We start from the raw sequence: 57,147 nt of genomic DNA, 5'->3' as shown, positions 1-57,147 counted from the left end.
CGACGGCAAGGAATACCTGATCCCGAACGAGGATCTGATCACCGGGCAGGTGGTCAACTGGTCGCATTCCAACGATTTTGTCCGGCTCGACATCAATTTCGGAACCTCTTACGGCGACGACCCGCATCTGGTGCGCAAGCTGGCGGTCGAGGCGGCGGCCAGCGTCAACAGGGTGCTGACCAACAAGGCGCCGGTCTGCCATATCATCGGCTTCGGCGACAGTTCGGTCGATTACGTCCTGCGTTTCTGGATTCAGGATCCGACCGACGGTCTGACCAATATCCGCGGCAATGTCTTCCTTGCACTTTGGGATACGTTCAAGGCGCATGGCATCGCCATTCCCTTCCCGCAACGCGAGGTGCGGGTGATCGGCCTGCCCGAGGACACCGGCACCGGCCTCAAGGTGCCGACAGGGCTGGACCCTGACGGGCAGAGCGTTTAGGGCGGACCTACTCTGCGGATCGTTGAGATTCCGCCGAACGACTGTTAGATTGCTTCCCAACCCGGCGCCGGGGCGAATGCGGCGTGTCACCTGGAGGACGATGTCCTGTCTCATTCTGATCCTGCGACCGGCCTGCCGGTCGGACCGCGAGCCGAGCGCATGAACGACGCCGGCCCATCCAGCGAAGAGTTGCTTGCCCGCATCATCACCTCGCTTGAAGACGACAAGGCCGAAGACATCGTGCAGATCGACCTGCGCGGGCGGTCTGACATGGCCGATTACATGGTCATCTGCTCGGGCCGGTCCTCGCGTCAGGTGGCGGCGATTTCCGAAAAGCTGGTTGATCGGCTGAAGCAGGACTATGGCCGCCAGTGCAAGGTCGAAGGCAAGGAAACCGGCGACTGGGTGTTGATCGACACAGCCGATGTCATCGTGCATGTGTTCCGCCCGGAAGTGCGCGATTTCTATCAGCTTGAAAAGATGTGGCTGCCTGCGGGCCAGCAGCGCCCTGCCCCGACCTCCGGGGTCTGATGCGGGTCCATCTTTGCGCCGTGGGGCGGCTGCGCGCCGGCCCCGAGCGTGATCTGATCGACGATTACACAACGCGGTTTGACCGCACCGGCCGGGCGCTGGCGCTGGGGCCTTTCACCGAACATGAGATCGAGGACCGCAAGGGCGGCGGCATGGAGGCAGAGGCGACGCTGCTGGAGCGCGCGCTGCCCTCGGGCGCCTTGCTGATCACGCTGGACGAACGCGGCAAGCTTCTGTCCAGCCCGGAATTTGCCGATCATCTGGCGAAATGGCGCGATGACGGGCGGCAGGATGTCGCTTTCGTCATCGGCGGAGCCGACGGTATCGCGCCTGCGCTACGGGCGCGGGCCGATTTCTCCATCAGTTTCGGCAAGATGGTCTGGCCGCATATGCTGGTGCGGGTGATGCTGACCGAGCAGCTTTACCGCGCGGCCTCGATCCTTTCGGGCGCCCCCTATCACCGGGCCTGAGGTCAATCCGGCGTGACAGTCAGCGTCACCCGGTCCCCGGCGAACCAAGTGGTGCCGTATTCCAGCGGCCGCCCTGCCGCATCCACATTCACCGCCACCGAACGCAGGATCGGCGCGCCCTCCTGCACTTGCAGGGCCAGCGCCAGCACCGCCCCGGCGCGCTTCGCCGTCAGCCGGGTTTCGGCGCGCGTGTAATCGGCGACGCCCAGCGCGGTCAGGGCAGCAGTGACCGACTGGTATTCCTCCAGCAGAGCCAGCAGACCGGGCAAAGGTTCCGCAGGAAAGACCGACCGGAACGCTGCCAGCGGCTGCCCGTCGGCAAGCGACACGCCTTCCATCACATGCACCGGGGCGCCGGGGGCCAGTGTCAGCGCCTCGGCCTCCTCTGCGCTGGCGGGGCGGGTCTCCAGCCGGGTCAGCCGGCGCGACGGTGCGCGCCCCGAGGCGGCGACGTTCTGGTGAAAGCGCACGCGACGCCCCAACGGGTAATCGGTGGGCCGCGCGGTGACGAAAACCCCGGCCCCACGCCGGGCATGCAGGGTTCCCGCCTCTGCCAACACCGCCAGCGCATGCCGCACCGTATGGCGGTTCACGCCGAAACGGCTGGCCAGATCCGCCTCTGACGGCAGCTTGTCGCCGGGTCGATACAAGCCCTCGGCAATCTCGGCGGCCAGCGTGTCGGCAATGGATTTCCAGATCGGGCTGCGGGCCACGGAATCTCCTGTCGCAAAAGTTTCATGCCATCGGGCGTTGTGCCGACTCAGGTCATCGGCTATCACTTGTCTAGTTGTATAGTAAACTAGACAAATCCGCAACCTGTCGAGGATCAGATGACCGAACGCCCGGAAGATCTGGCGCGGAAGGGCTGGATGTCCCTTCTGGCCAAGGCGCCACCCGCGCGGCTTGCCGCCCTGCTGCCCGACCTGCCTGAAACCGCGCTGCTGCGCCCGGCCGAAGTGGGTTCCGTCATGGTGCGGGGTCGCGTCGGCGGCACCGGCGCCCCGTTCAATCTGGGCGAGATGACGGTGACTCGCTGCTCGCTGCGGCTGGCATGCGGCGCTGTGGGCCATGCCTATGTGCAGGGCCGCGACAAGGATCACGCCCGCCGCGCCGCCGTTGTGGATGCGCTGATGCAAACGCCCGAGGCCGCGCGGATCGAGGCGCAGGTGCTGCATCCCCTGCGGCTAGAGGCAGAGACCACCCGCACGACCCGCGCCGCCAAGGCGGCTGCAACAAAGGTCGAATTCTTCACCATGGTCCGCGGAGAGGATCAATGACGCCCGAAGCCCTGACCGGCGGGTTCGCCGCGCCCGCGACCGAGGCCGCCCATGCCTTCCGCGCCGCGCTGGAGGCGATGGCCCGCCCCGGCACCCTGCATCGCCTGACTGGCGCTACCCCGCCCGCGCCGCTGTCGCCCGCTGCCGGGGCGCTCTTGCTGACGCTTGCCGATACAACGACGCCGGTGCATCTGGCCGGGACGGTCGATTGCCCGGCGGTGCGCGACTGGATCACCTTCCATACCGGCGCCCCCTTCGCCCCGGCGGATCAGGCAGATTTCGCGGTGGGCGACTGGGCCGCGCTGCATCCTTTGACCCGCTTCCGCATCGGCCAGCCAGATTACCCGGACCGTTCCGCCACGCTGATCGTGGAACTGCCCACGCTTTCCGCGACCGGCGTAACGCTCCGTGGCCCCGGCATCCGTGACACGGCGCAACTGTCGCTGCCCGAGATCGCGGCATTCCGCGCCAATCGCGCGCTCTTTCCGCTGGGGTTCGATTGCTACTTCACCAGCGGCGACATGCTCGCCGCCCTGCCCCGATCCACCATCGTGGAGGAAGCCTGATGTATGTCGCCGTCAAGGGTGGCGAACGCGCCATCGACAACGCCCATGCCTGGCTGGCCGAAGAACGGCGCGGCGATCCATCGGTCACTGAACTGACCCTGCCGCAGATCCGCGAGCAGTTGAAGCTGGCGGTGAACCGGGTGATGGCCGAAGGATCGCTGTATGACCCCGATCTGGCGGCGCTGGCGATCAAGCAGGCGCGCGGCGATCTGATTGAGGCGATCTTCCTCATCCGCGCCTATCGCACCACACTGCCACGCCTTGGCGCCTCGCAGCCGGTGGAAACGGCCGCGATGGCGGTGGACCGCCGCGTCAGCGCCACCTTCAAGGATCTGCCCGGCGGGCAGGTGCTGGGGCCGACCTTCGATTACACGCACCGCCTGCTGGATTTCAAACTGGCGGCCGAGGGCGAGCTGCCGGTCGCGCCACTGGCGCCCGCCAGCCCTGAGACGGTGCCGCATGTCACCGGCCTTCTGGACCGCGACGGGCTGATCGAAGCCGCCCCGCGCGAGGAGACGCCGCCGCCTGACCTGACACGCGAACCGCTGGAACTGCCCGCGAACCGCCCGCTGCGGCTGCAAGCCATCACGCGGGGGGATGAGGGATTCATCCTGTCGCTGGCCTATTCCACCCAGCGCGGCTACGGCCGCACCCATGCCTTCGTCGGCGAACTGCGCATTGGCCGCGTGCCGGTGGAAATGGACATTCCCGAGCTGGGCTTCGCCATCGAGATCGGCGAGGTCGAACTGACGGAATGTGAAACCGTCAACCAGTTCAAGGGCTCGAAAACCGAACCGCCGCAATTCACCCGTGGCTATGGCCTGACCTTCGGCCAGACCGAGCGCAAGGCCATCGCCATGAGCCTCGTGGATCGCGCGCTGCGCTGGCAGGAGTTGGGCGAGGATTTCACCGGCGCCCCGGCGCAGGACGAGGAATTCGTGCTGAGCCATTGCGACAACATCCAGGCCACCGGATTTCTGGAGCATATCAAGTTGCCGCATTACGTCGATTTCCAGTCCGAACTGGAACTGGTGCGCCGCCTGCGGGCCGAGGCGATGCAGATACAGGAGGCGGCGGAATGAGATCAGTCCCCACCCCCGTCGCCGCCGCCATCTCCACCGCCATCCCCGTCGTCAGATCCCCCATCAGAGGTATGGTTTCGTGGCAGCCCGGCCAGCGGAAGCTTGTTCTGCCGGATATAGACGCCTCCTACGATTACACCGATCACGATGGCGAAAATCCATGCCTCCATTTCCTGCTTCCCTTCATGTGGTCCTGCCATGTCTGATGCTTACAACTTCGCCTATCTGGACGAACAGACCAAGAGGATGATCCGCCGCGCGATCCTGAAAGGGATCGCGGTGCCGGGCTATCAGGTGCCCTTCGCCAGCCGCGAAATGCCGATGCCCTATGGCTGGGGCACCGGCGGGGTGCAGGTGACCGCGGCCTGTCTGACGCCTGACGACCGGCTGAAGGTCATCGATCAGGGCGCCGACGACACCACCAACGCCGTGTCGATCCGCAAGTTTTTTCAGCGCACGGCAGGGGTGGCGGTGACCGAGGCGACCGCCGAGGCCACCGTGATCCAGACCCGCCACCGCATCCCTGAAACCCCGCTCTGCGAGGGCCAGATCCTCGTCTATCAGGTGCCCATCCCGGAACCCCTGCGCTTTCTGGAACCGCGCGAGACCGAGACACGCAAGATGCACGAGCTGGAGGAATACGGGCTCATGCATGTGAAGCTCTACGAGGACATCGCCCGTCACGGCACCATTGCTACAGCCTATGCCTATCCGGTGAAGGTGGAGGGGCGCTATGTGATGGACCCCTCGCCGATCCCGAAATTTGACAATCCGAAACTGTCGGACAATCCGGCGATCCAGCTCTTCGGTGCAGGCCGCGAGCAGCGCATCTATGCCCTGCCGCCCTATACACAGGTTATCAGCCTCGATTTCGAGGATCACCCGTTCGAGGCATCGAAAGCGCCGCATGACTGCGACCTCTGCGGCGCCGGTGACAGCTATCTGGACGAGGTCATCACCGATGACCGGGGCAGCCGGATGTATGTCTGTTCCGACACCGATTTCTGTGCGGGACGCCGCGCGGCAGGACATGTCGGACGGCTGGGCCAGCCGGGAGCGGCAGAATGACCGGGGGACAAAATTCTTTGAAGAATTTTGGCGCTCCTGCCCAAGGGGATCGCGCGATGGGGGCGGTGGATATGGATACTTGTGCCAAGGTCAAAGAGGACCGGCCGCTTTTGTCGGTTCAGGGCGTGATGAAGCTTTATGGCAGCCGGATCGGCTGTACCGATGTGACGTTCGATCTGTTTCCCGGTGAGGTTCTGGGGATCGTGGGCGAAAGCGGTTCGGGCAAATCCACGCTGCTGGGCTGTCTGGCCGGGCATCTGAAGCCGGATGCGGGGCGCATCCTTTACGATGGCCGCGACATGGGTGCGCTGGGGGAACCGGAGCGGCGGCGGCTGAGCCGCACCGAATGGGCCTTCGTGCATCAGAATGCGCGCGACGGGTTGCGCATGGGGGTCAGTGCCGGCGGCAATGTCGGCGAGCGGCTGATGGCGGTGGGTGCGCGGAACTATGCCGCCATCCGCGACACCGCGACTGACTGGCTGGGCCGGGTGGAGATTGCCGCCGACCGGATCGACGACCGCCCTTCCGCCTTTTCCGGCGGCATGCAGCAGCGTTTGCAGATCGCGCGCAATCTGGTGACCGGGCCGCGGCTGGTGTTCATGGACGAGCCGACCGGCGGTCTGGATGTCAGCGTGCAGGCGCGCTTGCTGGATCTTTTGCGCGGACTGGTGCGCGATCTGGGGCTGTCGGTCGTGATCGTCACCCATGACCTTGCGGTGGTGCGTCTGCTCGCCGACCGGCTGATGGTGATGAAATCGGGCCGGGTGGTGGAACAGGGGCTGACCGATCAGGTGTTGGACGACCCGCAGCACGGGTATACGCAATTGCTGGTATCCTCTGTCCTTCAGGTCTGACCCATGCTTTACGCCTATGCCCCCGCCGACCGGAAACTGAAGCCGCTGCCGCAGGGCAGCGATCTGGCTGCGGCCATCTGGGTGGATCTGTACCGCCCGCTGTCCGGTCAGGTGGATCAGGCGCAGGCCTTGGGCGTCGAAGTGCCGACGCTGGCCGATATGGAAGAGATTGAGGTTTCGAACCGTCTCTATCGTGAGGGCAGCGTCGATTATCTGACTGTGGTGCTGCCGGGATTGAGCGAGACCAAGGCGCCGATGTCCGGCCCGGTCTGTTTCATCCTTCACCCCGAACGGCTGGTGACTGTGCGCCACCATGCGCCGCGACCGTTCGAAACCTATCCCGAACGCGCGGACCGCGTCGGTCCAGGCTGCGGCGATCCGCGCAGGGTGTTCCTGTCGCTGATGGAGGAAATCGTCGGGCGGCTGGCCGATCTGATGGAGGGCACCGGGCGGGGGTTGGACACGCTGATGGCGCGGGTGTTCGAGGAAGGCGCCAAGGCGAGCGACGACGCGCTGCAAGAGGCACTGCGTCAGGTCGCCCGTGAAAGTGACCTGATCAGCCGGGTGCGGCAGTCGCTGCTGACGCTGGAACGCGCCATCAGTTACTTCGGGCAGGCACTGGACGAGGCCGGGGCGGGCCATGGCTTGCGTCCGGTGGTGAAGGGGCTGATGCGCGACATCCGGGCGCTGGAGGTCCATGGCGACTTCCTCACCAGCCGGGTCGCCATGGCCTCGGACGTGACTTTGGGCATGGTGAACCTTGCCCAGAACAAAACGGTGAAGATCGTTTCGGTGGTGGCGGTGATCTTCCTGCCGCCCACAGTGATCGCCTCGGCCTATGGGATGAACTTCGCCCATATGCCGGAACTGCAATGGGCATTCGGCTATCCGATGGCGCTGGCACTGATGCTGGCCTCGGCGGTGCTGACCTATCTTTTCTTCAAGTGGAAACGCTGGCTATGATCGAGATTACCAATCTTTCCAAGGTCTTTACCCTGCACAATCAGGGCAGCGCCGTGATCCCGGTGATGGCGGGGGCGGCGCTTTCCGTCACGCCTGGCGAGTGCGTCGGGCTGACCGGGCGGTCGGGGTCGGGGAAATCCACCTTGATGCGGATGATCTACGGCAACTATCTGGCCGCCGGCGGCAGCATCCGGGTCGGCGATCTGGATGTCGCCCGCGCCGCCCCGCGCGAGATCATCCGGCTGCGGCGCGAGGTTCTGGGCTATGTCAGTCAGTTCCTGCGCGTGGTGCCGCGCGTGCCGACACTGGATGTGGTGGCGGAGCCGCTGCTGCAACTGGGCGTGCCGGTCGATGCGGCGCGGGCGCGGGCGGCGGATCTGCTGGCGCGGCTGAACATTGCCGAGCGGCTTTGGGGCCTGTCGCCCACCACCTTTTCGGGCGGCGAGCAGCAGCGGGTGAACATCGCGCGCGGCTTCGCACATCCCTATCCGGCGCTGTTGCTGGACGAGCCGACGGCCAGTCTGGATGCCGCCAACCGCGAGGTGGTTCTGGGGCTGATCGAAGAGGCCAAGGCGCGCGGGGCGGCCATCGTGGGGATCTTCCATGACGAGGCGGCGCGGGATCGCGTTTGCGACCGGCTGGTCGATGTGACCGGCTTCACCCCGCGTCTGGCGGCCTGACGTGCTGGTCGCGGTAGTCGGACCTTCCGGGGCCGGGAAGGATACGCTGATCGCCGGTGCAGTGGCGGCGCGGCCCGATCTGCGGCTGGTGCAGCGGGTGATCACCCGCCCGACCGAGGCCGGAGGCGAGGATTTCGAAGGGGTCAGCCCCGAGGACTTCGCCGCGCGCAAGGCCGCCGGTGACTTCGCGCTGGACTGGCAGGCGCATGGGCTGAACTATGGCATCCCGCAAGCGCAGCTCGCCGCACCGGGCGTGGTGATCTTCAACGGCTCGCGCATGGCCCTGCCGCAGGCGCAGGCGCGGTTTCCCGGACTGCGGGTGATCCTTGTCACCGCGCCGGATGCGGTTCTGGCGCAGCGCCTGGCCGCGCGGGGACGCGAGCCAGAGGCCGATATCCGCGCCCGGCTGGCCCGCGCGGCATTTACCCTGCCCGAGGGCATCAAGGCCATCGAGGTGCGCAACGACGGCACGCTGTCCGAGGGCGTCGCGCGGTTTCTGGCGGCGCTTCAGCCGGTCAGGGCGTAGCGATGCAAAAAATGGAAGCGACCCGCACTATCCTCGCCGAACAGGCACAGATCCTCGATCACGAAAGGCTGCGGCAGGACCGGGGCAAAATGCGGCTCCAGCACCTTGCGCGTCGCTGCGGCGTCCGGCGCGCTCAGGCTGCCGGTCAGCGTCAGGTGAAAGCGGAATTCCTCCATCACGAAGGGATAGCCCCAGCGGTCCAGCAGAGCGCGCTGGCGGGGGCTGAGCCGTTCGGGGCGGCGGCGGGCGATTTCGACCTCGTTCAGTGGCGCGCGCAGGGCATCGGTGCCTTCGACCACCGCAGCACCCAGCGCCAGAAAATCTGCCTCGCCACCTTCGGGGATCAGCGCCAGAAAGCCGTGCAGGTTGACCAGCCGCAGCCGGTCACAGACGGCGGGCTTCAGACGGCTGGCAAGCTCCGCCACCCCCGCCGCAACATCCTCCTGCCCCAACCCTTCGGCCGGGCGGAAGGGCGCGCGGATCGTGCCGTGAAAGCCGTATTTGCGCGGCTCGGCCGTCAGATCGGCAACCGTGCCGGGCAGGCCCGGCAATTGCGGCTGCGGCCGAGGTTCGGCCGCGACCGGGTCCCAGCCCAGCCATTCCGCCGCCCGCGCGGCAAAGGCGCCGGGGCGCGGGGCATAATAGACAGCATAGCGTTTCATCTTTTCCATGTCGGGTGGCCTAGCCTGCGACTGTCACAAAGGCGTGACGGTTTCGTGCCATTGCAGCCGCCTGCGCCCGGAACCGCAAGACAGGACTTTCCGAAATGACCGATACGATCCTCGCCAATGCCACCCTTGTTCTGCCGGGGGAGACCCTGCGCGGCCAGGTGCGGCTGTCCGACGGGCGGATAGCCGACATTGCCGAAGGGGCCGCCGTGCCCGCGGGTGCCATCGACTGCGCGGGTGATCTGGTGATGCCCGGCCTGATCGAACTGCATACCGACAATCTGGAACGCCATATCGAACCGCGCCCGCGTGTCGGCTGGCCGCATCAGGCCGCCATCATCGCCCATGACGCCGAGCTTGCCAGCGTCGGCATCACCACGGTATTCGACGCGCTGCGCGTGGGGTCGGTCGTATCGAACAAGAAGGCCAATTACGGCGAATATGCCCGTGCACTGGCCGATGAAATTCTGGACCTGCGGGCACAGGGCGCGCTGCGGATCAGCCATTTCCTGCATCTGCGCGCCGAGGTTTGCTCGGAAACGCTGGTGGATGAACTGGCAAAGTTCGGCCCGGATGATCGTATCGGCATTGTCAGCCTGATGGACCATACACCGGGCGAGCGGCAATTCCGCGATGTGACCAAGCTGAAGGATTACCTCTGCGGCAAGCATGGTCTCAGCGAGGCGGAGTTTCACACCCATATCGCCGACCAGCGCGCCCTGCGTGATCGCGTGGGCGCAGTGCATGAGGCGGCTGTCGTATCCGAGGCGCGGCGCTTCGGCGCGGTGCTGGCGAGCCATGACGACACGACCGGGCCGCAAGTTGCGGTTTCGGCCGGGCATGGTGTGCATTTCGCCGAATTTCCCACGACGACCGAGGCCGCACAAGCCTGCCATGACCACGACATCCGCGTGATGATGGGGGCGCCGAACCTCATTCGCGGCGGCAGCCATTCCGGCAATGTCGCGGCACTGGATCTGGCACAGGCGGATCTGCTGGACATCGTGTCGTCGGATTATGTGCCCTCATCGCTTCTGTCGGCGGCGCTGATGCTGGGCGATGTCTGGGGCGATACCGCGCGCGGCGTTGCCACCGTGACCGCCGCCCCGGCCGAGGCAACAGGGCTGGAAGATCGCGGCCATCTGGTGCCGGGTGGAAGGGCCGATGTCATCCGCGTCACACGGATCGGCCAGGCAGGCGCGGTGCGGGGTGTCTGGGTTCAAGGCCGCCGCGTCGCCTGAGCCGGGTTTTCGCCGCAGCGCCGCAATCGTCGTGAAACTGCAAGCGAAACGTCATCAAATCGTGGCCTTCTGTGCCCATGGTCCGCTCACGACCCCGTGACGGAGCCTTGCCGTGACCCAGCCGGACCGCCGACCCGCCGCCGCTTGCCAGTATCGGACGCTGTTTCTGTCCGACCTGCATCTGGGCGCTCTTGGCGCGCGGCCGGATCTGGTGCTGGCCTTCCTGACAGCGCATCGGGCTGAAACCTATGTGCTGGTGGGTGACATCCTCGACCTCTGGCATCCGCTGCTGCCGCACTGGAGCGCGGCGGATCAGGCGGTGATCGACCATCTGGCGGCCCGCAAGGCCGAGGGCGCACATATCCTTTACCTGCGCGGCAATCACGATCCTTTCCCCGACCGCGCACCGCAGCATTGCCGCGTTCCGGCCGAGGCGCAGGATGCACTGATCCATACCGCCGCCGATGGCCGTCGCTATCTGGTCCTGCATGGCGATGCCTGCGACGGGCGGCTGTTCCGGGCCCATATCTTCACCCGTCTGGGCAGCCGGATCGACCATGGCCTGCGCCGGTTCGAACGCCTGCTGACCCGCCGCCGCCCCGATACCCCGCCCGAAGCGCGCAGCGCGGTGGACATGCTGCTGACCTCGGTCAATGCGTTGCTGTATCTGGGCCGCGCGCACGAACGGAAGGTGTTGCGCCTTGCCCGTGGACAGAAGGTCGATGGCGTGATCTGCGGGCATTTCCACATTGCCGGGCTGCATGACGATTTCGGTCTGACCTATGCCAATTGCGGCGACTGGATCGACAGCCTGACCGCGCTGGCCGAAGCCGCGGACGGCAGCCTGCGCCTGCTGGATGCGCGCAAGGCGCCCGCGCTGCTGCCGGGCCGCGCCACCGCTGAACCCGAATTTGCAGGTGCCTGATGATCGCCCTACTGCTTGCCCTTGTCGCCACCGGATTTCTGGCGGTGCATTATGCCTCGGTGGTGCTGTTCCTCCGCAGGCTGGAGACCGACCGGCCCGCCGCGCCCGGACTGATCGGCACGCCGCGCGTGACCCTGCTGCGTCCGGTCTGTGGGCTGGACCCGTTCGATGCCGAAACGCTGCGCACCTCCTTCACGCAGGATTACCCGGAATATGACGTGATCTTCTGCGCCGCATCGCCCGACGATCCGGTGCTGCCGCTGATCCGCCACCTGATCGCGGAACATCCGCAGGTGTCGGCCCGTCTGCTGGTGGGCGAGGCACGGGTGACGCGCAACCCGAAGATCAACAATGTCTGGAAGGGCTGGTATTCTGACACTGCGGAATGGGTTTGCATGACAGATGCGAACCTGCTGCTGCCGCCCGATTATCTGTCGCGCGTGGTGGCAAGCTGGGGGCCGGCGACAGGGCTGGTGTCCTCGCCCGCCGTGGGCATCCGCCCGCAGGGCCTTGCCGGACGGCTGGAATGCGCCTTCCTGAACGGCAATCAGGCGCGACTGCAATTCGCCGCCGACAGCCTTGGCAAGGGCTATGCGCAAGGCAAGACGCTGTTCTTCAACAAACCGCTGATCGAACGCTTCGGAGGCTTGGCCGTTCTGGGCCGCGAACTGGCCGAGGATGCGGCGGCGACCCATCTGATGCGCGACATCGGCCTCAGGGTGCGGCTGACTCCCCTGCCCTTCGCACAGCCGGTGGGACGGCGACGCCTTTCGCAGGTATGGAACCGTCAACTACGCTGGAGCCGCATCCGCCGCGACGGGTTTCCCCAGCTTTTCGGGGCGGAGCCGGCGAATGGTTCCGTGCTGCCCGGCCTCGTCTGCCTTGGCGCACTGGCAGGCGCAGGTCTCTCGCCTGCACTGGTTCTGGGCTACCTGGGTCTCTGGTATGCTGCCGAAGCACGGCTGATGCGGCGGGCGGGCTGGCCCTCGGGCTGGCAGGACATCGCCGTGCTCCCTTTGCGCGACCTGATGATCCCGGCAATCTGGGCCACTACCTTCCTGCGGCGCGGCTTTGACTGGCGCGGCAATACCATGGGTGATGCCGCTGCTGCCCCGACGCTGCACCCGGCGGAGTAATCCGGCCACAATGATGCCTGAACCCGATCTGGTGGCCCTGATCCAGAGCCACGGCCTGCTGATCCTCGCGCCGCTTGCCCTGATCGAAGGGCCGGTGGTCACCGTCATCGCGGCCTATCTGGCGCGGCTGGGGCTGATGGATCTGCCAGCGGTGGTCATCTGCGTCATCCTTGCCGATGTGGCCGGCGACGCGCTGTTCTACGCGCTGGGACGGCACGGGCGCCGTCTGGTGCCACAACGCTGGCTGGACCGCATCGGACTGACCCGACCGCGCCTTGCCCGGCTGGTGCGGGCGTTCCGGGCGCAGGGCACGCGGCTGCTAGTGGTGGGGAAGCTGACCCATTCGGCAGGTGCGGCCGTGCTGACGGCGGCAGGCATCGCCCGAATGGATTTCGGGAAATTCCTGCTGGTCAACCTGCTGGCCTCGATCCCGAAAAGCCTGCTGTTCGTCGGGCTGGGCTGGGTGTTCGGCTCGGCCTGGCAGCGGATCGACGACTGGATCTTTCACGGCGCACTGGTGCTCACCGCACTTGCCGCGCTGGCCGGGACATTGTGGTTCGTACATAAACGAAAGGTCGGCCGATGAGGGGCAAGATCACCTGTCTGGTTCCCGCCCATGACGAGGCAACGCGGATCGGCGCCGTTCTGGGCGTGCTGGTCGGGCATTCCATGATCGACCGGGTTCTGGTCATAGACGACGGCTCGCAGGATGGCACGGCAGAGGTTGCACGAAAAGCCGGGGCAGAGGTGCTGCGCCTTGTGCCGAACCGGGGCAAGACACGGGCGCTGGCGCAGGGTATCGCCGCCAGCGACGGCGACTGGTTGTTGCTGATCGACGCGGATCTGACCGGGCTGACGGCGGCGGATGTCACCCAACTTGTCTGGCCCGTGCTGGAAGGTCGGGCCGATGTCAGCCTGTCCCTGCGCGGCAATGCGCCACGGCTCTGGCGCTGGCTGGGGGTGGATTACATCTCGGGCGAACGCATGCTGCCGCGCACCCTGATCGCCCCGCATCTGACCGCGCTGGACAGCCTGCCGAAATTCGGTTTCGAGGTCTTCCTGAACCGGCTGATGCTGAATCACGGCCTGCGCCCCGCAGTCGTGCGTTGGCCCGGTGTTGCCAGCCCCGCCAAATCCGTCAAGCGTGGCTTCTGGCGGGGTATGGCGTCGGATGGGCTGATGATCGTCGATATTCTGCGCGCCACCGGCCCGATGACCGTGCTGAACCAGATTGTCCGCCTGACGCGACAGGTGCGTTAGCCACCGTATTTCTCAAGGAAAGCCTCGGCCGGCAGGCTGCGGAAATCGGGCAGCGCCTGACGCAGCGTCGCGTGATCCCAATCCCACCAGCCCAGCGCCAGCAGGCGGTCCGTGACCTGTGGTGTGAAGCGGGCGCGCAGCGGCACGGCGGGGCAGCCTGCCACGATCATGAAGGGCGCCACATCGCGCGTGACCACGGCCCCCGAGGCGACGATGGCCCCGGCGCCGATGGTCACCTCGGGTTTGATGATCGCGCCATGGCCGACCCAGCAATCCGGCCCCAGTGTGCTGCGCCGGGCCGCGCGGGCGGCAAAGAAGGCCGGATCATCCACGGCATCCTCCCAATAGTAAGAGGAGCGATACAGGAAATGATGCTGCGCGGCATGGGTGAACGGGTGATCCGTCGGCCCGATCCGCGTCATCGCGGCGATGTTGGCGAATTTGCCGACGGTCGTATTGGCAATGTCAGCCATGCGGTCGCAATAGGCATAATCCCCGAAGTCGGAGTTCAGCACCCGGCTGCCCTCACCCACCTCGCAATAGGCGCCGAAGGTGGAATTTACGATCTGGCAGCCCGGATGGACGAAGGCTTCGGTCGCGGAAAGTTTCGGCACGGGTTTATCCCTTGATCAGCTTCTTGCGCAGCCAGCCCGACAGGCTGTCCATCGCCATGACCATCAGCACGATGAGCACCATGTAGTAGGCGACCTCTTCCCAGTCTTTCTGGGTGATGATGGCCTGCGTCAGCAACAGGCCGATGCCGCCGCCGACGATGGCGCCGATCACTGTAGCGCTGCGGGTGTTGGATTCGAGATAGTAAAGCACCTGGCTCACCAGCACCGGCGTCACCTGCGGGATCACCCCGAACCGCGCGCGCTGCACGGCGCTGGCGCCAGTGGAGCGGATGCCCTCCACCTGTTTCTCGTCGATGTTTTCCAGCGCTTCGGAGAACATCTTGCCGAAACTGCCGGTGTCGGTCAGCAGGATGGCCAGCGCGCCGGTCATCGGGCCGGGGCCGAAGGCGCGGCTGAGGATGATGGTCCAGATCAGCCCGTCCACGCCGCGGATGAAATCGAACACCCGGCGCATGGCAAAGCGCAGCGGCCCCAGCGGCATGAAGTTGCGCGCGGCCAGAAAGCCCAGCGGCAGGGCGATCACCGCCGCCCCCATGGTGCCAAGGAAGGCCATCAGCACGGTTTCAAACATCGCCCAGGCGACGTCGCCATGGCGCCACATGCGGTTGTTCCAGAACTCGGACAGCATATAGCCCAGATTACCGCGCGCGGGATCAACCCGTTCGCCCCACAGCGCCAGCGCGGCCAGTTCGCCCACGCCCTTGCCCGCGAAGGGGCTGTCGAGTGTGAAGAAGAACAGTTCCCACCCCGGCTGATAGCGGAAGGTTTCAACCTTCGACCGGGTATAGGCGAAGCGCCCGGCATCGGTGGTGACGCTGACCCGGTTGTCAGAGGCGTTGATCCAGTCTGGCAGCGGTTCAGGCGTGGTCAGGCGCAGCTTGCCGTCTTCGGGCGCGATGTCGATGGTGCCGTAGCCCGGCACCACATAGCGCGCACCGGCCGCGTCATAGGTGACGATATTGCCGCCGCCGAGGTCGATGACCGTGGTGTCGCCCGCCTGCGTCACCCAATCGGGCAACTGGCCTTCGGGATAAGCGCCTTTCGCCTCGCCCTCGATGGCGACGCTGAGCCTGCCGCTGCGGTTGTCGCGGGTCACATGGGTCTTGTAAGACCAGAAATCCGACAGAAGAATGACCGCATTGTCGGGCCGGAGGCGCGCGGCGATGCCCGCAATGTCGAAGGCAAAGAAGATATAGACGAAATAGGCGCAGATCACCGCAGGCACCGCCAGCGCCATGCGGCTGTGCCGGGTGAAGTTGCGGGTGACCGTTTCGGTCAGCACGGCGCGTCCATCGGGAAATTCGGTCACGGCCATGTTCAGCGCCCCCTCACCAGTTTTTCACGCGCGCGGTCCGACAGGCGGTCGATGGCCACGATGGTCAGGAACAAAAGCAGGAAGATCGCCACCACCTCGTCATAGCGCCCCTGCCCCCATTGCATCGCCAGTTTCAGATCGTGGCCGATGCCGCCCTCGCCCACGAAGCCAAGGATGGCCGAGGCGCGCACATTGATTTCAAACCGCAGCAGCGCATAGCTGATCCAGTTCGGCGCCACCTGCGGGATGATGCCCAGCCACATCTTCTGTCCCCATGTGGCACCCACCGAGGTCAGCCCCTCGACCGGCTTCAGATCGGCATTTTCGGCCACTTCGGAAAACAGCTTCCCCAGAGCCCCCGAGGTATGCAGGGCGATGGCGATGACTGCCGGAACCGGGCCACCGCCCAAGAGGTAGATCAGCACAAGCGCGATGACGATTTCGGGCACGGCGCGAAAGGCATCCATCATGCGGCGGAACACGCCGGTGAGGCGCGGCCAGCGCGACAGCCCCCGCGTGGACAGCAAGGCCAGCACCATGGCGGCCAGCCCGCCCGCAAGTGTGGACACCGCCGCGATGTTGATCGTCTCGATCAGCGAGGGCACATGCGCCCAGATCAGGCCCGGCACCTCGGCCCGTTTTGCCCAGGCTTCGGAAATCACTTCCGAAGGAAAGGCAAAGACCTGCGGCAACCCGTCGATGAACCCGCCCGCATTGCGGCTTTCGGCGAGACGGAAACCCGAGGCCATCAGCGCCACGAACAGCACCAGCAGAATCCCGCCATACATGCGGCGGCGACGCACCAAATCAAGATAGGCGTCGCGCCCGTTCGTGGGGCCGGGGCCTTTGTCGCCCTGCGGGCCGAAGGCGATATCTACCATTGTGCAGTCCTGTTGCGGGGCCGGAAAAGAAATTGCCGGGCTCCCTTCAGGGAACCCGGCGACACGTCAGAAAAACTCACATGCCTTCTTGCAGCTTCCGGGCCGCAACGATGCCCAGATACTCGTCATGGGTAACCGGAACGAAGTCCTTGGCTTCGCCCGCAGCCACGCCATAGGCGCAATCCTTGTCGGTTTCATGAAGATCGGCGGTCAGCGCGATCACCTTGTCCTTGACGTCCTGCGGCAGCGCCTTGCGCACCACCATCGGCCCTTCGGGGATCAGCTTCGACTTCCAGATTTCCACGAGGTCATTCATGTCGACGAGGCCCGCATCGGCAGCCTTGCGGAAGGCGCCGGAATTGTAGCCGTCTTCCCAGTTGCCCAGACCGTCAGCCCAGCTCACGCCAGCCGCGAAATCGCCCTTGGCAACGCCGACGATGGTTTGCTCGTGGCCGCCCGAGAATTTCACTTCACCGAAGTAATCTTCCAGCTTGCCATACTTCTCTTGCAGCTCTGCACCCGGCACCAGATAGCCCGAGGTCGAATTCGGTTCACCGAAGGCAAAGACCTTGCCCTTGGCATCCTCGATCGAGGTGATCCCCGAGTCCTTGCGGGCGAAACCGATCGAGTAGTAGCCGGTCGAGCCGTCCATGTTCTGCTTGGTCAGAACAGGCTCCACCGCTTCCGGGTCGGTCAGGTAGATCTTGGCATAGCCCGAGGCGCCCAGCCACGCGAGGTCCAGCGAGCCGCCCAGAAGGCCCTGGATCACGCCGTCATAATCGGCCGGGGTAAAGACCTTGACCGGCACGCCCAGCGCCTCTTCGATCTTCGCGCGGTAGCATTCGTTCGAGGTCATGCGATCCTGGGCGTTTTCGCCGCCAAGGATGCCGACATTGAACTGGGTGATGCCTTCGGCGCTGGCAGCGCCGGTCAGCGCGGTGGTCGCGGCAAGGGCGAGGAGGAGGTTTTTCATCGGGGTGCTCCGGGTTCTGCCCTGCATCCTGCGGGGCGGGTGAAACGGGGTCAGTTGGCCAGCATCCGCTCGGCCCAGGCCCGGTCGGGCGCGGTATCGGCGGGGATGGAGGTGGAGGTCGCGGCTTCGTTGAAGCTGTCGTCGGCGCCGTAGATGTCGCGCGCAACGCCGGTCGAAAGCTGTTCGGGCGTGCCGTCAAAGACGATGCGACCGTCCCGCATGCCGATCACCCGGTCGCAATAGCGCCGCGCAGTATCCAGCGTGTGCAGGTTGGCGATGACCATGCGGCCATCCTCGACATTGATGCGCTTCAGCGTGTCCATCACAATCTGCGCATTCATCGGGTCGAGGCTGGCAATGGGTTCGTCGGCAAGGATGATGCGGGGGTCCTGCATCAGCGCCCGCGCGATGGCGACGCGCTGCTGCTGACCGCCCGAAAGCGCCTCGGCCCGCTTTGGCGCCTGCTCGGCGATGCCCAGCCGGTCAAGGATTTCCAGCGCCTTCAGGATGTCGGCACGGGGCCAGAGATTGAACAGCGTCTGAAGCGTGGACCGGCGGTTCAGAATGCCGTGCAGCACATTCGAGGCCACATCCATGCGTGGCACAAGGTTGAACTGCTGGAAGATCATCGCGCAATTGCTTTGCCATGCGCGGGCGGCAGCGCCTTTCAGCGCAAGGATATCGCGGCCTTCAACCATGATCTGTCCGGTGCTGGCGTCGGTCAGACGGTTCATCATGCGCAGGAAGGTCGATTTGCCCGCACCGGAACGGCCGATGATTCCCACGAATGCAGGGCGGTCGATATCAAAGCTGATATTATCTACCGCGGCCTTCTGGCCGAACACGCGCGATACATTGCGGACTTGCAGCATCCCCGCCCCTTCCGTTCGAGTCGGGGCGATAGCTATGCGCGCTGCATGACAGCCACGCCAAAGTCAGGTGACGACTTGGTAACAATGCAGCGGGACGGGGCAATAGATCTCAATCCATCGCCTGACACGCGAGGGCGGCGCAGATGCGCCACCCATGATTGTCGTGCTGCCGGTCAGCGGTCGAATGTGGCCAGCTTTGTGAAATCGAGCTGTTCCAGCACCGGAACCATGTCCGTCGGCTCCATCCCCTGCGCCTGCACCAGCACCCGGTTGCCGACAAGCGCCGACAGATCGCTGCCCTGTTCCAGCATATCCTGCCCGCCGACCTTGGTGACCTTGCCCATCATCTGCATCATCTGCGCATTGCCCAGAACCCCCGCCATCGAGGCCACAAGCGGGCTGTCGGCGGTCAGCGTCAGGGTAAAGCCGTTGCCACCCGCATCAGCGTATCGGGCGGAAATCATCGTTCCGGCCATGCCCATCATCGCCATGCCATTGGCCGCCTCGGCATCGACCTCACGCGTCCAACCCGAAGGTGCCTCGGGCAAAAGGGCCTGCAACCGCCCGGCCTGCAAGGCCTGCACCGCCTTGCCTGCCGCGATGACCTGCGCCGCCGTGCCGTTCAGATCTCCTGACGCATAGGCGGCCGTCGCGGCGTCCAGCGCATCGGTCACATCGTCGGCAAAGGCCGGCGGGGCCAGCGCGATCAGTGCGCAAGTGGCGAAAATGGCTTTCCTCATCATCCGTTCCCTGGTCTTGAAATATCCCGGCGCAACTGCGCCAGCGCCAAAAGACGCGACCTTGCAGCCACCGTCCAGCCAAAACGACATCGGCGTTGATCTGCATCAGCGCCCCGCCCCGAAGCCGGACCATACTGTTCGGTGAAGGGCGAGCATGGGCAATCCCTGTTCGCCTGAAGACCGGAGGAGCAAGACCATGAGCATCACACTCGATCTCGCCGCCCGGCGGGTGAACACCACCACCGACGGACAGCAGGACCAACCAGCCATCACGGCGTTGGAGGGTGGCGGTTTCGTTATCGCCTGGGTCAGCCATAGCGACAGCACCACCCCCGACCCCTATCTGGACAGCGATATCCTCGCACAGCGCTTCGGGGCCAACGGCAAACCCCTCGGGGCAGAGCTGACGCTTCAGGGCGGCAATGCCGAATGGGATACTTCGCCGTCCCTCGCCCCCCTGCCGGGCGGAGGCTTCGCGGCAAGCTGGTCTGACTCGGGGGTGAAATACAACCAGATCCAGACTGGCATCTTCACAGCGAAGGGGCTTCAATCCGGCAGCTACGCAGAAGCCGGGGGCGCATATGGCCCAACCGATGCCGTGGCGCTGGACGATGGCCGCACGCTGGTTCTGTGGACGGATTTCGGACCGAAGGGGGCCGCAACCAGCACGATCGGTGTGAATGGCGTGATCTACAACGCCGATGGTTCTGTTGCTGTGCAGCCTTTCCCGGTCAATGGCGACTGGCGCTCGCCCTGGGGTTATGAATCGGTGACCGATGCGCGTGGCACCGCACTGAAGGAAGGCCGCTTCGCCGTAGTGTTCCAGAACACATCGGGGCGCGATTCCGATGGCTCCACCTCGATCTGGCTGCGTCTGTTCGAGGCGGACGGCACCGCGAAGGAACAGGAGTTCCAGCCGCAGACCACCACCGACGGCACTGACGCCGATCCGGTCATCGCCACACTGGAAGACGGCGGTTTCGTCGTGGTCTGGCAAGGCTATGGCGACGGGTCGGGCAGTTGCATCCGCGCCCAGGTCTTCGACGCCGACGGCACGATGCGCGGCGCGGAAATCGACGTGAATACCCAGACCTTCGGGCAGCAGACCCAGCCCGCCGTGGTCGCACTGGAGGATGGCGGCTTCATGGTCAGCTGGAGCAACAACAACTCGTCGCGCGGGAACGGGCTGATGGGGCAGTTGTTCGAGGCCGACGGCAGCCGCAGGGGTGTCGAACTGGTGCTCTCAGACTGGTATCACCCGACACTGGGCACGCATGACAGCGCGCTTACCCGGCTGGAGGACGGCCGCATCGCCATAGCCTCGACCGAAAATTCGGCCAGTGACCCCGACATCTTCGTTGCGCTTTTCGATCCTGATCGCCTGCTCATGGGCAATGCAGATGCAAACGCCCTGCAAGGCACCGCTCAGGGGGACAGCCTTTACGGGTTCAATGGCGCCGACTCGCTCTGGGGGGCGGGCGGCGATGACAGGATGCTGGGCGGCAATGGCAACGATCTGATGATCGGCGGCACCGGCAGGGACCGGATGGAAGGCAGCGCCGGCGGCGACACGATGCGCGGTCAGAAGGGAAATGACACGCTGCTTGGCGGCACCGGCAATGATGGCCTTGAAGGCGGAAATGACCGCGACAGGCTGGACGGAGGTGCGGGCAACGACAGGCTGGAAGGCCAACGCGGCGCCGATACGCTGCTGGGTGGCGACGGCCGCGACTCGCTCGATGGCGACAGCGGCAATGACCGCCTTGACGGCGGCGCGGGCGACGACCGCATGACGGGCGGTGAAGGGGCCGATACCTTTGTCTATGGCCGTGGGATCGACCGCATCACGGATTTCGACCTGACACGCGACCACCTGCGCCTTGACCCGGCCCTGTGGCACGGTGCGGAACTGTCCGCAGCCCAGATTGCCGACCTTGCCGAGGTGCGGCGCGGCAATCTGGTTTTCGATTTCGGCGCGGATGACCGGCTGATCCTCAACGGGATCACCGACAAGGCGGCCCTCGCCGATACCCTGTTGGTCGGGTGAAACCCGGGGGCGCCCCACGGAGGGGTCGCCCCGATCGCAAACGACGGGTTTCCTATCGGAAACGACATTTCCGCTTGCAAGGATCTTGGACCTTCCATAAGCACAGCAGCGGGACACCTCTCCCCAACGAGAGGCTTATATCTGGAAGGATACCATGGCTGATCTGATCGCCCCGGCTGCGCGCCCGGCCAATCCGCGTTTTTCGTCTGGCCCCTGTGCCAAGCTTCCCGGCTTCACCCTCGACATGCTTGCTGATGCGCCGCTGGGTCGCTCGCACCGTGCCGCTGTGGGCAAGGCGAAGCTGAAAGAGGCCATCGACCTCACCCGTGAAATTCTGGGCGTGCCTGCGGATTACCGCATCGGCATCGTGCCCGCCTCTGACACCGGCGCCGTGGAAATGGCGCTGTGGAGCCTTCTGGGCGCACGTCCGGTGGAAATGCTGGCATGGGAAAGCTTCGGCGATGGCTGGGTTACCGATGTCGTCAAACAACTGAAACTGGACGCCAAGGTGCAGAAGGCCGGTTATGGCGAGATCGTCGATTTCACCACCGTCGATTTCGACCGGGATGTCGTGTTCACCTGGAACGGCACCACCTCGGGCGTGCGCGTGCCGAATGGCGATGCGATCCCGGCAAACCGTGCGGGCCTGACCATCTGTGACGCCACCAGCGCCGCCTTCGCGATGGACCTGCCTTGGGGCAAGCTCGATGTCACCACTTTCTCCTGGCAGAAGGTGCTGGGCGGCGAGGGTGGCCATGGTGTGCTGATCCTCAGCCCCCGCGCGGTCGAGCGGCTGGAAAGCTACACTCCCGCCTGGCCGCTGCCCAAGATCTTCCGCATGACCAAGGGCGGCAAGCTGATCGAAGGCATCTTTACGGGTGAGACGATCAACACCCCGTCGATGCTCTGCGTCGAGGATTATCTGGTCGCGCTGAAATGGGCGAAATCCATCGGCGGGCTGAAGGGGCTGATCGCGCGCAGCGAAGGCAATGCCAAGGCGATTGCCGATTTCATTGCCGACAGGGACTGGATCGCCAATCTGGCGGTCGATCCAGCCACGGCCTCCTGCACCTCGGTCTGCCTCAAGTTCACCGATGCCCGCATCAAGGACGGCGCCGCCTTCGCCAAGGCCGTAGCGAAACGGCTGGAGAAAGAGGGCGTGGCACTGGATGCCGGTGCCTATCGCGACGCACCTCCGGGCCTGCGCATCTGGTGTGGCGCCACAGTGGAAACCGCCGATGTGGCGGCGCTGATGCCCTGGGTTGAATTCGCCTTCGCCGCCGAGATTTCGGCGCTGACCGAAGCTGCCTGATCCTTTCGGGGGCGCCGCACGTGCCCCCTTCCCCATCCCCCCGGATGCGCCTGCGCATCAATGTGAACAGATATTCGCAAAGGATACCCCATGGCTCCCCGCGTTCTCGTTTCCGACGAACTTTCCGAAACCGCCGTCCAGATCTTCCGCGACCGTGGCGTCGAGGTTGATTACATGCCGAAGCTAGGCAAGGACAAGGAAAAGCTGGCTGAACTTATCAACCAGTATGATGGCCTCGCCATCCGCTCGGCCACCAAGGTCACCGAAAAGCTGCTGGAAAGCGCAACGAACCTGAAGGTCGTGGGCCGCGCCGGCATCGGTGTGGACAATGTGGACATCCCGGCCGCGTCCAAGAAAGGCGTGATCGTGATGAACACGCCCTTCGGCAACTCGATCACCACCGCTGAACATGCCATCGCCATGATGTTCGCCGTCGCCCGGCAGATCCCCGAGGCCAATGCCTCCACCCATGCCGGGAAATGGGAAAAGTCGAAATTCATGGGGGTCGAGCTGTTCAACAAGACGCTCGGCGTGATCGGCGCGGGCAATATCGGCGGCATCGTCTGCGACCGTGCGGTTGGGCTGAAGATGAAGGTCATCGCCTATGATCCCTTCCTCTCGGAAGAGCGCGCCAAGACGCTTGGCGTGCACAAGGTCGAGCTGGAAGAGCTGCTGGCCAAGGCCGATTTCATTACCCTGCACGTTCCGCTGACCGACAAGACCCGCAACATCCTGTCGCGCGAGAACCTCGCCAAGACCAAGAAAGGCGTGCGCATCATCAACTGCGCCCGTGGCGGTCTGGTCGATGAGGCGGCGCTGAAAGACGCGCTGGACAGCGGCCATGTGGCAGGCGCCGCGCTCGACGTGTTCGAGGTCGAACCGGCGACCGAGAACGTGCTGTTCAACCACCCGAACGTCGTCTGCACCCCGCACCTCGGCGCCTCGACCACCGAAGCGCAGGAAAACGTCGCGCTGCAAGTGGCCGAGCAGATGTCGGATTACCTGCTGACCGGCGCCGTGCAGAACGCGCTGAACATGCCGAACGTCACCGCCGAACAGGCCGCCATCATGGGCCCCTGGATCAAGCTGGCCGACCATCTGGGTGCCTTCATCGGCCAGATGACGGACGAGCCGATCAAGGCCATCAATATCCTCTACGATGGCCGCGTGGCCGATATGAACCTCGCCGCGCTGAACCAGTCGGTCATCGCCGGTGTGCTGAAGGCGCATAACCCCGATGTGAATCTCGTCTCCGCCCCCATCGTCGCCAAGGACAAGGGCATTCAGGTCTCGACCACCAAACAGGACAAGACCGGCGCCTTCGACGCCTATATCAAGGTCACCATGGTAACGGACAAGCGCGAACGCTCGGTCGCGGGCACCTGTTTCGCCGATGGCAAGCCGCGCTTCATCCAGATCAAGGGTATCAATATTGACGCCGAAGTCGGCGCCCATATGCTCTACACCACCAACGAGGACGTGCCGGGCATCATCGGCCTGCTGGGGATGACGATGGGCAAGAACGGCGTGAACATCGCCAACTTCACCCTTGGCCGTTCCGGCGTCGGGCAGGATGCCATCGCGCTCCTGTATCTCGATCAGGCCATCGACCCGAAGGTGGTGGACACGCTGGAGGCGACCGGCATGTTCCAGCAAGTCAAACCGCTGCAATTCCACGTCGCATGATACGAAAGGGCCGGGCATCCCCCGGCCCTTTTCCTTTCAAGGCGGCGCGACAGCCGTTCCGCCCGTGAAATCCGCTCACCCGCGCCGCAACCCGACCTCAGCGCCTGTGGCACCCTTGCCCTTTGCCCCTTGTCCAAATACTCCACGGGGGTCCGGGGGCGTGAAGCCCCCGGCGCTTCCCAACCCGCGAAGGGATACCCCATGCGCGCCTATGCCATCGGTGACATCCACGGCCACCTGAACCTGTTGCTGACCGCCCATAACCTCATCACCGAGGATATGGCCCGCCATGGCGGCCCCGCCCCGGTCATCCATCTGGGCGATCTGGTGGATCGCGGCCCGGACAGCCGCGGTGTCATCGAACATCTGCTGCACGGGCAGGCACGCGGCGAAGACTGGGTGGTGCTGAAGGGCAATCACGACCGCATGTTCAGCCTGTTTCTGGATGATCCTGCGGCACAGGATCCGGGACTCCGCCCCGACTACAGCTGGCTGCACCCGCGCCTTGGCGGGGCTACCACGCTTGCATCCTACGGCATCCATGCCCCCGGCGACCGGCCGGTCGCGCCGGTCCATGCCGATGCGATGGCGGCAGTGCCCCAGGCACACCGCGACTGGCTGGCGTCCCGCCCCACGATGCACAGACTGGGTGAGCTGGTCTTCGTCCATGCCGGTATCCGCCCCGGTGTCGCCTTCGAGGATCAGACGGAAACCGACCTCGTCTGGATCCGCGAACCCTTCCTTTCGGACGACCGGGATCATGGTGCGCTGATCGTGCATGGCCATACCGCGCTGGATGCACCGATGCATTACGGCAACCGGCTGAACCTCGACAGTGGTGCTGCCTATGGCGGACCTTTGACTGCCGTCGCCTTCGAAGGGCGCGAGGTGTTCCACCTGACCCCGTCAGGACGTGTGCCGCTGCACAACTGAGTGCAACCCGAAGGAAGCGCCATATTCCCGCCACAGGCAGGTAAGCTGCCGTTAATTCCGCCTGTTCACGCTGGTCTCGGGGGCGATCCAGCAAGGGAATAACGGACATGACAACAGAAATGCTCGACGGGCAGCGCGTTCTGAAACTGCGGGACCATGCGGGCCATGCACTGCCCAAGGCCGATGACATGCTGGCCATGGTGCATCTGTGGCGGCTGATTTCAGGCGGTCACGCCCTGCGCGATATCACACTGGCGCCGCGTCGGTTTCTCTAGGGCTTTCAGGGGGCCGGGTCAGGCCCCCTGCCGGTCAGATTCGACCGGGATGCGCCCACGCAGGCCAAATGCCAGCGCCGCAACCAACACCGCCACAGCCATCGCCGCAAGGGCCACGAACAGGCCGCGCGGCCCCATCTGTTCAGCCATCTGCGCCAGGACAAAGGGCATACCAATACCGCCGACCAGCCCCCCGGCCACAACCAGCGGCGAGACGCGCGGGTCATGCCCCATCCTTTGCACCGCAGCCACGAAATAGCCCGGAAAGATCGTTGCAGCAAAGGCGCCCGCAGCGACGAACATCCAGCCCGGCTCAAGAATGACGGCACCGCAAAGCGTCAGCACCAGACCGGCAACCGACAGCGTATAAAGCGTGAAGGGCGCGACCAGATGCGCGACGAAGACCAGAAGCACCCGCGCGGCAAGAAAGGCCACGAAGAACAGGCTGAGCATTTCCGCCGCGCTGACCTCGGACAGGCCAGCCCGCACCAGCGCGGCAGGGCCAAGGCCGATAAGTGTCGCCTCAAACCCGACGCCGAAGGCACCGAAACCCAGCACGATCCAGTCGATCCGCAGAGCGCCCCGCGCCGTGCTGACAGCCGGTCGCCCGACATCGCGCGCCAGCACCAGCGTCAGGAGAAAACCCGCTGCCAGCACCAGAAACAGAGGCCGGAACGCCCCCGCCAATGCGACGAAAGCAAGCGGCGCCAGAATCGCCCCCGCCCCGAAAATCGCATTGATCAGGGTCAGCATGGCCGGGCCGCGCGCACCATAAGCCCCCAGCAGACGCGGGTTGAACAAGACGGCGGCGCATCCCTGGCCCATGCCTGCCAGCACCGCGCCTGCCAGCATGGTGTTCCAGCCCAGCCCGGCACCCAGCAGGGCGGATCCCGCTGCCAGCACCAACACCACAACGCGCGGCGTCATCCGTGTGCCCAGTGCGAACATCGCCGCCACGCCCAGCGCCGCGCCGATCCAATGCGCCGTGAACAGCACCGAAACCGAAGCGAGGCCCCTCCCGGTTTCCCGCGCGATCACCGGCAGCGCCGGGCCATAAACCGCCTGCACAGCCCCCATCAGCACAAAAACCGCCATTCCCGCCGCCAGCAAGACCCCCCGGTCCCGCGCCGTCATTTCCATATCCATCTCCTGCGGCGGTTCCGCCTTTGCCTTTCACGCGGCGATGACGCAACGTCAGACTCGCGCGTATCCTGATGCGCGGCCAGTCTCGCACCGATCCGAGCGAAAGGCTTACACATGACCGACATCGTTATCCTCTCTGGCGCCCGCACCGCAATCGGCGCTTTCGGCGGCAGCCTCGCGGGCTTTGCCCCTATCGACCTTGCGACCCATGTGGCCAAGGCTGCGCTGGAACGCGCGGGGGTGGCGGGCGCGCAGGTCGGCACCACCGTCTTCGGCCATGTCATCAATACCGAGCCGCGCGACATGTATCTGTCGCGGGTCGTAGCCATTCAGGCCGGTGTGCCCGATACCGCGCCTGCGATGAACGTGAACCGTCTGTGCGGCTCCGGTGCACAGGCGCTGGTCTCGGCCGCCCAGATGCTGATGCTCGGGGATGCCGATTTCGCGCTGGCCGGCGGGGCGGAATGCATGAGCCGCGCACCCTATGCGCTGCCCGCCGCCCGCTGGGGGCAGAAGATGGGCGACGCCCGCGCACTGGACATGATGACCGGCGCGCTGACCTGCCCCTTCGGGACCGGGCATATGGGCGTGACGGCCGAGAATGTGGCCGCCGAATGCGGCATCTCGCGCGAGGATCAGGATGCTTTCGCGCTGGAAAGCCAGGCCCGCGCCGCCCGCGCCATTGCGGAAGGTCGCTTCAGGGACCAGATCGCGCCGGTCGAAATTCAGGGTCGCAAGGGCACAGTGGTCTTTGATACGGATGAACATCCCAAAGCCACCACCGCCGAGGCGCTGGCCGGGCTGAAAGCCGTGTTCCAGAAGGGCGGCAGCGTGACGGCGGGCAATGCCTCGGGCATCAATGACGGGGCGGCGGCACTGGTTCTGGCGCGGTCTGACGCGGCCAAGAAGGCCGGATTGACGCCGCGCGCCCGCATCCTTGGCTATTCCGTCGCCGGGGTGCGCCCCGAGGTCATGGGCCTTGGCCCCATCCCCGCCGTGCGGCAGTTGATGGAACGCACCGGCCTGACGCTGGCCGATTTCGATGTGATCGAATCGAACGAGGCTTTCGCGGCACAGGCCCTTGCGGTGACGAAGGAACTGGGGCTGGACCCGGCGAAGGTGAACCCGAATGGCGGCGCGATCGCGCTGGGGCACCCCGTGGGCGCGACCGGCGCGCTGATCACCGTCAAGGCGATGTATGAACTGGAACGGATCGGCGGCAAGCGCGCCATCGTCACCATGTGCATCGGCGGCGGTCAGGGCATCGCGCTGGCGCTGGAGCGGATCTGACCGCTATTTCAGCAGCACCCGGACGCGGGAGGATCGCCCTTCCGCGTCAATCACGCTCAGCGTGACAAAGCCCGCGCCGGGCATGGCCAGCAGCGCCTCGCGGCTGCGCAGGCCCGTGCGTAATGGCACGCCATCGGCCATAAGGGTCAGCGGCAACTGACCGCCCCGCAGTTTCACCAGCAACTGCCCGTCCAGCCGCTCGACCTCCGCTCCTTCCGGCGGAAAGGTAACCACTGGCGCATCGGCCTTCAGTTCGAAGGCAGCAGTGCGCGACCGGAAACTGCGCAGGGGTTGCGGCAATTCGGCATTCGACAGCAACAGTGTCGCCGGGGGCACGGGCGGCAGCGGCGTCAGGCTGCGGCTGATCCGGCCGATGGCCTGAAACAACACCGGCGCGGCGGTATCGGCGCCGAAGGCCCCCGGCACGGGCGTGCCATCCGCCCGCCCCATCCAGACCCCCACCACATAGCGCCCGTCAAAGCCGATGGCCCAGGCATCGCGGTGGCCGTAAGAGGTGCCGGTCTTGTAGGCCAGCCGGTTCGAGGGCGCACCGGGTGGCGGTGGTAAACCCGCCAGCACATCGGCCACCTGCCACGCCGCGACCGCCGACATCACCCTTTGCCCCGGCGCACCATCCCCCATGACCCGCAGGGGAAGCGCCACGCCGCCGCGCGCGATGGCGGCGTAAAGTTGCACCATATCGTGCAGCGTCACCCCCACGCCGCCGAGGCTGATCGCCAGCCCCGGCTCGTCGCCCTTCAACACCGGCGCCATGCCCGCGCGCTGCATCCCGGCGATGACCTTGGCCGGGCCCAGCGCCTCGGTCAGCAGCACGACCGGGATATTGAGCGACATCTGCAAGGCCTCGCGCACTCGCACAGTGCCACGGAAGATCTTGTCGAAATTCTGCGGCGCATAGGTGCCGAAGTTGACCGGCTTGTCGTCGATCATGGTTTCAGGATGGGCCAGCCCCTCGTCGAAGGCGAGGCCATAGACCAGCGGTTTCAACGTGCTGCCGGGTGAGCGCAGCGCCTGCGTCATATCCACGAAACCCTGCCGCCGGTCGGCCAGAAACCCGGCCGAACCGACCGAGGCAAGGATCTCGCCCGAGCGATGGTCGGCGGCCAGAATGGCGATCTGCAACTGTTCGCCCCGCGCCTGCACGGCCTCGCGCGCCAGCGCCTCAAGTGATTTCTGCAAACCCGCCTCGATGGTCAGCTTCAGGCGCGGCACGCCGGGGTTTTCGGCAACCACCCGGTCGGCCAGATGCGGGGCGAGCATCGGCACCGGCTGGCGCGCATCAGGCACCCTTTCGCCCTGCGTCTCACGCGCCTGTTCGGCGCTGATGACGCCGTCGCGCAGCGCGCGCTCCAACACGCGGCCCCGTGCCTCTGCTGCGCGACCGGGGTGGCGGTCGGGGCGGCGGCTTTCCGGGGCCTGTGGAATGGCGACCAGCAGCGCGGCTTCCGCCGGCGTCAGGCGGCGCGGTTCTTTTCCGAAATAGGTCAGCGAGGCCGCGCGCAGCCCTTCAAGGTTGCCGCCGAACGGAGCAAGATTGAGGTAAAGTTGCAGGATCTGCGGTTTGGTCAACCGCTGTTCCAGCGCCAGCGCCACGCGCATCTGCCGCAGCTTGCCTGCAACCTTGCCGGTGCCGCTGTCCTCCAGCAGCCGCGCCACCTGCATGGTCAGGGTGGAGCCGCCCGAAACCACGCGCCCCGACCGGACCGCCTGCGCCAAAGCCCGCGCCATCGACCGCCAGTCAACGCCATGATGCTGCCAGAACCGCTTGTCCTCATAGGCCACCAGCATGGCGAGGTAACGCAGGTCCACCTCATCCGGCGTCACAGTCATGCGCCAGCGGCCATCGGCCACGGTATAGGCACGCAGCAGGATGTCGTTGCGGTCCACCACCTCGACCGAGCTTGGCAGGGTCAGCGGCGGCAGATCGGTCGCCGCCACCCAGTCCCGCGCCCGGTCAAGGCCAAAGGCCGCCACCCATAGGGCAGCGACCAGGGCAATGGGCCAGCGCGCGCGCATCACTCTGCAATCGTCACCCGGCCGGTGCCGCTTTGGGCGCGGAAGCTCGGGCGATACATGTCCTCGACCGAGGCGGCAGGATGGGTGAAGCTGCCGGGCGAAACCGCGCGCACGATATAGGCCAGCCGGAAGCTGCCGTTATCGTAACGATCCAACGCCGTCAGGAAACGATCCTGCCGGAACTCGCTATGCGCGGCATCGGTTTCCAGACCCAGCCAGTCCAGCGCATCGATATTGCCGCCGCCGATCAGGTTGGGGTTGTCGATCTCGAACCCGGCGGGCAGCGGATCGTTGACCATCAACCGCGCCTCGCCGCGCCCGAAGGGCGTCACCTCCAGCACGGTGACCAGACGATCGCCCACCTTCAGCCCGTCCAGCGTCGCCGCCTGACCATCCAGCGTGTAATAGCTGCGGCTGATGGAATAGCCGTTGCCAGCGGCCGACAGCGGTTCGGCCGGCACGCCATAGGTGGTGACGGTCAGGAAGGTCTTGGCGCCGTTGTTCTGCACCGTCACCGGCGCATCGCCATCGGACAGCACCCGCACCAGCGGCCCGGTGACTGGCGCCCCGTTCATGGTGACATCCGCCCCTGCCCCGTCGAGCAGCGCGTTGGAGGCAAGCAGCGTCCATACGCTTTCCTGCGTCGAAAGCGCGCCGGTGGTGGCAATGCGACTGACCAGCTCGTCGCGGTTCACCGCCTGCGAGCCGGATTCCACCGCCAGCGTCAGCACCGCCGCCGCGTCGCGCCGGGTGGTGCCGTAATCCGCCCGCAGGATCTGCGCCGTATCGGGCTTCGCCGCATCCAGTCGCGCCATCGCCTTGCGGAACATCGCATCGGCCCGCGCCGGATCGCCATAGGACGCCAGCGCCGCGCCAAGCTGCGCCTGTGCCAGCGGCGTGGCGAAGGCATCGCCCTTCACATCGGCGTAATAACGCAGATCGCCAATCGCCGCCGCCCCTTCGCGCGCCAGAACCAGCAGCGCATAGGCCAGCGCCTCGCCGCCCTCGTCGAAGTCGGACTGGTAGTTCACCTGATTGCGCAGATTATCCAGCGCATTGCGGAAGGCCAGTGCCGGCACCTCATGCCCCTGCGCGCGGGCCCGGCTGAGGAAATCGGTCACATAGGCATCCAGCCACAGATCGCCGCCCGAATATTCCGGCGCCGACCACAGGCCAAAGGCGCCCTCGGCATTCTGGTTCTGCAAGATCTCGGTAATCGCCTGGTCGATGCGGAGGCTGATATTGTCGGCCCCTTTCAACTGCATCGCCTGCGCCACCTGATCAAAGTAAACCAAGGGCAGCGCGCGCGAGGTCATCTGTTCGGTGCAGCCATAGGGGTAACGATCCAGCGCCTCCAGCAGCCCCGGCGCATTCAGTCGCGCGATGGGACCGACGGCGAGCGTCGCCTTGGCGGTGCCGGGCATCATCCCGTCGAAAGCCGCGGAATCGAAGGTAAACGCTTGCCCCTTGTCCAGATCGAAGCGGCTGACCCGCGCGACCTCGGGTTCGCCCGATTGCACGGGCAGGGTGAGCGTCTTCACCAGTTCCTTACCTTCCGGCGTGGTCAGCGTGACGGTGATCTTGTCGATCCCCGCTGCGCCTGCAGTCACCGGAATACGGAGGCTGGTCTTCTGCTTTTCGCCAAGGTCGATCTCGGCCGGGACGGTGCCAAGGGTGACGCCCTCGCCCGCTACGGCCAGTTTCATTCGCCCGGCCGGGCCGGTGGCATGCACGATTTCCAGCAGCAGGCGGCTTTCATCGCCGGGCGCCATGAAGCGCGGCAGCGAGGCGGTCACCACCACCGGGTCGCGCACCAGCACATCGGCGCTGGACTGGCCGACGCCCTTGCCGCTCCAGGCCACGGCCATCACCTTCACGGTGCCGTTGAACGAGGGCAGGTCGAAGCTGACACGCGCCAGACCATCGGCCCCCACCGCGACCGGGCCAGTGAAATAGGCCACCAGTTCTTCGGTGGGCGGCGGGGCTTGCAGCCGGGCTTGCGCGCCCGCGTCTCCGCCCGAACGCACCTGTCCCTCGGCCCCGTTCAGCCCGTCGATGAGACGGCCGTAAACGTCGCGGATACCGATGCCCAGCTTCTGCTGGCCAAAGTAATATCCAGCCGGATCGGGTGCCTTGAAGCCAGTGAGGTTAAGGATGCCCACATCCACGGCCGCAACGGTGACATAGGCGGTATCGCCCGCGGCCACACCTGCGACCTTCACCGCGATGTCCAGCGGGCCACGCGGCGCGGCCTCGGCCGGGGCCTGCACGGTGACATCCAGCTTGGCGGCGCCGGGATCGATGCTGGCATGGGCCAGACCGAGCGCCCGCGCCGGGTTGCGCCCCGCCGCCACATCCATCGGCCGCAGCACCGAGGCGGTGACATAGACCCCCGCGCCCCAGTCATCGGTGACGGGCAGGTCGATCAGGTTCTCACCCTCGGCCACATCCACCGCCTGCATCGCGATCAGCCGGTCAGACATCACCATGACCAGCGCCTTGCCCGCCGCGCGCGGCACCATGCGCAGCTTCGCCGTCTCGCCCGGCCGATAGGCGGGCTTGTCCAGCGACAGTTCCAGCGTGTCGGGCGTTGCGGTGGCATCGGCAGGCGCATACCAGCCAGCATAGAAACTGGTCGAGGTTTCGGCCGGCGTGCCGTCGATGCGGCTGACCGAAAGCTCATACTCGCCCCATTGCACCGGGGCCGACACCTGCACCGGATCGGCGCCCAGATCGACCTCGCCACTGGCGATGCGGGTGCGGGTCGTCACCGGCTCCCAGTTCCAGTTGCCGGAGTAGCTATACCATTGGTAATTGGTCTCGACGCGCGTCAGCTCCCACGCCGCCTTCATCGGAGTGGCGGCCAGATCAGTGCCGACGCCGATCAGCGCGAACCGCGCCTCGGCGTTTTCCGGCACGGTGCCATCAAACAGCGGCTTCACCCCGATCATCGGCGATACAGGCACCAGCGGGGTTTCCACCCGCCGTTCCACCGGACGGCCCGAGCCTTCGGCGATGCGCAGGGTAAAGCGCGCCTCCAGCGGACGGCCCGGATCATCTGCTTCGGGTAGCGCGGCGGCAACGGTCGCCTTGCCCGCGGCATCGGTGCGGGTGCCCGAGGCGATCGCCTCCATCCGCGCGTCAAAGGGCTGATCGTGGCGGCCGAAGACATAGCCGGGCCATGCGGGCAGCCCCTTGGCGGCGCGCAGCAGCACCTCACCCTCGATCGCCAGATCGGCACCGGGCGCCCCGAACAGATATTTCGCCTCGACGCCGATTTCCGCCACATCGCCGGGCGCGAGCGGGGTATCCGGCAGCTTCAGCGCATAGTCGATGCGTTCCGGCAGAAAATCTTCGACGAGGAAGGTTTGTGTCGCCAGTGGCTTGGCCTCCAGATCGGCATAGACCTGCATCTTCCAGACGCCGCGCGGCGCGCTGCCCGCGATGGGTTGCGCAAAGACATGGCCGCCCTTGCCTGCATCTGCCGCCTGCGCACGGGCATATTCCACCCCGTCGGGCCGACGGTAAATCGCGGTCAGCGGGAGTCCTTCAACCGCCTGCGCGCGCGGATCGCGGGTCAGCGCGGTGGCATAGACGGTTTCGCCCGCACGATAGGCGCCGCGATCCGTGGTCAGGAACACATCCACCGGCCCCGCCGCCTCTCGCCCTTCCACCCCACGGTCGGACAGGTCGAACTCCGGGTCGGTCAGCGACAGGAAGGCCAGATCCTTGTCGCCATCCTTCGCCACCAGCATCGAGGGCGCAGCCCCGCCGGTGCCGCGCGCCAGCCCGGCGTCAAACCGGGCATAACCTTGCGCGTCAGTGACTGCCGTGCCGAGAACATTGTTGGTCCGGCTTAGCAGTTCGACCGTCACACCCGCCCGTGCTTCGGCACTGGCGAGACTGCGGATGATGACATGCAGCCCGTCAGTCCCCGAAAGCGAGGTCATGCCAAGGTCGGAGACCACGAACCATTGCCAGGCCGCCGGGATGGCATAGGGGTCCACCCCCGGCACCGCCGCCTTCAGCGCATAGATCCCGGCGGGCAGGTCATGCAGTGCCTCGGCCAGCGGCAGGCGCGTGGTGACATCCTTGTTCACCTCGCGCACGACAGTGGCGCTGCCCTTCCACAACTCCTCGCCCACCTCACCGGCAAAGCCCTGTTCCTGATATTCGGCAATCGGCCAGTCGATATAGCCATTCTGCGCCGCCCGCAGAATGTTGCGGTCAGACACGCGATACAACGCAAGATCCAGCTTGTCGGTATTCACCGTCACCACCGGCAGCGCCGCCTGATCGGTTTTCGGCAGCACATAGGCCCGGCCGGGGAAACGCACCTGCGCCGCGCGGTCGCGGACATAGGCGCTGATCTGCACCGATTTCGCCAGTTCCTGCCCGTCGGCCGAGGGCAGCCCTTCGCGGAAGGTGAACTGGTAGCGCTTGCCATGGCTGACGCCCTCGACGCACAGCTGCCGCCAACCACCCGGTTGCACCGTCAGCCCGGTTTCCGGCAGTTGCACGAAAGGAGCGTAATCCAGCCCGGATTCAACCAGATCCTCCGAGACGTTCACGCAGACACGAGGCCGCGCCGTATCGCTTTGAATATCCGTCTCAAGAATGCGGAAGCCGTATTTGCCAGCGGCCTTGTCCAGCAGCGCCGCCGTATCGTCGCGCGGCTGAATGGATTGCGCCAGACGCAGCGCCTTGACCATATCACCGCCCCGGCCCTGCGCCTCCATCGCCAGTGCCATCTGCACCAGCGCATTGTGCCGCACCGCCACCAAGCCTGTGCGCAGATAGGCATTGACCGAGGCTGAAAGGGCGCGGAACCGCAACGAACCGGCCTCGTTCTGGTTCTGGTTGGCCGCTGCAAGCAACAGGCGGGCGTATTCCACCCAAAGGTCGGCGCGATCCTCGGCGTTCAGCGCGGCGCCGGTGAAATTTGCGGCCTGCATCAGCTTGCCCGCCGCCTCGTTCTGGCGCGCGGCTTCCATATGTTCGGCCGCCGTCCACTGGCCGGTCGTATGGAGATTGCCCAGCCCCTGCGCCTGATCCAGCGCCAATGCGAAGTCACCGTCGTTCAGAAAGCCCAGATCGGCCCGGCGCGCAGGCGCCTCGCGCAGCAGCGCCGGATCGGCCTGCACCAGACGCCCCGAAATGGCACCCTGATAAAACGCCCCTTCCCCCGGATTTGCCTTCACGAAACAAGACCCGTTGCGGGTGTTGAATGTGAAATCCGTGCAGCGCGGTTCGGCCGTGCAGGCGCGTTCACAGGCTTCCAGTGTGGTATCGAATTGCGAGGAAAGATCGCCGCCCGGCAGGTCCGCATCCTGCGTCAGGACGAATCGCTTGGCCGGTATCAGGTCCTGTGCGGAGGACAGCCCCGGCAGCCCAAGGGCCAATACAGCCACGGCGACGGCAAGGCGAAACGGACGCATCTGAAAATCCTCCTGAAAAGGCTTGGGCGCAATGCTGCCACGGCGGGCCGCGCGGCGCAATCGCCGCGTCCCTCTGTTCACGATCTGATCTTGTTAAGCCTTGCTTCACGATGTTGCGGGAACCTGCCCCTGCCCGACGGAACCCCGTCCGGGGAAGCAGGATGTGGATAACGGATGGAACTGGCGGAACGGCTGGCCAAGGAAAGGCGCGCACGGCTGGCGGCAGAACGGCTGCTGGAACAGAAAAGCAGGGAGCTTTATGCCGCCAACGAAAAGCTGGCCCTCCATGCGCGCGCACTGTCGGATCAGATCGTGGAACAGCGACAGGTGGTGAAATCCGCCCTTTCGGAAGCGGAGGCGCTGAAGGGGCAGAACCTGCGCTTCCTGACCGATCTGGAACGCGCCCATACTGCGGCGGTGATGGCCGAACGCCGGCTGTGGGATTCGATTAACACGATCCGCGACGGCTTTGCCGTTTTCGACTCATCCAATCGGTTGGTGGCGGCGAACAGGGCCTATCTGGCGGTCTTCGAATCCGAAGCCATCCCCCCCGGCACCGACTATGCCGAAATCCTTGGCACAGTGGCTGAATCCGGTCTGGTGGATATTGGTGACCACACGGTCGAAAGCTGGTGCGCGCAGATGCTTTCACGTTGGGACGATGATCCGATCCCCCCGCGTGTGCTGCAATTTTCCAGTGGAATCTGGGTCCGGCTGGTGGACCGAAGGTCGCGAGACGGCGACATGGTCAGCCTTGCCGTCGACATCACCGAACAAATGCGCATCTGGGCCGCGATCGAAGCCATTCCCGACGGCTTCGTTCTGTTTGACAGGGAGGACCGGCTGATGGTCTGCAATCAACACTACCGCGATCTTTATGCCGAAAGCGCCCCCGCCATGGTGCCCGGCGCCAGCTTCGAAGCCATCCTGCGCTATGGGCTGGAACAAGGCCAATACCCCGAGGCCGCAGGCCGCGAGGAGGACTGGATCGAAGAACGGCTGGCCCTGCGCGAATCCGCCAGTGTCGATTTTGAGCAGGCCATCGCGGGCGGGCGGTGGCTTCGCGTCATCGACAAGGAAACCCCGGACGGCGGCCGCGTCGGGTTGCGGGTTGACATCACCCGCGTCCGTGAACAGCAGGCAGCACTGGAAAGCGCGCGCGAAACGGCCGAAGCGGCGGTGCGCGCCAAATCCGCTTTCCTTGCCAATATGAGCCACGAAATCCGCACGCCGATGAATGGCGTCGTCGGCATGGCCGAACTGCTGTGCGACACGCCGCTGACCGATGAACAACGCCTTTTTGCCGATACCATCCGCTCCTCGGGCGAGGCGCTTCTGGTCATCATCAACGACATTCTGGACTATTCGAAGATCGAGGCGGAACGTCTAACCCTGCACCCCGAACCTTTCGATCTGGAGCGGGTGATCCACGAAGTCGCCATGCTGTTGCAACCGCGCGCGCAGGCCAAGGCGGTCGATCTGATGATCGACTACGACATGTTCCTGCCCACCCGATTCATCGGCGATCCGGGGCGGCTGCGGCAGGTGCTGACCAATCTGATCGGCAATGCGGTGAAATTCACCGACAAGGGCCATGTTCTGATCCGGGTTGTCGGGATTGAGGCCGCGCCGGGGGCGCAACAGCTTCACATCACTGTGGAAGATACCGGCATCGGCATCGCGCAGGAAAACCTCGATCATATCTTTGGCGAATTCAATCAGGTGGAAAGCGCCACCAACCGCAAGTTCGAGGGCACGGGTCTGGGCCTTGCCATCTCGCGTCGGCTGGTCGAACATATGGGCGGCGCAGTCTGGGTGGACAGCGAGTTGGGTCGCGGATCGTGCTTCGGTTTCCGTCTGTCGCTGCCCGTGGCGGAATCGGCCGAGGATCATCCGGCCAGCGTATCCCTGAAACGGGCGCTGGTGGTGGATGACCAGTTCATCAACCGCACCATTCTGGAACGCCAGCTATCGACCTGCGGAATGCAGAGCGTGCTGTGCCGGTCCGCCGCAGAGGCGCTGACCCGGCTGGAACAGGACCGCGACTTCGATGTGATTCTGGTGGACGAAGACATGCCCGAAACCGATGGTCTGGCCTTCGTGGACCGCGCGCGTGCAGCCGGGATCACCGTGCCAGCGCTGCTGCTGTCCGCCAATCCCGTTCTGGCGCGCGACCGCGACAAGAACAACCATAGCGCTGGCTTTCTGCAAACGCCCCTGCTGCGCGCCGATCTCTATCGCCGTCTTCAGGCGCTCGCCCCTTTGGTGCCTGCGGCCTTGCCGCCACCACCGGGGCGGCGACTGATGCGGGTTCTGGCAGCCGAGGACAACCGCACCAATCAACTGGTTTTCCGCAAGATGGTGCGCGATCTGGCCATCGAACTGGTCTTTGCAGATAACGGGCGCGAAGCGGTGGAGCTGTTTGAAAGCTTCCGTCCCGATCTGGTCTTCATGGATATTTCGATGCCCGAGATGGATGGCCGCGACGCCGCACGCGCCATCCGCACCATTGAGGCCGGGCGATCTCATGTACCCATTGTCGCCCTGACGGCACATGCGATGGAGGGCGACGAGGAAAGCATCCTTGCCGCAGGGATCGACCGCTATCTGACCAAACCCCTGCGCAAGACTGCGATTTGCGAGGTATTGGCACAGTTCACACCGGCAGATGCGATACCTGCGCGCACTGATCTGCCGGAAAGTGGGGCCGCATGAGGGTCAGACGCTGCGCCGGAAAACCAGCCGCCCGCCCTCTGACGCCTCCGGGTCATGCCTGTAGCCGCCCGAGGTAAAACCGCGCAGGTCATCAGGGTCGGACAGCCGGTTTTCCAGAATGAACCGCGCCATCGCCCCGCGCGCTTTCTTGGCCCAGAAGCTGATGACCTTGGCGCCCCCCTCGCGGTCTTCCAGAAAGACCGGGGTGACCACGGGAAGGCGCAGCGCCGCAGGATCGACGGCCGAGAAATATTCTATCGAGGCGCAATTCACCAGACACCGCGCCCCGGCCTGTTCGGCGGCCTCGTCCAGCGCCGTGGCCAGCCGATCACCCCACCAGTCGTAAAGCGAGGCGCCGCGCGGGTTGGCCAGACGCGAACCCATCTCCAGCCGGTAAGGCTCGATCCGGTCGGTCAGACGCAGCAGGCCGTAAAGACCCGACAGGATGCGCAGATGCGCGGACGCCCAGCGCCAGGCATCGGCGTCCAGCTTGCCCGCCTCCAGCCCGGCATAGGTATCGCCCGCAAAGATCAGGGCGGCAGGCGCAAGATCCTGTGTGCCGAAGGCGGCGAACCGCCCGGCATTCAACTCGGCCAGCGCGGGGGAAATGCCCATCAGCTTGCGCAGATCGGCCGGAGTTAGGGCGCGGGCAATCCCGACAAGCTCGGTGGCTTCCGCCGCGAAGTGCGGATCGGTCGCGGCGATACCGGCAGGCAGCGGCGCAGGCGCGGGATCAAGGCGTTTGGCGGGGGAAATCACGGTCAGCATGGCGGGTCTTTCAGGCGTCACGGCACAAGGACAGGAAAGCTTCGCCAAAGCGGTCCAGCCGTGCGGGGCCAAGATCCCCGACACGATCGAGATCCGACAGGGTGGACGGCCTCGCCTCGGCGATGCGGCGCAGGGCGCTTTGCGAAAGCGACATCGGTTTGCCGGTGCCATCCTCGCCACGCATCAGCCGCAGTTGCGCCTCGGCCAGCAGATCGAACAGCGCCCCGGCGGGCTGCCCGGCCAGTCGGGCGCGGGCCGGATGCATCGGATCGGCGGCACCATTGATGACCGACAGGAAGGCCGCGCCATAGCTTTCCAGCTTCTTGGCCCCGACACCACTGACGCGCGACATCTCGTCCAGCGTGGCGGGGCGGCGCTCTGCCATCTCGATCAGCGTGCGGTCGGGGAAGATGACATAGGCGGGCACGCGCGCGGCCTCGGCCAAAGCACGGCGCTTCGCTTTCAGCGCCGAAAGCAGCGGCGCGTCCTCCTCGGCCACCAGCGATTTGACGGCCGGCCGTGCACTTGCCTGCACCGTGTCACGCCGCAGGGTGATGCTTTCCTCGCCGCGCAGGATCGGCCGGGCGGCCTCGGTCATGCGCAGGGCGCCAAAGCGTTCTGGATCGGGGCGCAGCAAGTCGCGCCCCATCATCTGCCGGAACACCGCACCCCAGCCGGTTTTCGACAGGTCACGCCCGACACCGAAGGTGGGAAGCTGGTCATGCCCCTTCTCGCGCACCTTGGCCGTATCATTGCCAGTCAGAATGTCGATCAGATGTCCGGCGCCGAACCATTCGCCTGTGCGCAGCACGGCTGACAGTGCCTTGCGCACGGGCTCCGTTGCATCAAAGACCTGCGCGGGGCGGTCGCAGATGTCGCAATTGCCGCAAGGGCCGGAGGTCTCGCCAAAGTAGCCAAGCAGCACCTGACGGCGGCAGCCCGTCGCCTCGGCCAGACCCAGCAGCGCGTTCAGCCGGGCGTGATCGGCCTCTTTCCGGTCGGCGGGGGCGGGGCTTTCGTCGATCTGCGAGCGGCGCAGGCGGATGTCGTCGGGGCCGTAGAGCGTCAGCGTCTCGGCCGGGGCGCCGTCACGCCCGGCGCGACCGATTTCCTGATAGTAAGCCTCGATGGACTTCGACAGATCGGCATGCGCGACCCAGCGGATGTCAGGCTTGTCGATGCCCATGCCGAAAGCGATGGTGGCGCAGACGATCAGGCCGTCCTCTTGCTGAAACCGCACCTCGACGCTTCGGCGGTCTTCGGCATCCATGCCGCCGTGATAGTGGCAGGCGACATGCCCGGCCTCGCGCAGCGCCTGGGCCAGCACCTCGGTCTTGGACCGTGTGGCGCAATAGACGATGCCGGATTGCCCCTTCCGCGCCCCCGCGAAATCAAGGATCTGGCGGCGCGGGCTGTCCTTCACGGCGAAGGCCAGATGGATATTTGGCCGGTCGAAGCCGCGCAGGAAGGTGGCGGGTGCCTCGCCGCCGAACAGCCGGGTCACGATCTCGGCGCGGGTTTCCTCGTCTGCGGTGGCGGTGAAGGCGGCAAGCGGCACGTTCAGCGCACGCTTCAACTCACCAATGCGCAGGTAGTCGGGGCGGAAGTCATGGCCCCACTGGCTGACGCAATGCGCCTCGTCCACCGCAATGAGATTGGTGCCGACCCGGCGCAAAAGCGCGGTGGTGTTGCCGGAGGCGAGCCGTTCCGGCGCCATATACAGCAGTTTCAGCCGCCCTTCATCCAGCGCCCGGAACACCTCTTCGGTTTCCTCGTCGGTATTGCCGGAGGTCAGCGCCCCGGCCTCCACCCCCGCCTCGCGCAAGCTGCGCACCTGATCGCGCATCAGGGCAATCAGCGGCGAGATGACAACCGTGACCCCCTCGCGGCACAGCGCCGGAAGCTGGAAGCACAGCGACTTGCCGCCGCCGGTGGGCATGATGGCCAGCGTGTCGCGGCCTGCCAGCACCGCCTCGACGATCTCTTCCTGACCGGGGCGAAAGGCCCCGTAGCCGAAGACCCTCGCCAGAAGCTCGCGCGGGTGTTGCATGGGTCAGTAGAAGGACGCGGCGTTGTTGATGATGACGATGCGCAGCGCGTAGATGCCCAGAAGCACGATGAGCGGCGCGAAGTCGATGCCCGACATCGCGGGCAGGATGCGGCGCACCGTGCCGTAAACCGGCTCCAGCAGGCGGTTCAGGCCATACCAGAGCTGCGCGACCAGCGGCTGTCGAGTATTGAGCACCTGAAAGTTGATCAGCCAGGACATGATGATGTGGGCAATGATCACCCACTGCGCCACGTCAAGCAGCAGAAGCAGGATTTGCAGAATGGAAACCATGGCGCCCTCACAAGCTGTTGTGGTCTAGGTAACGCGATGACCCTAGGGGAGCAAGCCTTTCCGCAGCGTTCCGCTTGACCCTGTGGATGACGCGCGGCAGGCCACAGGGACAGGAGGCGCCCATGTATCCCTATGTTCGACTCGCCAAGGAAATCGTGAAGTTTCGCAAGGCCCCCGCCCTGGGGATCTTTGACACCCATGTCAGCACCCATCGCATCTGGCCATGGGACATCGACCCGTGGATGGAACTGAACAACGGCCGCACCCTGACGCTGTTCGATCTGGGCCGGGTGCCGCTGGCCATCCGCACAGGGCTGGCGCGGGTGGTGCGCGAACAGGGCTGGGGCATGGCGGTGGCGGGCAACACGACCCGCTATCGCAAGCGGGTCACGACATTCCAGTGCGTGAAGATGCATTCACGCTGCGTGGGCTGGGATGCGCGTTTCATGTATCTGGAACAAAGCATGTGGCGCGGTAATGACTGCACCGGCCAGATGCTTGCCCGATCGGCCTTCACCTCCAAAGCCGGGATGGTGCCGCCCGCACGCGTGCTGGAGGCGATGGGCCAGCCCGTCGAAAGCCCGCCTTTGCCCGAATGGGTCGCCGCCTGGATCGCGGCGGATGCCACCCGCCCCTGGCCACCGGAACGGCACTGCTGATCCGGCAGGGGGTTGCCAGCCGGGAGCCTTTCAGGCTTGATCGGCCCGAACGGGCAAAGGGGACAGCCATGGTCAGCGCGAAGAAACGCATCTGGGGCTGGTTTTTCTTTGACTGGGCCAGCCAACCTTACAACACCTTGTTGCTGACCTTCGTCTTTGGCCCCTATTTTGCGGAAGTGGCGAAAAGCTATTACCTGACGCAAGGCCTGTCGGCCGAGGCGGCAGGCGCGCAGGCACAGGCGTTCTGGGGCTATGGGCAAACCATTTCCGGCGTGATGATCGCCCTGCTGGCCCCGGTTCTGGGCGCCATTGCCGATGGGTCGGGGCGCCGGATGATCTGGATCTGGGTGTTTTCCGCCTTCTATGTCATCGGCTCATGGGGGCTGTGGTATCTGACCCCCGACATGCCCGATCTGACCATGGCGATGGTCTTTTTCGGTCTCGGCCTGATCGGGATGGAATTCGCCACGATTTTCACCAACTCCCTGATGCCCAGCCTCGCCGAGCATGAGGAGATGGGCAAGATTTCCGGCTCTGGCTTCGCTTTCGGCTATCTGGGCGGGATCATCTCGCTGATCATCATGCTGCTTCTGCTGGCAGAAAGCGGCGTGACCGGCAAGACGCTGATCGGACTGGACCCCGTTCTGGGGCTGGATGCAGGCAGCCGCGAGGGCACCCGCGCGGTCGGGCCCTTCACCGCGCTGTGGTATATCATCTTCATGGTGCCCTTCTTCCTGTGGGTGCGCGAAACACCCGGCACCGGCACCGGGCAGCCGGTGAAGGCGGCGCTGGCTGATCTGGGGCGGCTGCTGAAGACACTGCCCAGCCGTCAGAGCCTGTTCGCCTATCTCATGTCCTCGATGTTCTACCGCGACTCGCTGAACGCGCTTTACGGGTTCGGCGGGGTCTATGCCTCGGGTGTGCTGGGGTGGAGCGTCACGCAGATCGGCATTTTCGGCATCATCGGCGCCATTTCTGCCAGCCTTGCCACATGGATCGGCGGCAAGCTGGATGCCGCGCGCGGACCAAAGCCGGTGATCGTGATGTCGGTCTGGGTGCTGATTGTCGTCTGTGCCGTTATCGTCGGCATGTCACGCGAACAGATCTTCGGCATTCCCTTCGCGGAAGGGTCCGGCGCGCCGGATGTCATCATGTATCTCTGCGGTATCCTGATCGGCGCGGCGGGGGGCACGGTGCAGGCTGCCTCGCGCACCATGATGGTGTTTCACACCACCCCCGAACGCGCGACCGAGGCCTTTGGCCTGTTCGCCCTGTCGGGCAAGGCGACCTCGTTCATCGCGCCCTTCGCCATTGCCGTCGCCTCGGACATCAGCGGATCGCAGCGCATTGGCGTCGCGCCGCTCATCGGGCTGTTTCTCATCGGGCTCATTCTGCTAATCTGGGTGAAACCGAACGGTGAACGGGCAGTCTGATGATCCGCAAGATATTTCTGGCCAGTCTGCTGGCCGCAGCAAGCCTTTCCCTAAGCGCAGCACCCGTCAGCGCAGAGAAACTGGCAAACAAACTGTTCGGCGCGAAGGATGCCCCGTCGCAACAGGCGCCCATGCCCATCGGGTCTTACGCGCGGGGCTGTGCGGCGGGGATGGTGGAACTGCCGGAAACCGGACCGACGTGGCAAGCCATGCGTCTGTCGCGCGGGCGGAACTTCGGCCAGCCGGAAATGATTGCTTTTCTTGAGGATCTGTCGGCGCAGGTGTCCCGCATCAATGGCTGGGCCGGGCTATACATCGGCGACATCAGCCAGCCACGCGGCGGTCCGATGACCAGCGGCCATGCCAGCCACCAGATCGGGCTTGATGCCGATATCTGGATGCTGCCGCCCAAGCGGCTGAACCTCAGCCGGGCGGACCGGGAAAAGATCAGCTCGATTTCGGTGCGCTCTGCCGATCAGCGCAAGATCACCACGAACTGGACGGCACAGCATGCTGCGGTGCTTAAGGCCGCCGCCTCTGACCCGCGCGTGGATCGTATCTTCGTGACCCCGCCGGTGAAGATCGAACTTTGCCGCACCGCCGGTCGCAAGGACAAGGACTGGCTTCAGAAAATCCGCCCCTATTGGGGGCATGACACGCATTTTCACGTCCGGCTGAAATGCCCGCGTGGCGCCACGGCCTGCGAGACGCAGAAACCCACAGTGGCCGAACTTTCCAATGGCGGCGATGGCTGTGACGACAGCCTGACCTGGTGGGTGACCGCCGCGCTGGAGCCGCAGCCGAAAAAGCCCAAAGACCCGAATGCGCCGAAAAAGCGCGGGCCGCGTGAATACACGATGGCCGATCTGCCCAAGCAATGCGCCGCCGTTCTGTCATCACGCTGATCCTCGCCTGCGGGCTCGCCCTTGAAGGCAGCGCCAGCCCGACGGAGGCGCCCGGCCACCTCGGAAGCTTCGTATGGCGCTCGGACGATCCACGCATGGGCGGCATGTCGGGGCTGGAGATCAGCGACGACGGTCTGCGCTTCACCGCGCTTTCTGATCGCGGCGGCTGGACCTCCGGGCGATTGCGGCGCGACGGTTCTGGCCGGATCATCGGGATCGAGGCCGCCCCGGTGCAGGTGCTGCGGGGCAAAGGCAAGTCGTCGCTGGCCAATGGGCGCAATGACAGCGAGGGGCTGGCCATCGCGGCGGACGGAACCGCCTATATCTCGCTCGAAGGCGTTGCGCGGGTTTTGCGCTATGCCCGGATGGGCGCCGAGGCGGAAAACCTGCCGACCCCGCAAGCCTTTGCTAAGATGCAGCGCAATTCTTCGCTTGAGGCGCTGGCCATCGGGCCGGATGGCGCGCTTTACACCCTGCCCGAAAGATCTGGGCGCGAGGACAGGCCTTTCCCGGTCTGGCGCTTTCACAACGGGACATGGGACCAGCCCTTCACCATCCCGCGCGAGGGATCATTTCTGCCGGTCGGCGCCGATTTCGGGCCGGATGGTCGGCTTTACCTTCTGGAGCGGCAGTTTCGCGGACTGATGGGCTTTGCCTCCCGCGTCCGGCGCTTCAACGTGACCGGCAATCAGATCGACCGCGGGGAAACCGTGCTGCAAACCCGACCGGGCCAGCATGACAATCTGGAAGGCATCGCCGTCTGGCACGATGCACAGGGTATCCGGCTGACGCTGATCGCGGATGACAATTTCCGGTTCTTCCAGACCACCGAAATCGTCGAATATCGCCTGCCGGATTGACTCGTGCCCTGTCCGGGCGTAACGGGGCGGCCTGCCCAAAAGGGCCAAGTCTCCGCGACCTTGTAAAAACGGATCACACATGTCGAAATCCCTTCTGCCCGGCGTTCTCGCCATGGCGGCCACGGTGGTGGCTTCCAACATTCTTGTGCAATACCTGCTCGGTCCCTGGCTGACATGGGGCGCACTCACCTATCCTGTCGCCTTTCTGGTCACCGATCTGACCAACCGCATCTATGGTGCCGCCGCCGCGCGACGGGTCGTGCTGGTGGGCTTTGTCGTGGGCATCCTGTGCTCGCTGATCGGATCGCAGATCGTGGGCGAGTTCGGTCCTCTGGTCACCCTGCGCATCGCGCTGGGATCGGGCGCCGCATTCCTTGCCGCGCAACTGACCGACATTGCCATCTTCAATCGCCTGCGTGCCGGAAGCTGGTGGCGCGCGCCGCTAATCTCTACCCTGTTCAGCTCCACTCTCGATACGGTAATCTTCTTCACCACCGCCTTCTCGGCCAGCCTCGCCTTCATCGAGCCTGCGAATGACGTATCCTGGGCGGGCGAGGTGCTGCCGATCCTCGGCTTCGGCCCCGCCGCACCGCTTTGGATTTCGCTGGCTGTTGCCGACTGGATGGTCAAGCTGACCCTCGCAGCTGTTGCACTTGTGCCATTCCGCATCATTGTCGGAAAGTTGACTCTACGTCCGGTATAAAACCTTTTGACAAAGCCCAGATCTGTGTCACGCTCCCCTTATCGGCAATCTTTTGAAAGGAGGTGATCCAGTGTCTAGAGTGATATTGGAGAGAGGTGTCGGGACAGTCAGGAGGAGCGAGATTTAAGGGCAACCCCTTGAAAATCAATCCTATGATTGGGCTTGAAACCTAACTGGCCCATCTCCTTGGAACTCGGAAAGGGTCGCCGTTTGTAGGCGGCCCTTTCTCGTTTTCGGCCACCATAAAATCCGGCGCGGCCCAGCCTTAAAATACCGGCCCGCAATAGCGCCATTTCCCCCCTTTCGCCGCGCGCCAAAGCCGTTAATCTCGCGCCATGCTGCGGATCACAGAGACAATCACCATCGCCGACTGGGAGCTTTCTGAAAGCTTTTCTCGATCCTCCGGGCCGGGCGGCCAGAATGTGAACAAGGTGGAAACGGCGGTGGAACTGCGGTTCGAGGCGGAACGCTCCCCCCACCTGACGCCCGCGGTGAAGGCCCGGTTGAAGCGTATTGCGGGACGGCGCTGGACCACCGAGGGCGCCATCGTGATCCGGGCGGAGGAAACCCGCAGCCAGGCGCGTAATCGTGAACTGGCCGAGGCACGTCTGGTCGAGATGATCCGGCAGGCGCTGGTTGCCCCCAAGCGCCGTATTGCCACCAAGCCGACACTGGGCAGTCAGCGGCGGCGGCTGGCTGCCAAGGCCCAGCGCGGCGAGGTAAAGACCCTGCGAGGCCGGGTGGAGGGCGAGGAATGACCGAAGTGGAAGAAGCGGCAGCGCTTTGGGGCGCACGCATTCAGGCAGAATTGCGCAACCGGGAAAACGCGGTTTACGCCATCGCGCTTCCTGACGGTGCGCGGGCTGCCTTACGGCTGCATCGTGTGGGCTACCAGAACCCGGCCGCCATCCGTTCAGAGCTCTGGTGGTGCGCCGAACTGGCACGGTCGGGCGTCGCGGTGCCCGCGCCTGTCGCCTCGACCAATGGCGATCACTTGCGCCGGTTGCACGGCGGGCGTCTGGCCTCGGTCATGTCATGGATGGAGGGCGCCCCGTTTGGGGAGTCACTTGTGCCCTTGACGGGAACGCGGACCGAACAGACGGCGCGCCACCGCGCGCTTGGCCAGTTGCTGGCCCAAGTGCATGACGCCACTGACCGCCTGACACTTCCGCCCGACTTTACCCGCCCGCGATGGGACATCGACGGCCTGACCGGCGAAAACCCGCTATGGGGGCGGTTCTGGGAACATCCTGCGCTTTCTGCCGAGGATGCCGCCCTGCTGGTTCGCGCGCGCGACCTGCTGCACGAGCGGCTGACCGATCATGCCCGCCACAGCGCCCTTGGCCCGGTTCACGCCGATGTGCTGCGCGAGAATATCCTTGTCGATGGCGACCACCTGTCACTGATCGACTTTGACGACAGCGGCATCGGTTTCCGCCTTTACGACCTTGGCACCGTTCTGTCGCAAGACCTGTATGAGCCGCATCACCCCGCCTTGCAGCAGGCGCTGATCGAGGGATATGCCAGCCTGCGGCAGGATGATTTCAATATGGTGCCATTGTTCACATTAGCCCGTGTGCTCGCTTCGGTCGGATGGGCCATGACGCGGTTGCCACCCGAGCACCCGGTCCACCGCAGCCATATCGCACGCGCTGTGATGTGGGCCGGACGCCAGCTTTCCGCGGCAAACTGAACGATCCGACAGGAATTTTCCGGGAATCGGTTGCCGCCCAGCCGTGGCCGGGCTATGCGCTGCGCGTGTAACAGGCCGGTGACGGAACCATGACACAATTTCAACAGAACAAGTGGAAGACGCTCGACAAGGATCTGTCGCGTCTTGTCGTGCTGGAGCAGGCAACCGGCTTTCTGTCGCGGCCGTTGATCGCTGTCGGCGTCGGCCTTGCCTTCATCGCCTTCTGTGCCATCGCCGCTGCGGTGCTGACCGGCGGCGCACCGAATTCGCTGATCATCGTCGCGGCTGCGGCTTTCGGGGCCTATATGGCGCTGAACATCGGCGCCAATGACGTGGCCAACAACATGGGACCGGCCGTCGGCGCCAATGCATTGACGATGGGCGGCGCACTGATCATCGCGGCCGTGTTTGAAACTGCGGGCGCGCTGATCGCGGGCGGCGATGTGGTTTCGACCATCTCGGGCGGGATCGTCGCCCCCGAGGCGGTGGCTGACCCGCAAACCTTCATCTGGGCCATGATGTCGGCGCTGATCGCTGCCTCGCTGTGGCTCAACCTCGCCACATGGTTCGGTGCCCCGGTCTCGACCACCCATGCCATCGTTGGCGGTGTGATGGGTGCGGGTATCGTGGCAGCCGGTTTCGATGCCGTGGACTGGGGCAAGATGGGCCAGATCGCCGCAAGCTGGGTGATCTCACCCATCCTCGGCGGTGTCATTGCCGCCGCCTTCCTTGCCTTCATCAAGGCCCGCATCAATGATGTCGAGGACAAGCTCGGCGCTGCCCGCCTGTGGGTGCCCGTGCTGATCGGGATCATGGCCGGCACCTTCACCACCTATCTTGCGGTCAAAGGGCTGAAGAAGCTGGTTTCGGTCCCGATGCCTGTGGCGCTGTTTCTGGGTCTGTCAATCGGCATTGCAGCGGTGCTGATCACCCGACCGATGATCCGTCGCAAGTCTGAGGGGATGGAAAACCGCAAGCGTTCGCTCAAGGTGCTGTTCTCGATGCCGCTGGTGATTTCGGCGGCGCTGCTGTCCTTCGCCCATGGCGCCAATGACGTGGCCAATGCCGTCGGTCCGCTTGCCGCCATCGTCCATGCCGTCACTGACCACGCAACATCCGACAAGGTCGGCATTCCGCTCTGGGTCATGCTGATCGGCGCGGCGGGCATCTCGTTCGGGCTGACACTGTTCGGCCCCAAGCTGATCCGCATGGTCGGAACCGAGATTACCAAACTGAACCCGATGCGCGCCTATTGCGTGGCCCTTTCCGCCGCAATTACCGTCATCGTCGCAAGCTGGCTCGGCCTGCCGGTCAGTTCGACCCATATCGCGGTCGGCGCGGTGTTCGGGGTAGGCTTCTACCGCGAATGGCATGCCGACCGTCAGGCGCGGCGCACCGGCATCATCAAGGGCAAGCCTGTCGCCCCCGAAGAACGCTCGCGCCGCAAGCTGGTGCGGCGCGTTCATGTGCTGTCGATCGGGGCGGCCTGGGTTGTTACCGTGCCGCTGACCGCAGTTCTGTCGGCGCTGCTTTTTGTCCTGCTGCGGCAGCTGGTCTGACCTGCATCAGACCAGAAGATCCTGCGCCTTCTGCCCCCCGACGCCAAAGACCCGCTTGTAGCGCGCAACCTCTTCTGCCGGTCCCATGGCCTTGTTGGGATTGTCGGAAAGCTTGACCGTCGGGCGCCCGTTCGCGCTGACGGCCTTGCAGACAAGGCTGAACGGTGCCAGCCGGTCCCCTGCCAGACCGCGGAAATCATTGGTCAGCATGGTGCCCCAGCCGAAGGAAACCTTGACCCGGCCTACGAAGCGGGCGTGCAGTTCCTCGATCTTCTCGACATCCAGCCCGTCCGAGAAGATCACAAGCTTCTGGGTCGGATCCTCGCCACGATCCTTCCACCAGCGGATTGCCATCTCGGCGGCACCGGCCGGATCGCCGGAGTCGATGCGAATGCCCGTCCAGGTCGTCAGCCAGTCGGGCGCGTGCTTCAAGAACCCCTCCGAGCCGAAGGTATCAGGCAGGATGATGCGCAGATTGCCATCATGTTCGTCGTGCCAGTCGGCCAGAACCCGATAGGGCGCCTGGGCAAGCTCTGCATCGTTGTCAGCCAATGCCGCATAGACCATGGGCAGTTCATGCGCATTGGTCCCGATCGCCTCGATATCGCGCTTCATTGCGATGCGGCAGTTCGATGTGCCGATGAAGGCGTCGCCCAAACCTTCCTGCATGGCCTGAACACACCAGTCCTGCCAAAGGAAGCCGTGCCGTCGGCGCGTACCGAAATCGGCGATCTTCAGCCCCTCGATGCGGCGTAACCGTTCGATCTTTTCCCACAGCCGGGCCATGGCGCGGGCGTAAAGCACCTGAAGCTCGAACTTGCCCATGTCGCGCAGCACGGCACGCGAGCGCAATTCCATCAGCACCGCCAGCGCCGGAATTTCCCACAGCATAACCTCGGGCCAGCGGCCCTCGAAGGTCAGCTCATACTGGCCATCGCGTTTCTCCAGGTGATAGTCCGGCAGGCGCATGCCTTCGAACCATTCCATGAAATCAGGGCGGAACATCTGGCGCTTGCCATAGAAGGTATTGCCGCGCAGCCATGTGCTTTCACCACGGCTGAGGCTCAGCGAGCGGACATGATCCAGCTGTTCGCGCAACTCCCCCTCGTCGATCAGTTCGGCGAGGCGAATGGATTTCGTGCGGTTGATCAGGCTGAACACCACGGTCGTATCCGGCTTGTTGCGAAAGATCGACTGGCACATCAGCAGTTTGTAGAAGTCCGTATCGATCAGCGAACGGACGATCGGGTCGATCTTCCAGTTGTGGTTGTGGACCCGCGTTGCGATATCGACCATTCTGCATCTCCCTTTGCGCTCATCTCTAAGGCATAGGCGGGGGAGACGTCAAAACCCGTCTCGGGCTGCCGGGCGATCCTGTCCAGCAATTCATAAAGGTCGCGGCGTGTCAGCGGCTTGGACAACATGCCATCCATCCCTGCCGCAGCAACCGCAGCGCCCTGTTCATCCTTGGAGAACGCCGTTTGCGCGATGATCCGACATCGCGGCAATCCTGCGGCTGCCTCATGCGTCCGGATCGCACGGGCTGCGGTCAGCCCGTCCATGCCCGGCATGGACAGATCCATCAGCACCAGATCCGGCGGATCAGCCTTGTAACGCGCCAGCGCCTCCTCTCCATCGCGGGCCACGCTGACACGCGCGGTGCTGTGCTCCAGCAACTTGCGGGCGATCATCAGATTGGTCGCATTGTCTTCGGCCACCAGCACATGCAACCCGGTCTGCGGCCTGACAACTGGAACCGGCGTCGCATCAGGGCGAACCGCACCGCTCAAACGTGGCAATCGCAGTGTCACGCTGAAGACAGCCCCCTGCCCCGGAACGGAGCTGACGGAAATATCGCCTCCCATCTGCCGGGCCAGCAGGCGCGAGATCGTCAACCCCAGGCCCGACCCTCCGAAGCGGCGTGAAATGGTGCTGTCAGCCTGGGTAAAGCTGTCGAAGATCGTTTCCAGCCGTTCCGGCGCGATGCCGATGCCGGTATCCTCAACCGCGATGCGCAGCAAATCAACCGCCCCCTCCGGCTGGTAATCCAATCGCACCTGGACTGCACCACGGTCGGTGAACTTCACCGCATTCCCAAGAATATTCAGCAGGATCTGCCGTATTCGCCCGCCATCCCCAAGATGGCGCGGAAACCCTTGCGGGACAGATGTGCGCAATTCGATGCCTTTCTTCGACGCGAAGGGCCGCAAAAGCTTCGCAACGCTTTCGATCCCCTCGGCCACAGAAACCGGTTCGGCCAGCAGGTCTGATTTTCCAGCCTGCGCCTTCGAAAGGTCCAGCACATCATTGATGATCGTCACGAGGGCGCGGCCGGATTCAAGGATCGTATCGAGGTATTGGCGCTGCTGGTCATCCAGTGCCGTTTCGCCCAGAAGCTCCGCCACACCGATCACCCCATGCAGCGGCGTGCGGATTTCATGGCTCATCGTAGCAAGGAATTGCGATTTGGCATGTGCGGCGGCCTCTGCCGCCTCACGCGCCGCGGCCAGCTCAGCCGCCTGACGCCGCGCCTCGGTCACGTCACGCTCGACTGCGATGAACACCTCGGGCTTGCCCTCCGCGTCCAGAACGGGAGTCAGGGAAATGTCCATCCAGAGGCGCCCGCCATCCTTGCGGCGGTTCTGAAGCTCCAGCCGCAGGGGCTGCGCCTGTTCATAGGCCTGCCGCAGCCGCAGCAGATCATCGGCCAGCGTTTCGGGGGCGTTCAGCAGATCACCGGGGAAACGACCGACCGCCTCGTCAAAGCGATAGCCGGTGATTCGGCTGAAGGCCGGGTTGACCCATTGGATGCGACCGTCAGGCCCGGTGAAGACAACACTGTCACCTGCATGCTGGGCTATCCGCGCCAGCCATGCCGACTTGCGCGCCGCTTCAGACAGCGCCTTCTGCGACCGGCTCAGCGCAACCTGTTCGTCCAGCAAGGCCCGCTCGAACCGCAACCGTTCTTGCCGACCCTTGCCGACCGAGCGGATGAAAAGTGCAGAACTATAGCCCAGAATCAGCATGGAGAAGATCAGGAACAGGCTGCCCGGTCCGCGCTGCGGCACCAGATCGGCGATCAGAACCAGTGCAGCCAGACCATAAATCGCCAGCCGCGCCGAGCCGCCTTCGGGGAAGTGATGGCGCACAAGTCCCGCGTTGATGATGGCGGACATCAGGAAGACGGCAGCAAAGACCTGCGCCTCGATCAACGGGATGAAATACCAGCAGAGCGCTATGCAGCCCGAAATCGTCAGTGCCTGAAATGCGGCAGTGCCCGTGGCCAGATGGCGGGCGTCCGGTGGCACCTTCTCGGAACAGCGGCGCAGGATCCAGCGCAGCGTCAGACAATCGACCGCCTCACCCAGCAGGGCCAGCCCGATGCTGGCGGGCGCCAACCAGGGCGATCCCAGCGCACCGATCACCGCGGCCCCGATCAAGGTCATGGTTTGGCGCACCAGAAAGGTGCGCACACGCCCGCGCGCATAGCGGCGGAACAGGCCATGCGGGCTGTTCCGGCTTATGAAGATCGCACGTGCTTCGGCGATTGCCTTGTCCATCCTCTGCCCTGCCGGTTTCCGGCTCAGCCTAGGACGAGGACGTTAACAGAGGGTTCAGACAAGCTTTACGCCCTTGGCCTGCATCTGCGTCAAAGCCGCCGCGAGCGATCCGTCAAGGTCAATCCCGCGGCAGGCCGACAGCTTCACCGTCACATCAAACCCCAGCCGCGCCGCATCCAGCGCCGAATAGGCCACACAGAAATCTGTCGCCAGCCCAACCAGCATCAACCGCGTCGCCCCGCGCGTGCGCAAATAGCCCTCCAGCCCGGTCGGCGTCGTGCGGTCATTTTCGAAGAACGCCGAATAGCTGTCGATGCCGGGGCGGAAACCCTTGCGGATCACCAGATCTGCGGCATCGGCGTTCAGCCCGGCATGAAAGGCCGCCCCGGTCGTGCCCTGCACACAATGCACCGGCCACAGAACCTGCGGGCCATACGGCATCTCGCCCATCGAGAACGGCGCTGCACCCGGATGATTGGCGGCGAAGCTCGCATGATCGGCCGGGTGCCAGTCCTGTGTCAGCACACGCACGGAATAATCGGCCAGCATCGCGTTGATCTCGGGCACGATCTCGTCGCCCCCCGCAACCGCCAGCGCGCCACCGGGGCAAAAATCGTTCTGGACGTCGATGACGATCAGGGCCTCGGTCATGGCTGGTCCTCTTTCGCTGCTGCACCTTCTGCGTAAGGCCGCCCGCAGCTTGCGTCAACGCCGCACCCTTGCGCGCAGCCCTTGCCAGCCAAGGGGCACTGACCTATGCCCAAGGCATGATCACCATCGCCGCGCTCTACCACTTCACCCGCTTTCCCGACCCCGCCGCCCTGCGCGCACCGCTCTTTGCGCTGGCCGAGGCGCAGGGAATCAAAGGCTCGCTCCTGCTGGCGCAGGAGGGAATCAACGGCACCATCGCCGGCTCCCGCGCCGGTATTGACGCGGTTCTCGCCCATATCCGCGCCCTGCCCGGCTGCGCCGATCTGGAGCACAAGGAAAGCCACGCCGATACCATGCCCTTCGGCCGCATGAAGGTCCGGCTGAAGCGCGAGATCGTGACCATGGGCCAACCCGATGTGGACCCGCGCGCCCGCGTCGGCCATTACGTCACACCCGCCGACTGGAATGCGCTGATCAGGCAGCCCGATGTCGCGGTGATCGACACCCGCAACGATTACGAGGTCGCCATCGGCACCTTCCGCGGTGCGGTTGATCCGCAGACCGCCAGTTTCCGCGATTTCCCCGCATGGTGGGAGGCGAACAAGGACCGCTTCCACAACAAGCGCATCGCCATGTTCTGCACCGGCGGCATCCGCTGCGAGAAATCAACGAACTTCCTGCTGGCACAGGGCGTGGAAGAGGTGTTTCACCTCAAGGGCGGCATCCTAAAATATCTCGAGGACATGCCCGAGGATCAAAGCCTCTGGGATGGCCAGTGCTATGTCTTCGACCAGCGCGTCAGCGTGGGCCATGGCCTCGTGCCCGGCGGGCTTGCCACCTGCCACGCCTGCCGCCGTCCGCTCCAGCCGGAAGACATGTCCCGCCCGGAATATGAGGAAGGCGTCTGCTGCCATCACTGCGCCGACGAATATTCCGAGACCGACCGCGCCCGCTTCCGCGAACGCATGCACCAGATGCGCTTGGCCGAGGCGCGCGGCACCCGGCACCTCGGCGGCTGATCCTTCATCTGTTTCCAAATATCCTCGGGGGTGAATTGGCCGCAGGCCAAGAGGGGGCAGACAGCCCCCTTCTTCACGCCTCGGGGATCAGGATCTCGCGCTTGCCGACATGGTTCGCCGGGGTGACGACACCCTGCTCCTCCATCTGCTCCACCAGACGCGCGGCCTTGTTGTAGCCGATGCCAAGCTTGCGCTGGATGTAGGAGGTTGAACATTTCCGGTCGCGTGCCACGATGGCCACCGCCTGATCGTAAAGTGCGTCCTCGCCATCGGTATTGCCGCCGGCATTGAGGCCAAGCACCGCGTCGATGTCGCTCGCCACCTCGTCATCCGGGCCTTCCACCACGCCCGACATGTATTGCGGCGGGCCAAAGCTCTTGAGGTGGTTCACGATCTCTTCGACCTCTTCGTCCGACACGAAGGGGCCGTGGATCCGGGTGATGCGCTGGCCGTTGCCCATATAAAGCATGTCGCCCTGGCCCAGCAGTTGCTCTGCCCCCTGCTCGCCCAGAATGGTGCGGCTGTCGATCTTCGAGGTCACCTGGAAGGAAATCCGGGTGGGGAAGTTCGCCTTGATCGTGCCGGTGATGACGTCGACCGAAGGCCGCTGCGTCGCCATGATGAGATGGATGCCCGAGGCCCGCGCCATCTGCGCAAGACGCTGGATGCAAGCCTCGATCTCTTTCCCGGCCACCATCATCAGGTCGGCCATCTCGTCGACGATGACGACGATATAGGGGAAGGGTTCGGGCGCGAATTCCTCGGTCTCGAACACCGGCTCGCCGGTATCCTCGTCAAAGCCGGTCTGGATGGTGCGCTTGAACATCTCGCCTGCGGCCTGCGCCTCGCGCACCCGGCCGTTATAGCCGTCGATGTTGCGCACCCCCATCTTCGACATCTTGCGGTAGCGCTCTTCCATCTCGCCCACCACCCATTTCAGGGCGACGACCGCCTTCTTCGGGTCGGTGACGACGGGCGAAAGCAGATGCGGGATGCCGTCATAGACCGAAAGCTCCAGCATCTTCGGGTCGATCATGATGAGCCGGCATTCCTCGGGCGTCAGCTTGTAGAGGAGGCTGAGGATCATGGTGTTGATGGCGACGGATTTCCCCGACCCCGTGGTCCCCGCGATCAGGAGGTGGGGCATCTTGGCAAGGTTCGCCACGATCGGGTCGCCGCCGATGTCCTTGCCCAGCGCCAGCGGCAAGCGCAACTGGCTGTCGCCGAAGTCGCGCGCGGCAAGAATCTCGCGCAGCACCACCTTCTCGCGGCTGGCGTTGGGCAGTTCGATCCCGATGACCGAGCGGCCGGGCACAGTGGACACCCGAGCCGAAAGGGCGGACATCGAGCGTGCGATGTCATCGGCAAGGCCGATGACCCGGCTGGCCTTCAGGCCCGGCGCCGGTTCCAGTTCATACATGGTGACAACAGGGCCGGGGCGGACCGAGACGATCTCGCCCTTCACACCGTAGTCATCCAGCACGGATTCCAGCATCCGTGCATTTTCCTCAAGCGCCTCATCCGACAGCGTATGGCGCGTGATGGTCGCGGGAGAGGCCAGAAGCGAAAGCGGCGGCAATTCATAAGCCGCGCTTACCTGATCCTCGAAGCGCAGACGCGGCTGCGCTTCGGCCACCGCCTGACGGGAGGGCGTAATCGGCTTCTTGGCCGGATGCTGCACCACACCGCGTTTCACCTCGGGCGTGACCAGCGGCGCCGACGGGCGCGCGGGCATTCCGCCCGTATCGGCACGCAGCGGTGCAGCGTGGTTCACGGGTGTCGGATCATAATCCGGTTCGTAATTGTCATCCGGCGACCAGTCGTCATAGGCATCTTCCACCGCCTCGACCACCGGCGCCGGGGCGGGCGCCTGCATACGCGGCGTGGCGGGCACAATCGCCTCGGCCTCGTCCCGCCACATCGCAGGCTGCGCGGGCAGGACCGCAGGCCCGACCGGCATCCGGGTCGCGGCAGGCCGCAGAAGCGGCGCCGGACGATCCAGATCGGCAGCCGCAGCAGCATGAGCGGAATCGAGCGTCAGCGGCTCTGCACGCGGCACGGGGGCGGGTTCGGCCACAAGGCGCGACAGCGGGCGAGACGCGGGCGTTACAACCGGAGAAGGCGCGACCGGCTCTGCCCTGAGGGCTGGCGCGGACATTTGCGCGGTCTGTTCGGCAAGCTGGGCCTGCGCTGCCGCTGCACGCGCGGCGGCCGAGGCGACGGCCGCGGAAATCGCATTGGAGGGCGCGGACATCACGGGTTCGGGCGTCGTGACAGTCGGGGCCATCACCGGGGGCTCGATCCGCAGGCCACGGCGGTTCAGCGCCGGTTCACGGCGGGCGATGGCTGCTTGCAGCGGCGTCATGTGCGGCTGCGGCGCGGCAACCCCCTTGCCATGCCGGACGCGTGTGCGGATCACATCAGAAATACGGGCCTTGATCCGGTCTTCAGGGGCCAGATCGACCTCGGTCATTGCCGCTTGCATCACCGGCAATTCGGGCATCGGATCAGGATCCACAACACGGCGCAGACGCCCCAGCAATCCTTCCTTCCGGCGCGGGGCCTGAGCTTCGACCGGATGTGTCATGCTGCGCGGCATGTGACCTGCGCCACCCAGCCGCGCCGGAGCCCCAAAATTCGGAACGAAGCCGTCGTCGTCCTCGATGTCCAGCAGATCGTCCTCGACCGGAAGGTGCATCGGCAGTGTCGGCTCCAGATCAGCACGAATGACCCGGCTACGCCGCGTCGCCCCGCCCGGCATTGATAGCGCCGCAGGGGCCATCGCCGGTTGCATCCGAGACGCCGGCTCCGACCGGCGCGCGGCTGCCGCCTCGGCCCGCCGCTCACGCTGCCGTGCCTGAGCGGCCTGTGCGGCACGCGCCGCCCCGGCGGTTCCGCGCCCCGCCCACACCATGACCTGCGAATAGGCCATCACGCTGCCAACCGCGAGGAAGTGCCGCAGCGCGCGCAATTCCTCGGCATCGAAGCCGGTCACGAACAGCAACATTCCCAGCA

51 protein-coding genes (2 of these 51 running past the window's edge) are annotated in these 57,147 nt (G+C 65.1%); 32 read left to right on the top strand and 19 right to left on the bottom strand.

What is annotated here, in order from left to right; translation table 11 throughout:
* The 3 genes from D2N39_RS07300 to rlmH form a co-directional block, all read left to right on the top strand.
* Positions 1 to 442, top strand: partial view of a mechanosensitive ion channel family protein gene (locus D2N39_RS07300; protein WP_119134122.1) — the 3' portion only. 920 nt of this gene lie to the left of the window's left edge; the window shows 442 of its 1,362 coding nt (coding positions 921-1,362); the start codon falls outside the window, past its left edge; its stop codon occupies positions 440 to 442.
* Positions 443 to 601: 159 nt separating this feature from the next.
* Complete coding sequence (rsfS, locus tag D2N39_RS07295; protein ID WP_199725220.1) at positions 602 to 973, top strand: ribosome silencing factor; 372 nt, start codon at positions 602 to 604, stop codon at positions 971 to 973.
* On the top strand, positions 973 to 1,443 hold the full coding sequence (rlmH, locus tag D2N39_RS07290) for a 23S rRNA (pseudouridine(1915)-N(3))-methyltransferase RlmH (protein ID WP_119134121.1): 471 nt from the start codon (positions 973 to 975) through the stop codon (positions 1,441 to 1,443). The genes rsfS and rlmH overlap by 1 nt, the downstream gene beginning before the upstream one ends.
* Before the next feature lie 2 nt (positions 1,444 to 1,445).
* Here rlmH and phnF read toward each other — a convergent pair whose 3' ends face one another.
* Positions 1,446 to 2,156: a phosphonate metabolism transcriptional regulator PhnF gene (gene phnF, locus D2N39_RS07285; RefSeq protein WP_119134120.1), complete on the bottom strand. Its 711-nt coding sequence runs from the start codon at positions 2,154 to 2,156 to the stop codon at positions 1,446 to 1,448.
* Positions 2,157 to 2,273: 117 nt separating this feature from the next.
* Here phnF and phnG point away from each other — a divergent pair, with 117 nt between their 5' ends.
* From phnG to D2N39_RS07270, 3 genes are read left to right on the top strand one after another with little or no spacing between them, the layout of a single operon-like run.
* Entirely contained in the window at positions 2,274 to 2,720 is a 447-nt protein-coding gene (gene phnG, locus D2N39_RS07280; RefSeq protein WP_119134119.1) for a phosphonate C-P lyase system protein PhnG, read from the top strand.
* On the top strand, positions 2,717 to 3,286 hold the full coding sequence (gene phnH / locus D2N39_RS07275) for a phosphonate C-P lyase system protein PhnH (RefSeq protein WP_119134118.1): 570 nt from the start codon (positions 2,717 to 2,719) through the stop codon (positions 3,284 to 3,286). The genes phnG and phnH overlap by 4 nt, the downstream gene beginning before the upstream one ends.
* Positions 3,286 to 4,368 (top strand): carbon-phosphorus lyase complex subunit PhnI, encoded by a 1,083-nt coding sequence (locus D2N39_RS07270; RefSeq protein ID WP_119134117.1) that lies wholly within the window; start codon positions 3,286 to 3,288, stop codon positions 4,366 to 4,368. Before phnH ends, D2N39_RS07270 begins: the two co-directional genes overlap by 1 nt.
* A gap of 2 nt (positions 4,369 to 4,370) precedes the next feature.
* Here D2N39_RS07270 and D2N39_RS22830 read toward each other — a convergent pair whose 3' ends face one another.
* Entirely contained in the window at positions 4,371 to 4,538 is a 168-nt protein-coding gene (locus D2N39_RS22830; protein ID WP_158589787.1) for a hypothetical protein, read from the bottom strand.
* Positions 4,539 to 4,566: 28 nt separating this feature from the next.
* On the opposite strand from D2N39_RS22830, the gene D2N39_RS07265 reads away from it, so the two are divergent.
* Genes D2N39_RS07265 through phnN form a run of 5 tightly spaced genes read left to right on the top strand, consistent with a single transcriptional unit; the run spans position 4,567 to position 8,459 of the window.
* On the top strand, positions 4,567 to 5,436 hold the full coding sequence (locus D2N39_RS07265) for an alpha-D-ribose 1-methylphosphonate 5-phosphate C-P-lyase PhnJ (RefSeq protein ID WP_119134116.1): 870 nt from the start codon (positions 4,567 to 4,569) through the stop codon (positions 5,434 to 5,436).
* A 56-nt stretch (positions 5,437 to 5,492) separates the two neighbouring features.
* The gene (gene phnK / locus D2N39_RS07260; protein ID WP_233557078.1) at positions 5,493 to 6,290 is read left to right on the top strand and encodes a phosphonate C-P lyase system protein PhnK; all 798 of its coding nucleotides are present in this window, start codon (positions 5,493 to 5,495) and stop codon (positions 6,288 to 6,290) included.
* Positions 6,291 to 6,293: 3 nt separating this feature from the next.
* Entirely contained in the window at positions 6,294 to 7,253 is a 960-nt protein-coding gene (locus tag D2N39_RS07255; RefSeq protein WP_119134115.1) for a magnesium transporter CorA family protein, read from the top strand.
* A complete protein-coding gene (gene phnL, locus D2N39_RS07250; RefSeq protein WP_119134114.1) occupies positions 7,250 to 7,933 on the top strand; it encodes a phosphonate C-P lyase system protein PhnL in 684 nt (227 codons plus the stop codon). Before D2N39_RS07255 ends, phnL begins: the two co-directional genes overlap by 4 nt.
* A gap of 1 nt (position 7,934) precedes the next feature.
* Positions 7,935 to 8,459, top strand: coding sequence for a phosphonate metabolism protein/1,5-bisphosphokinase (PRPP-forming) PhnN (gene phnN / locus D2N39_RS07245; protein ID WP_119134113.1), 525 nt, complete (start codon positions 7,935 to 7,937; stop codon positions 8,457 to 8,459).
* On the opposite strand, the gene D2N39_RS07240 is transcribed toward phnN, so the two are convergent.
* Positions 8,441 to 9,130 (bottom strand): DUF1045 domain-containing protein, encoded by a 690-nt coding sequence (locus D2N39_RS07240; protein ID WP_119134112.1) that lies wholly within the window; start codon positions 9,128 to 9,130, stop codon positions 8,441 to 8,443. The two genes, phnN and D2N39_RS07240, sit on opposite strands and share 19 nt — an antisense overlap.
* Positions 9,131 to 9,225: 95 nt before the next feature.
* On the opposite strand from D2N39_RS07240, the gene D2N39_RS07235 reads away from it, so the two are divergent.
* The 5 genes from D2N39_RS07235 to D2N39_RS07215 all read left to right on the top strand — a co-directional run bounded on the left by D2N39_RS07235 (position 9,226) and on the right by D2N39_RS07215 (position 13,689).
* On the top strand, positions 9,226 to 10,368 hold the full coding sequence (locus D2N39_RS07235; protein WP_119134111.1) for an alpha-D-ribose 1-methylphosphonate 5-triphosphate diphosphatase: 1,143 nt from the start codon (positions 9,226 to 9,228) through the stop codon (positions 10,366 to 10,368).
* A 112-nt stretch (positions 10,369 to 10,480) separates the two neighbouring features.
* On the top strand, positions 10,481 to 11,293 hold the full coding sequence (locus D2N39_RS07230; protein WP_119134110.1) for a UDP-2,3-diacylglucosamine diphosphatase: 813 nt from the start codon (positions 10,481 to 10,483) through the stop codon (positions 11,291 to 11,293).
* A complete protein-coding gene (locus D2N39_RS07225) occupies positions 11,293 to 12,429 on the top strand; it encodes a ceramide glucosyltransferase (protein ID WP_119134109.1) in 1,137 nt (378 codons plus the stop codon). The genes D2N39_RS07230 and D2N39_RS07225 overlap by 1 nt, the downstream gene beginning before the upstream one ends.
* Positions 12,430 to 12,439: 10 nt before the next feature.
* Positions 12,440 to 13,015, top strand: coding sequence for a DedA family protein (locus D2N39_RS07220; RefSeq protein ID WP_119134108.1), 576 nt, complete (start codon positions 12,440 to 12,442; stop codon positions 13,013 to 13,015).
* A complete protein-coding gene (locus tag D2N39_RS07215; RefSeq protein WP_119134107.1) occupies positions 13,012 to 13,689 on the top strand; it encodes a glycosyltransferase family 2 protein in 678 nt (225 codons plus the stop codon). Before D2N39_RS07220 ends, D2N39_RS07215 begins: the two co-directional genes overlap by 4 nt.
* Here D2N39_RS07215 and D2N39_RS07210 read toward each other — a convergent pair.
* The 6 genes from D2N39_RS07210 to D2N39_RS07180 form a co-directional block, all read right to left on the bottom strand.
* A complete protein-coding gene (locus tag D2N39_RS07210; RefSeq protein ID WP_119134106.1) occupies positions 13,686 to 14,303 on the bottom strand; it encodes an LbetaH domain-containing protein in 618 nt (205 codons plus the stop codon). The two genes, D2N39_RS07215 and D2N39_RS07210, sit on opposite strands and share 4 nt — an antisense overlap.
* A gap of 4 nt (positions 14,304 to 14,307) precedes the next feature.
* On the bottom strand, positions 14,308 to 15,639 hold the full coding sequence (gene phnE / locus D2N39_RS07205) for a phosphonate ABC transporter, permease protein PhnE (RefSeq protein ID WP_119134105.1): 1,332 nt from the start codon (positions 15,637 to 15,639) through the stop codon (positions 14,308 to 14,310).
* Positions 15,640 to 15,641: 2 nt separating this feature from the next.
* A complete protein-coding gene (gene phnE / locus D2N39_RS07200) occupies positions 15,642 to 16,520 on the bottom strand; it encodes a phosphonate ABC transporter, permease protein PhnE (RefSeq protein WP_119134104.1) in 879 nt (292 codons plus the stop codon).
* Positions 16,521 to 16,596: 76 nt separating this feature from the next.
* Positions 16,597 to 17,493, bottom strand: coding sequence for a phosphonate ABC transporter substrate-binding protein (gene phnD, locus D2N39_RS07190; RefSeq protein WP_119134103.1), 897 nt, complete (start codon positions 17,491 to 17,493; stop codon positions 16,597 to 16,599).
* Between the two features lie 50 nt (positions 17,494 to 17,543).
* Entirely contained in the window at positions 17,544 to 18,365 is an 822-nt protein-coding gene (gene phnC, locus D2N39_RS07185; RefSeq protein WP_119134102.1) for a phosphonate ABC transporter ATP-binding protein, read from the bottom strand.
* Positions 18,366 to 18,538: 173 nt separating this feature from the next.
* The gene (locus D2N39_RS07180; protein WP_147373457.1) at positions 18,539 to 19,105 is read right to left on the bottom strand and encodes a hypothetical protein; all 567 of its coding nucleotides are present in this window, start codon (positions 19,103 to 19,105) and stop codon (positions 18,539 to 18,541) included.
* A gap of 196 nt (positions 19,106 to 19,301) precedes the next feature.
* Between D2N39_RS07180 and D2N39_RS23305 the strand changes: the two genes are divergently transcribed.
* The 5 genes from D2N39_RS23305 to D2N39_RS22825 all read left to right on the top strand — a co-directional run bounded on the left by D2N39_RS23305 (position 19,302) and on the right by D2N39_RS22825 (position 25,358).
* Positions 19,302 to 21,152 (top strand): calcium-binding protein, encoded by a 1,851-nt coding sequence (locus tag D2N39_RS23305; protein ID WP_158589786.1) that lies wholly within the window; start codon positions 19,302 to 19,304, stop codon positions 21,150 to 21,152.
* 154 nt (positions 21,153 to 21,306) lie between these two features.
* A complete protein-coding gene (locus D2N39_RS07170; protein ID WP_119134099.1) occupies positions 21,307 to 22,464 on the top strand; it encodes a phosphoserine transaminase in 1,158 nt (385 codons plus the stop codon).
* Positions 22,465 to 22,554: 90 nt separating this feature from the next.
* On the top strand, positions 22,555 to 24,150 hold the full coding sequence (serA, locus tag D2N39_RS07165) for a phosphoglycerate dehydrogenase (RefSeq protein WP_119134098.1): 1,596 nt from the start codon (positions 22,555 to 22,557) through the stop codon (positions 24,148 to 24,150).
* Between the two features lie 201 nt (positions 24,151 to 24,351).
* Positions 24,352 to 25,083 (top strand): metallophosphoesterase family protein, encoded by a 732-nt coding sequence (locus tag D2N39_RS07160; RefSeq protein WP_119134097.1) that lies wholly within the window; start codon positions 24,352 to 24,354, stop codon positions 25,081 to 25,083.
* Positions 25,084 to 25,190: 107 nt separating this feature from the next.
* On the top strand, positions 25,191 to 25,358 hold the full coding sequence (locus D2N39_RS22825; RefSeq protein WP_158589785.1) for a hypothetical protein: 168 nt from the start codon (positions 25,191 to 25,193) through the stop codon (positions 25,356 to 25,358).
* 18 nt (positions 25,359 to 25,376) lie between these two features.
* Here the strand turns inward: D2N39_RS22825 and D2N39_RS07155 are convergent, their stop codons facing one another.
* On the bottom strand, positions 25,377 to 26,498 hold the full coding sequence (locus D2N39_RS07155) for an MFS transporter (RefSeq protein WP_119134096.1): 1,122 nt from the start codon (positions 26,496 to 26,498) through the stop codon (positions 25,377 to 25,379).
* A 117-nt stretch (positions 26,499 to 26,615) separates the two neighbouring features.
* Here D2N39_RS07155 and D2N39_RS07150 point away from each other — a divergent pair, with 117 nt between their 5' ends.
* Entirely contained in the window at positions 26,616 to 27,791 is a 1,176-nt protein-coding gene (locus D2N39_RS07150; RefSeq protein WP_119134095.1) for an acetyl-CoA C-acyltransferase family protein, read from the top strand.
* A 3-nt stretch (positions 27,792 to 27,794) separates the two neighbouring features.
* Here the strand turns inward: D2N39_RS07150 and pbpC are convergent, their stop codons facing one another.
* Both pbpC and D2N39_RS07140 read right to left on the bottom strand, forming a co-directional pair.
* Entirely contained in the window at positions 27,795 to 29,831 is a 2,037-nt protein-coding gene (gene pbpC / locus D2N39_RS07145; protein ID WP_199725218.1) for a penicillin-binding protein 1C, read from the bottom strand.
* Complete coding sequence (locus D2N39_RS07140) at positions 29,828 to 35,266, bottom strand: alpha-2-macroglobulin family protein (protein ID WP_119134336.1); 5,439 nt, start codon at positions 35,264 to 35,266, stop codon at positions 29,828 to 29,830. The genes pbpC and D2N39_RS07140 overlap by 4 nt, the downstream gene beginning before the upstream one ends.
* Before the next feature lie 174 nt (positions 35,267 to 35,440).
* On the opposite strand from D2N39_RS07140, the gene D2N39_RS07135 reads away from it, so the two are divergent.
* Complete coding sequence (locus tag D2N39_RS07135) at positions 35,441 to 37,981, top strand: hybrid sensor histidine kinase/response regulator (protein ID WP_119134093.1); 2,541 nt, start codon at positions 35,441 to 35,443, stop codon at positions 37,979 to 37,981.
* Positions 37,982 to 37,984: 3 nt separating this feature from the next.
* On the opposite strand, the gene yaaA is transcribed toward D2N39_RS07135, so the two are convergent.
* The 3 genes from yaaA to D2N39_RS07120 are packed head-to-tail and all read right to left on the bottom strand — an operon-like array spanning position 37,985 to position 41,090.
* Positions 37,985 to 38,749 carry a peroxide stress protein YaaA gene (gene yaaA, locus D2N39_RS07130; RefSeq protein WP_119134092.1) on the bottom strand — a complete coding sequence of 255 codons (765 nt, stop codon included), beginning with the start codon at positions 38,747 to 38,749 and terminating at the stop codon, positions 37,985 to 37,987.
* A 10-nt stretch (positions 38,750 to 38,759) separates the two neighbouring features.
* Positions 38,760 to 40,799: a DNA helicase RecQ gene (recQ, locus tag D2N39_RS07125; protein ID WP_119134091.1), complete on the bottom strand. Its 2,040-nt coding sequence runs from the start codon at positions 40,797 to 40,799 to the stop codon at positions 38,760 to 38,762.
* Positions 40,800 to 40,802: 3 nt separating this feature from the next.
* Complete coding sequence (locus D2N39_RS07120) at positions 40,803 to 41,090, bottom strand: YggT family protein (protein ID WP_054302831.1); 288 nt, start codon at positions 41,088 to 41,090, stop codon at positions 40,803 to 40,805.
* A 122-nt stretch (positions 41,091 to 41,212) separates the two neighbouring features.
* Here D2N39_RS07120 and D2N39_RS07115 point away from each other — a divergent pair, with 122 nt between their 5' ends.
* From D2N39_RS07115 to D2N39_RS07080, 8 genes are all read left to right on the top strand, one after another.
* Positions 41,213 to 41,749, top strand: coding sequence for an acyl-CoA thioesterase (locus D2N39_RS07115; protein WP_119134090.1), 537 nt, complete (start codon positions 41,213 to 41,215; stop codon positions 41,747 to 41,749).
* Between the two features lie 68 nt (positions 41,750 to 41,817).
* Positions 41,818 to 43,182, top strand: coding sequence for an MFS transporter (locus D2N39_RS07110; RefSeq protein ID WP_119134089.1), 1,365 nt, complete (start codon positions 41,818 to 41,820; stop codon positions 43,180 to 43,182).
* Positions 43,182 to 44,087, top strand: a complete 906-nt coding sequence (gene mepA / locus D2N39_RS07105) for a penicillin-insensitive murein endopeptidase (protein WP_119134088.1) — start codon at positions 43,182 to 43,184, stop codon at positions 44,085 to 44,087. Before D2N39_RS07110 ends, mepA begins: the two co-directional genes overlap by 1 nt.
* The gene (locus tag D2N39_RS07100) at positions 44,060 to 44,947 is read left to right on the top strand and encodes an esterase-like activity of phytase family protein (RefSeq protein WP_119134087.1); all 888 of its coding nucleotides are present in this window, start codon (positions 44,060 to 44,062) and stop codon (positions 44,945 to 44,947) included. Before mepA ends, D2N39_RS07100 begins: the two co-directional genes overlap by 28 nt.
* Positions 44,948 to 45,026: 79 nt before the next feature.
* The gene (locus D2N39_RS07095; protein WP_119134086.1) at positions 45,027 to 45,650 is read left to right on the top strand and encodes a queuosine precursor transporter; all 624 of its coding nucleotides are present in this window, start codon (positions 45,027 to 45,029) and stop codon (positions 45,648 to 45,650) included.
* Between the two features lie 335 nt (positions 45,651 to 45,985).
* Positions 45,986 to 46,408 (top strand): alternative ribosome rescue aminoacyl-tRNA hydrolase ArfB, encoded by a 423-nt coding sequence (arfB, locus tag D2N39_RS07090; RefSeq protein WP_119134085.1) that lies wholly within the window; start codon positions 45,986 to 45,988, stop codon positions 46,406 to 46,408.
* Complete coding sequence (locus D2N39_RS07085) at positions 46,405 to 47,343, top strand: phosphotransferase enzyme family protein (RefSeq protein WP_119134084.1); 939 nt, start codon at positions 46,405 to 46,407, stop codon at positions 47,341 to 47,343. The genes arfB and D2N39_RS07085 overlap by 4 nt, the downstream gene beginning before the upstream one ends.
* An 89-nt stretch (positions 47,344 to 47,432) precedes the next feature.
* The gene (locus D2N39_RS07080) at positions 47,433 to 48,902 is read left to right on the top strand and encodes an inorganic phosphate transporter (protein ID WP_119134083.1); all 1,470 of its coding nucleotides are present in this window, start codon (positions 47,433 to 47,435) and stop codon (positions 48,900 to 48,902) included.
* Positions 48,903 to 48,908: 6 nt separating this feature from the next.
* Here the strand turns inward: D2N39_RS07080 and pncB are convergent, their stop codons facing one another.
* Genes pncB through pncA form a run of 3 tightly spaced genes read right to left on the bottom strand, consistent with a single transcriptional unit; the run spans position 48,909 to position 53,113 of the window.
* Positions 48,909 to 50,198 carry a nicotinate phosphoribosyltransferase gene (pncB, locus tag D2N39_RS07075; protein WP_119134082.1) on the bottom strand — a complete coding sequence of 430 codons (1,290 nt, stop codon included), beginning with the start codon at positions 50,196 to 50,198 and terminating at the stop codon, positions 48,909 to 48,911.
* The gene (locus D2N39_RS07070) at positions 50,132 to 52,462 is read right to left on the bottom strand and encodes a hybrid sensor histidine kinase/response regulator (RefSeq protein WP_119134081.1); all 2,331 of its coding nucleotides are present in this window, start codon (positions 52,460 to 52,462) and stop codon (positions 50,132 to 50,134) included. Before D2N39_RS07070 ends, pncB begins: the two co-directional genes overlap by 67 nt.
* Positions 52,463 to 52,516: 54 nt before the next feature.
* Positions 52,517 to 53,113: a bifunctional nicotinamidase/pyrazinamidase gene (gene pncA / locus D2N39_RS07065; protein ID WP_119134080.1), complete on the bottom strand. Its 597-nt coding sequence runs from the start codon at positions 53,111 to 53,113 to the stop codon at positions 52,517 to 52,519.
* A 116-nt stretch (positions 53,114 to 53,229) separates the two neighbouring features.
* Here pncA and trhO point away from each other — a divergent pair, with 116 nt between their 5' ends.
* Entirely contained in the window at positions 53,230 to 54,132 is a 903-nt protein-coding gene (gene trhO, locus D2N39_RS07060) for an oxygen-dependent tRNA uridine(34) hydroxylase TrhO (RefSeq protein WP_119134079.1), read from the top strand.
* A 73-nt stretch (positions 54,133 to 54,205) separates the two neighbouring features.
* Here trhO and D2N39_RS07055 read toward each other — a convergent pair whose 3' ends face one another.
* Positions 54,206 to 57,147, bottom strand: the 3' portion of a protein-coding gene (locus D2N39_RS07055; protein ID WP_119134078.1) for a DNA translocase FtsK. The gene runs 526 nt beyond the window's last position; only the last 2,942 of its 3,468 coding nucleotides appear in the window; its start codon lies off the right edge, out of view; it ends in the stop codon at positions 54,206 to 54,208.

The organism is Gemmobacter lutimaris, from assembly GCF_003570715.1.
Lineage (GTDB): Bacteria > Pseudomonadota > Alphaproteobacteria > Rhodobacterales > Rhodobacteraceae > Gemmobacter > Gemmobacter lutimaris.
The sequence above is the reverse complement of the archived record's forward strand: the minus strand, read 5'-3'. Positions and strand labels throughout refer to the sequence as shown.

Coding starts and splice junctions, on each gene's coding strand:
- D2N39_RS07235 (WP_119134111.1), top strand. CDS start 9,226: ATGACCGATACGATCCTCGCCAATGCCACCCTTGTTCTGCCGGGGGAG.
- D2N39_RS07170 (WP_119134099.1), top strand. CDS start 21,307: ATGGCTGATCTGATCGCCCCGGCTGCGCGCCCGGCCAATCCGCGTTTT.
- D2N39_RS07155 (WP_119134096.1), bottom strand. CDS start 26,498: ATGGAAATGACGGCGCGGGACCGGGGGGTCTTGCTGGCGGCGGGAATG.
- D2N39_RS07150 (WP_119134095.1), top strand. CDS start 26,616: ATGACCGACATCGTTATCCTCTCTGGCGCCCGCACCGCAATCGGCGCT.
- phnD (WP_119134103.1), bottom strand. CDS start 17,493: ATGAAAAACCTCCTCCTCGCCCTTGCCGCGACCACCGCGCTGACCGGC.
- phnK (WP_233557078.1), top strand. CDS start 5,493: ATGGGGGCGGTGGATATGGATACTTGTGCCAAGGTCAAAGAGGACCGG.
- D2N39_RS07220 (WP_119134108.1), top strand. CDS start 12,440: ATGATGCCTGAACCCGATCTGGTGGCCCTGATCCAGAGCCACGGCCTG.
- D2N39_RS07265 (WP_119134116.1), top strand. CDS start 4,567: ATGTCTGATGCTTACAACTTCGCCTATCTGGACGAACAGACCAAGAGG.
- D2N39_RS22830 (WP_158589787.1), bottom strand. CDS start 4,538: ATGGAGGCATGGATTTTCGCCATCGTGATCGGTGTAATCGTAGGAGGC.
- phnL (WP_119134114.1), top strand. CDS start 7,250: ATGATCGAGATTACCAATCTTTCCAAGGTCTTTACCCTGCACAATCAG.
- D2N39_RS07110 (WP_119134089.1), top strand. CDS start 41,818: ATGGTCAGCGCGAAGAAACGCATCTGGGGCTGGTTTTTCTTTGACTGG.
- phnH (WP_119134118.1), top strand. CDS start 2,717: ATGACGCCCGAAGCCCTGACCGGCGGGTTCGCCGCGCCCGCGACCGAG.
- D2N39_RS07100 (WP_119134087.1), top strand. CDS start 44,060: ATGCGCCGCCGTTCTGTCATCACGCTGATCCTCGCCTGCGGGCTCGCC.
- D2N39_RS07270 (WP_119134117.1), top strand. CDS start 3,286: ATGTATGTCGCCGTCAAGGGTGGCGAACGCGCCATCGACAACGCCCAT.
- serA (WP_119134098.1), top strand. CDS start 22,555: ATGGCTCCCCGCGTTCTCGTTTCCGACGAACTTTCCGAAACCGCCGTC.
- arfB (WP_119134085.1), top strand. CDS start 45,986: ATGCTGCGGATCACAGAGACAATCACCATCGCCGACTGGGAGCTTTCT.
- D2N39_RS07080 (WP_119134083.1), top strand. CDS start 47,433: ATGACACAATTTCAACAGAACAAGTGGAAGACGCTCGACAAGGATCTG.
- D2N39_RS23305 (WP_158589786.1), top strand. CDS start 19,302: ATGAGCATCACACTCGATCTCGCCGCCCGGCGGGTGAACACCACCACC.
- D2N39_RS22825 (WP_158589785.1), top strand. CDS start 25,191: ATGACAACAGAAATGCTCGACGGGCAGCGCGTTCTGAAACTGCGGGAC.
- rsfS (WP_199725220.1), top strand. CDS start 602: ATGAACGACGCCGGCCCATCCAGCGAAGAGTTGCTTGCCCGCATCATC.
- D2N39_RS07215 (WP_119134107.1), top strand. CDS start 13,012: ATGAGGGGCAAGATCACCTGTCTGGTTCCCGCCCATGACGAGGCAACG.
- D2N39_RS07225 (WP_119134109.1), top strand. CDS start 11,293: ATGATCGCCCTACTGCTTGCCCTTGTCGCCACCGGATTTCTGGCGGTG.
- D2N39_RS07095 (WP_119134086.1), top strand. CDS start 45,027: ATGTCGAAATCCCTTCTGCCCGGCGTTCTCGCCATGGCGGCCACGGTG.
- D2N39_RS07140 (WP_119134336.1), bottom strand. CDS start 35,266: ATGCGTCCGTTTCGCCTTGCCGTCGCCGTGGCTGTATTGGCCCTTGGG.
- pncA (WP_119134080.1), bottom strand. CDS start 53,113: ATGACCGAGGCCCTGATCGTCATCGACGTCCAGAACGATTTTTGCCCC.
- D2N39_RS07085 (WP_119134084.1), top strand. CDS start 46,405: ATGACCGAAGTGGAAGAAGCGGCAGCGCTTTGGGGCGCACGCATTCAG.
- D2N39_RS07070 (WP_119134081.1), bottom strand. CDS start 52,462: ATGGACAAGGCAATCGCCGAAGCACGTGCGATCTTCATAAGCCGGAAC.
- pncB (WP_119134082.1), bottom strand. CDS start 50,198: ATGGTCGATATCGCAACGCGGGTCCACAACCACAACTGGAAGATCGAC.
- D2N39_RS07135 (WP_119134093.1), top strand. CDS start 35,441: ATGGAACTGGCGGAACGGCTGGCCAAGGAAAGGCGCGCACGGCTGGCG.
- phnG (WP_119134119.1), top strand. CDS start 2,274: ATGACCGAACGCCCGGAAGATCTGGCGCGGAAGGGCTGGATGTCCCTT.
- mepA (WP_119134088.1), top strand. CDS start 43,182: ATGATCCGCAAGATATTTCTGGCCAGTCTGCTGGCCGCAGCAAGCCTT.
- trhO (WP_119134079.1), top strand. CDS start 53,230: ATGATCACCATCGCCGCGCTCTACCACTTCACCCGCTTTCCCGACCCC.
- phnE (WP_119134105.1), bottom strand. CDS start 15,639: ATGGCCGTGACCGAATTTCCCGATGGACGCGCCGTGCTGACCGAAACG.
- D2N39_RS07255 (WP_119134115.1), top strand. CDS start 6,294: ATGCTTTACGCCTATGCCCCCGCCGACCGGAAACTGAAGCCGCTGCCG.
- D2N39_RS07120 (WP_054302831.1), bottom strand. CDS start 41,090: ATGGTTTCCATTCTGCAAATCCTGCTTCTGCTGCTTGACGTGGCGCAG.
- D2N39_RS07160 (WP_119134097.1), top strand. CDS start 24,352: ATGCGCGCCTATGCCATCGGTGACATCCACGGCCACCTGAACCTGTTG.
- rlmH (WP_119134121.1), top strand. CDS start 973: ATGCGGGTCCATCTTTGCGCCGTGGGGCGGCTGCGCGCCGGCCCCGAG.
- D2N39_RS07115 (WP_119134090.1), top strand. CDS start 41,213: ATGTATCCCTATGTTCGACTCGCCAAGGAAATCGTGAAGTTTCGCAAG.
- D2N39_RS07180 (WP_147373457.1), bottom strand. CDS start 19,105: ATGAGGAAAGCCATTTTCGCCACTTGCGCACTGATCGCGCTGGCCCCG.
- recQ (WP_119134091.1), bottom strand. CDS start 40,799: ATGCAACACCCGCGCGAGCTTCTGGCGAGGGTCTTCGGCTACGGGGCC.
- phnE (WP_119134104.1), bottom strand. CDS start 16,520: ATGGTAGATATCGCCTTCGGCCCGCAGGGCGACAAAGGCCCCGGCCCC.
- phnC (WP_119134102.1), bottom strand. CDS start 18,365: ATGCTGCAAGTCCGCAATGTATCGCGCGTGTTCGGCCAGAAGGCCGCG.
- yaaA (WP_119134092.1), bottom strand. CDS start 38,749: ATGCTGACCGTGATTTCCCCCGCCAAACGCCTTGATCCCGCGCCTGCG.
- D2N39_RS07240 (WP_119134112.1), bottom strand. CDS start 9,130: ATGGAAAAGATGAAACGCTATGCTGTCTATTATGCCCCGCGCCCCGGC.